Here is a 57,671-nt window from a genome sequence, read left to right on the forward strand (position 1 = left end):
AAGCGGATTCCAGATGAAGCGAACGGGTGGCCTGCGGGCCGCCCGTTTTGCGTTTCCGGATTTCGACCCCACTTTCCGTTTCCTGAACACGAACCCTTGCAGGAGAGCGCCATGTCGCTGAAGCAGAACGTGAACGATCAGGTCAAGCAGGCGATGAAGTCGGGCGACAAGGACCGGCTGAAGGTGCTCCGCATGCTGACCGCGGCAATCAAGCAGCGCGAAGTCGACGAGCGGGTCGAGCTCGGCGACGACGACGTGATGGCGGTGATCGAGAAGATGGTCAAGCAGCGTCGCGAATCGATCGAGCAGTATCGTGCCGGTGGGCGCGAAGAGCTGGCCGAGGTCGAGCAGGCCGAGATCGACGTGCTCGCCGACTTTCTGCCCGAGCCCCTGAGCGACGACGAGATCGAGGCCCTGATCGACCAGGCGATCGCCGACAGCGGGGCGTCGCAGATGAGCGACATGGGCCAGGTCATGGGTCGGTTGAAGGGCCCGATGCAGGGCCGCGCCGACATGAAGCAGGTCTCCGCCAGGGTTCGCGCCCGCCTGAGCTGATTCCGCGGCGGCCCCTGCCCGGCCGGTCCCGACGCGTCGGCGCGTCGTGCCGCCTGCAACAGCGCTAAACTCGGACGCGTGTCCGGCCTGATTCCCGAATCCTTCATCGAGTCGCTGCTCGAACGCATCGACATCATCGACGTAGTCGGCGCGCGCGTTCCGCTGAAGCCCGCCGGCCACGAGTTCAAGGCCTGTTGCCCGTTCCACGACGAGAAGACGCCGTCGTTCTACGTCAGTCCCCAGAAACAGTTCTACCACTGCTTCGGCTGCGGCGCCCACGGCACCGCGGTCGGCTTCGTGATGCAGTACGACGGCCTCGAGTTTCCGGCGGCGATCGAGGAGCTGGCCGGCCAGGTCGGAATGGACGTGCCGCGCACCGGCGGCGAGGCGTCCGGGGCGCGCAAGCGCGAGCAGGAACCGCTGTTCGATGCGCTCGAAGCTGCGCAGAACTTCTTCCGGGCCCAGCTGAGGAAGGATCCGGCCGCGCAGCGCTACCTGGCCGAGCGTGGCCTGGACGAACGCACGCTCGACGAGTTCGGCGTCGGGCGCGCCCCGGACGCGTGGTCGGCGCTGGTCGACCGGCTGATCGAGAAAGGGCACAAGGCGGTCGACCTGGAGAAGGCCGGGCTGGCCGGCCGGGCGCGCAACGGCAACTGGATCGACAAGTTCCGCAACCGGATCATGTTCCCGATCCGCGATCGACGGGGGCGCGTGATCGCCTTCGGCGGCCGGGCCCTGGGCGACGATGGCCCGAAGTATCTCAACTCGGCCGAGACCCCGGTGTTCCACAAGGGGCGCGAGCTCTACCGGCTTTTCGAGGTCCGGCGCGGCGGCCTGCCCGAGCGCCTGCTCGTGGTCGAGGGCTACATGGATGCCGCGGCGCTCTACCAGTTCGGCTTCGAGGACGCGGTCGCGACGCTCGGCACCGCGGTGACCTCCGACCACCTCGAGCTCATGTTCCGCGCGACCTCGGTGGTGGTGTTCTGCTTCGACGGTGATTCGGCCGGTCGGCGTGCCGCGTGGAAGGGCCTGGAAGCCGCGCTGCCTGCGATGAAGTCGAACCGTGAAGTGCGGTTCCTTTTCCTGCCGGACGGCGAGGACCCCGACAGCCTGGTCCGCAGCGAGGGCCGGGATGCGTTCGCCGCCCGGCTGGATTCGGCGGTGCCGCTGTCGTCGTTCCTCTTCGACGAACTTGCGCGTCCGCTCGACCTGACCACTCTCGACGGCCGCGCCCGCCTGGTCGCCCAGGCCGAGCCGTTGCTGGGCCGCTTGCCGGCCGGGCCCTTCGCCGACCTGATGGCCGACGAGCTCGAGCGCCGGGCCGGCCATGCGGGCGACTGGCGCCCGCAACCGGCGGCGCAGGGCCCGAAACGACAGGCTTCCGATCGGTCCTTGACTCCGGTACAATACGCGGTTGCCATTCTTGTCCAGCACCCGGAGCTGGCCGCAGATCTGGACCGCGACCGGCTCGATGGGCCCGGCGCGCTGAAAGGGGTCGATTTCCTGGTCCAACTCATTGATTTCTGCGCGTCCCGGCCCAACGTCTCCACCGCACTCGTCCTCGAACACTGGCGGGATCGGCCGGAGGGTCGGTATCTGGCCGAGCTGGCCGCGCGCGACCTTGCCGGCCGCGCGGAACAGCTGGGGCCCGCGCTGGTCGAATCGCTGGACAGGATCCGGATCCAGAGAATTCGCGTCCGGGTCGCCGAACTGCAGCGCCGTCAGGCGGCCGAAGGGCTCACGCCCGAACAGGCCGACGAACTCCGGCACTGGCTGAAACACCGTACCGCCGGCCCGTCCGGCAACTAGAGTCGACAGTCTATGGAAAACGCACCTCGTTCATCGCAACTGAAGCTCCTGATCGAAAAGGGCCGGGAGCAGGGCCAGTGGCTGACCTATGCCCAGGTCAACGACCACCTGCCCGACGACCTGGTCGATCCGGAGCAGATCGAGGACGTGGTCAACATGATCAACGACATGGGGATCAAGGTCTTCGAGGAGGCCCCTGAAGATCCCGATGCGTTGATCCTGAACGACTCCGCGTCGACCGACACGGACGACGAGGCGGCGCAGCAGGAAGCCGAGGCCGCCCTGGCCGCGGTCGAGACCGAACTGGGCCGCACCACGGACCCGGTCCGCATGTACATGCGCGAAATGGGCCAGGTCGACCTGCTCGACCAGAAGGGCGAGATCGAGATCGCCAAGCGCATCGAGGACGGCCTGAACGCCGTCAACATGTCCCTGGCCCGCTTCCCGGGAACGATCACGGTCCTGCTCGAGGAATACCAGGCCTGGCGTGACGGCAACCAGCGCCTCAACGAGCTGGTCTCCGGCTTCGTCAACCCGACGCTGCTGGCCGAGATGGACCTGATTTCCGAAGACACCATGGAAGCCGCGGTGGCCGAGGAAGCGGAGTTCATGGACGAGCCGGACGAGGACGAGGAAGACAAGCCGGCCCCGACCGTGAACACCGGTCCGGACGCCGAGCAGGTCATCCAGTACTTCGAAGAGCTCAAGGGCATGCACGAGCAGTTCCTGAAGCTCTACGACCGCTACGGGCCGAACGGCAAGAAGACCAACGAGCTGAAGGACCAGGTCTGCGAGCAATTCATGCGCCTGAAGCTGCCGCCGCGGATGTTCGAACACCTGATCGACCGGCTCCGGTTCCAGGCCAACATCTCGCGCGACATCGAGCGCTCGGTCATGCAGATCTGCGTAGAACGCGCCGGCATGCCGCGCAAGGACTTCATCAAGAGCTGGGTCGACAATGAAACCGACCCGGACTGGGTCAAGGGCCTGTCGCGCAAGCGGACCAAGTGGTCCAGTGCCCTGTCCGAGCACATCGACGAACTGAACCGGCTGCAGCGCCGGCTCCAGCAGATCGAGAAGACCCAGCGCATACCGATCGGCGAGTTCAAGGACCTGACCCGCAACATGTCGATCGGCGAAGCCCGTGCTCGCCGTGCCAAGAAGGAAATGGTCGAGGCGAACCTGCGCCTGGTGATCTCGATCGCCAAGAAGTACACCAACCGCGGTCTGCAGTTCCTGGACCTGATCCAGGAGGGCAACATCGGCCTGATGAAGGCGGTCGACAAGTTCGAATACCGCCGCGGCTACAAGTTCTCGACCTATGCCACCTGGTGGATTCGCCAGGCGATCACCCGGTCGATCGCCGACCAGGCGCGGACGATCCGGATCCCGGTCCACATGATCGAGACGATCAACAAGCTCAACCGCGTCAGTCGCCAGATGCTCCAGGAGATGGGCCGCGAGCCGACCCCGGAAGAGCTGGCGATCAAGATGGAAATGCCCGAAGACAAGGTCCGCAAGGTGCTGAAGATCGCCAAGGAGCCGATCTCCATGGAAACCCCGATCGGCGACGACGAGGATTCGCACCTGGGCGATTTCATCGAGGACATCAACATCCTCTCGCCCGTCGACACGGCGACGACCACGGGCCTGACCGACACGGTCCAGAAGGTCCTCGGCGGCCTGACGCCGCGCGAGGCCAAGGTCCTGCGCATGCGCTTCGGCATCGACATGAACACGGACCACACGCTCGAGGAAGTCGGCAAGCAGTTCGACGTCACGCGCGAGCGTATCCGTCAGATCGAGGCCAAGGCCCTGCGCAAGCTGCGTCACCCGACGCGTTCGGAACAGCTCCGGTCCTTCCTCGACCTCGAGTGATCCCGCGCCGCGCCGCGCCGCGGCGTCCCGCGTTCGACGCCCCGCCCCGTGCGGGGCGTTTTCGTTCGAGCAGCGATCAACGGCCCGGTGACGCACAATGCGCTCATGCGCACGCCCGACCCTCCGCGCCGGATCTGGCTGCTGTCGGCCTACCGCGCCGAAAGCCACGCAGCCTGGGCCGATCGCCTGGTTCGCGACCACGGCGCGTACCGGTGGCGGCGATTCGAGCTTCCCGGCCGCCACTTCGCATGGCGGATTCGCGGCAACCCGCTGAGCTGGTTCGATGAGCTGGGTGCGGCTAGCGAATCGAGTCCGCCGGATGCCCTGATCGCGACATCGATGGTCGACCTGGCGACGATCCGCGGTCTGCATCCCGCCCTCGCGCGCGTTCCCACGCTGCTGTACTTCCACGAGAACCAGTTCGCCTATCCGCGGAGCGAGCGCCAGGTCACGTCGATCGAGGCCCGGATGGTGCAGCTGTACGCGGCCCTGTGCGCGGACCGGGTCCTGTTCAATTCCCGCTTCAATCGCCGGTCCTTTCTCGACGGCGTAGCGGCGCTGCTGGCCCGGATGCCCGATCACGTGCCCGGGGACCTGGGGTCGCTGCTGTCGCGCCGGAGCGACGTGCTGCCCGTGCCGGTGGAGGCCATCGCGCCGGCGCCGCGGCGAGACCCGCGGTTGGTCGTCTGGAATCATCGATGGGAGTACGACAAGGCCCCCGACCTCTTCGCCGAGGCCATGGTGGAACTGGAACGGCGGGGCGTGGCGTTCCGGCTAGCGCTGCTCGGGCCGCGCGGTGCCCGACCCGTGCCCGCCCTGGCCCGGATCCGCTCGGCGTTGGCGTCGCGCATCGAGATCGACCGCTGCCCCGACCGCGAGGATTATCGAGCGGTCCTGGCGCGCGCCGGCGTGGTGGTCAGCACCGCGCGTCACGAGTTCCAGGGGCTGTCGGTCCTGGAAGCGGTGTCGGCCGGTTGCGTTCCGCTGGTCCCGGACGCGCTGTGCTATCGCGAGCAGTATCCGGAATCCTTCCGCTATGCCGAAGGCGATTCCGACGCGCTTGCCGGTTGTCTCCAGGGCTGGTTCGATGCACCGCGGGCCATGCCGCGTGCCCCCTCGGTCCATGACTGGACGGGGCCGAAGGTGAAGGCGCGCTGGAGTGAGGAGCTCGCGCGGCTGCTCGCGTCGGCGGGTGGCCTGGGACGTCGCGCGGTCGAGTGATCGAACGATCGATGCAGCGACCCCGCGCCGGGGCGGGATCGCGGGCCGCCCGGTCAGGGCGTGACGACGTGGAACTCGTCCTGGCTGCCATCGATCACGCTAGGCAGGCCGGTGATGCCCTGGCCGTTGAAGCGGGCGGCGACGTTGTCCAGCGCGCCGGCGTTGAAGGCCCGGGTGGAGCGAGACACCGTGCTGCGCGAAATCAGCACGGGGCTGCCGCCGGTCGGTGCGTGGATTCCGGTCCGGCCGGCGCGATCCACGGAGCAGCCGTCCACCGTGCCTGCGCCCCCGATCGCGATGCCGTTGCCGTTGACCTCGAGCACCGTGAGGTCCCGCACCCGATTGCCTTCGCCCGCGAGAGCGATTCCGTCGCCCTCGATGCCGCGAATCGAGCCGTTGACCACGGACACCGCGTCGGCGCTGTCGATGCTTTCGATCGCTGCGCCCCAGCGCGTCAGCTCGCACTCGGTCGACTCGCCGGTCCATTCGCAGTGGTTCTGTCCGAACACGGCGAAGCCGTCCATGTCGATGTGAACGTTCGAGACGAGGACGATGACGCCCCTGGGGTCTCCGCTCCCGAGTTCGAGGTTGCTGGCGAATCGATAGCTGCCCGGTTCCTCGATCTCGACCGGGAAGCCCGGCCGGTCGCCGGGGAAGCATCCGGACGGCACGCAGGCTTCGTCGATGATCCGGGGGGCGGCCAAGCTTGCGGTCGCCCAGCACGCGGAAGCCGCCGCGAGCACGAAAAGGCAAGGGGTTCGTCTGGTCATGTCCTGTTCTCGTTGGAAAGTTGCGTACCGGAGTACGCAGGCCGCTGGAAGGACACGCCAAAAAAGGCCCCGGACGCGCCGGGGCCAGTGCAGCAGCAAACAGGGAGGAGCAGCGCTCGTCAGTCGCCGGTCGAGTCGATGTGGTCGCGGTAGCGTTCGAACAGACGCAGGTGCTTGTTGCGCTGGAGGTCGTACTCCGTGCCGTCGATCCAGACGCGCTCGATCGACGTCATCGGTTCGAGCGGGTCGCCGTCGGTGACGATCAGCGAGGCGCGCTTGCCCACGCTCAGGGTGCCGAGTTCGTCGCCGATCCCGAGGATTTCGGCCGGCCATTGGGTCACGCTCTTCAATGCGGCGTCCTTCGGCAGCCCGAAGGCGGCCGCACTGCCGGCGTGGAAGGGCAGGTTGCGGGCGTTGGTGCCGGAGTTGCCGGCGATCGCGAACCGGACCCCGGCCTCGTGCAGGCGGGCCGCGGCCACGTACGCCTGGTCGTAGGGCTCCCAACGGCGGGTCGGCATGGTGTAGACGCCGGTCAGGATGGCCGGCGTGCCGTCGACCGCGAGCCGTTCGGCCAGGTATTGCAGGTCGGGCCCGCCGACCAGCACCAGATTGTCGAACGCCTGGCGTCCTGCCCAGTCCAGCGCCGCTTCGATCGCCGCGTGGTTGTCGGCGTGCAGGAACAGCGGCAACGAGCCGTCGAGCAGCGGCCCCAGGGCTTCGAGTTGCGCGTTGCGGGGTGGGCGCGGTGCATTTCCGGCTTCGAACGCCGCTTGTGCACGGTGCCACTGGCGGGCCTGTTCGAGCACCCGGTCGATGGCCTGGAGATCGTCGTTGTCCGCGTTGTCCGCGGCGCCCGGGGGGAACGCGATGTGCATGCCCGCCGGTGCTTCGATGACCATGTCTTCCCACGACCAGCCGTCCATCCGCATCACCGCCGACCGGCCGCGGATCAGGCCGCCAACGGGCACCGTGTGCGAGGTCAGGATGCCGCCGGCAACGCTCACCGGCAGGAGGTCGGAGTCGTGGTTGAACGCGACTTCGACCCGCAGCGCGGCGTTGATCGACCCCATCTCGCTCTGGTCCATCGTGCCGTCGACGCTGCCGATCTCGATCAGGCCGAGCTGCGACAGCGGGTGGACGAAGCCGGGGTAGACGTGCAGCCCGTCGAGGTCGACGAATTCGATGCGGTCGTCATCGAGGGAATCGGCGAGCTCGTCCTCGCTGCCGATCGCCTCGATGCGCTCGCCGCGGATCACCACGACGCCGTCGGCGATCGGATCGCCGTCGACCGGGTGGACCGTGGCCCCGGTCAGCACGGTCATCCGTTCGTTCGATGCGCGCTCGTCCTGGGCTCTGGCCGGCGAAGCGGCGAGGGCCAGCAGGGCGAGGATCAGGAGTGTCTGGCTGAAGCGGTTCACTGGTGGGCCTCCCCGGAGCGGTGGGCATGATCGTGGGCGTAGCAGTACGCGTCGTGGGCGAGCTCCGACTCGCGATAGCCGAGCAGCCCCTCGGGCGACGGCTCGCCGCCCTCCGCGCCGTCCTCGTCCTTGTCGGACCCGCCTTCGTCAAGGACCAGAGCCATCAGCTCGCGCCGTTCGGCGTCCAGCGCCTCGCGCCGGGCCAGGTCGGCCTCGCGGTCGAAGTAGCGGCGGCCGTCGACCCAGGTCTGCTCGACCCGGGAGTAGACCGACAGGGGGTTGCCGTTCCAGATCACGACGTCGGCGTCCAGGCCCTCGGCCAGCCGGCCGGTGCGGTCGCCGATTCCGAGCTGTTCGGCCGGTCCGGCGGTGATCATCACCAGCGCGTCGTGTGGGTCGACGCCCCCGTAGCGCACCGCCTTGGCGGCCTCGAGGTTCATGCGCCGTGCGAGCTCGGAGTTGTCCGAGTGCAGGCCGGTGACGACACCGGCGCGTTGCATCAGCGCCGGGTTGTAGCCGATCGCGTCGGTCGCCTCGTGCTTGAAGTTCCACCAGTCGATGAAGGTCGACCCGCCGGCGCCGTGCTCGGCCATCCGGCGCGCCAGCTTGTAGCCTTCGAGGACGTGCTGGAACGTACCGATGGTCACGCCGAAGCGCTCGGCCAGCTCGATCAACATCACCATCTCGTCGGCGCGGTAGGCATGGGAGTGGATGCGTCGCTCGCCGGCCAGGATCTCGCCGATCGCCTCCAGCTCCAGGTCCGGGCGGGGCGGCACGACGTCCCGGCCGCGACGGCCCTGCGGCATCGATTCCAGCGCCCGGCGATGATCCTCCGCCTGCTGGAACTTCTCCTCGATGATCTGGGCCACGCCCGGACGGGTCGAGGGGTAGCGCGGATCGTCGCTGCTCCAGTTGCTCTGCTTCGGGTTTTCGCCGAGCGCGAACTTGATGCCGGCCGGCGCCGCGTCGAACAGCAGGTCCTCCGGGGCCGCGCCCCAGCGGAGCTTGATCACGGCCATCTGGCCGCCGATCGCGTTGGCCGATCCGTGCAGCAGGTTGATCGTCGTCACGCCGCCGGCGAGCTGGCGGTAGATGTTGATCGAATCCGCGTCGATCACGTCCTCGATCCGCACCTGCGCCGTCGAGATGTCGGTGGCTTCGTTGACGCCCCCGATGATCGCCGAGTGCGAGTGCGCATCGATGATTCCGGGCGTGACATGCAGGCCGGTGCCGTCGATCTCCAGCGCACCGCGGGGGACGGAGAGATCGGGGCCGATCGCAGCGATCCGCCCGTCCTCGATGTGCAGGTCCGTCTCCTCCAGAATGCCCGCCTCGCCCGCAGTCCAGAGCGTGGCGTCGCGGATGACCAGGTCCCGCTGGGGCGGCGGCTGATCGATCACCCATGCCTCGATGTCGGGCCGGTAGCCGGGCTCCCGGTCATCGGCGTCGGCCGCGGCCAGCGAGGTTGCGAGCGCCGCGCCAAGCAGCACGGCCAGTCGCCGCTTCGTCGTTCTCTTGTTCATCGGTCTGTTCTTCTTCGTCGGTCGGTTCATCGGCGCGAGCCCTCCTCGTCCGGGCCGCTGGTTCGCTGGCCGCGGACGGTGAATTCTCCGAACGGGCCGCTGCCGGTGCCGCGGCCCCGGTCCCCTTCGATGTCCATGTCGATCGCGATCGTGCCGGAGCCGCCGTAGCGCGACGCGTCGATGCGGATCTGAAGCTGCTTGCCGGACACCCGGATCTCGCTCAGCGGGGTGTCGTTGCCCATGGCCGAAAGGGTGCCGGTCAGGGAGGTGGGGTCGCCGCTGAGCACGAGTTCGGCGTCCACGTCGCCCATGCCGGGCAGGCCGAGCGTCAGCGCCCAGGTGCCGGCCGGGTCGACTTCCGGCGGCTCGAGTTTCGCCAGCTCGTAGCGCGCGCCGTCGATCCAGACCTCGCTGATCGTCGGCGCTTCGGTGAACAGGTCGCCTTCGACGAGGAGGAAGTTGGCCATGTGGCCCGGCGCGATCCGCCCGGCACGATCGCCGATGCCCAGCCACTCGGCCGGTCCGGTGGTCAGACCGGCAAGCGCGCGATCCGGGTCGAGGCCGCGTTCGATCGCCGTGGCGAGGTGGCCGAACAGGTCGGCCGGGTTGCCCAGGCCGTGGGCAGTGAACATCACCGGCACCCCGGCCTCGATCAGCCGCTGCGCGTTCTCCGGGGCGCGGCGCCAGTGGCGAAGCTCTTCCAGCGAGACATCGCGGTCGTTCTCGTCCTCGACGTCCGGGGCCGCAGGAAGGTCCATGGTCAGGATGTGCGGAACCCGGCGCGGAAACTGGTCGAGGCGCTGGTACTCGGCGCCGTGGCCGACCAGGACGAGGTCCATCTCGTCGTCGACCAGGCCCAGGATCCGGAGCGTGTCGTGGATGTCGCGGGCTTCGAAGACCAGCGGTACGTCGCCGTCGAGGACGGGATCGAGCGCGTCGAGCCCCGGCAGCCACTCCGGTCGCGCCTGGGCCGGATCGGCCTGCCAGGCGCGCTGTGCCTGCTGCTGCCAGCGCGCATCGAGGAGCGTCTGCCGGAACAGGGCGACCGAGCCCATCAGCGACTGCGGGTAGGCACCCGACGGCCCGCGTTCGTGCAGGTGGGCGTGCTGGGCGACGTCGGCGCGCAGGCGGTTGGCGGTCAGGCCGCCTTCGCCCAGATTGGCGACCACCGAACGGCCGCGCAGCAAGCCGTCTCCGGGGGCCAGCAGGGCCGTGGTGAAGCCGGCCCGGCGGCGCGCGTCGACCGTCTCGTCGGGCCAGAGGCCGGCATCCACGGTCGCATCCGGACGGATCAGGGCGTGGCGGCCGTCTGCCACGGCCGCCTCGTCCGGCGCCTCGTCACCGGCCTCGGCCTCGACGACGAGATAGGAATCGATGAGGCCCGGATAGACCGTCAGCGGCGGCTGTTCGGCGCCGCGCTCGTACTCGATGCGGGCCGCGTCGGCGGGCGGCTCGACGTCGCCGACCGATTCGATCACGCCATCGCGGACCACGATGGTGGCCGACTGCAAGACCTCTCCGGGCGCGGTCACGACGCGCACATCGACGAGCGCGTGCACGTCCGGGAGCGGTTGACGGAGCTCGGCCGCGGCGGCCGGCAGGGCGGCCAGCGCGGCCAGCAGCAGGACCAGTGGGCCGCGAGCAGGCCGGATCGAGGGCCGGCCCCGGGCCTCGGAATTCAGGGAAAGGACGGGCAAGATCGTGCACTCCTGAACGGGATGGAGTCCCGCACCGTAGCCGCCTGCGCGTGAGCGTCGCATCGGCCAGAAGTCACGCAGTCCGGTGATTCGCGGCGATGCCACGAGGGTATTGAAACGAAGGGCCGGACGCGCGATAATTGCGGGCTTCGTTTTCTTTGCATACGCAGGAACGCCATCATGAAGGCAGGCATCCACCCCGAATACCGCGACGTCGTGTTCCAGGACATCTCGAGCGACTTCTCGTTCAAGACGCGCTCGACGATCAAGACCAAGGACACGATCAAGTGGGAAGACGGCAACGAATACCCGCTGGTCAAGGTCGAGGTCTCGAGCCAGTCGCACCCGTTCTACACCGGTCAGCACAAGATCGTCGATTCCGGCGGCCGCGTCGATCGGTTCAAGCAGCGCTACGGCAAGTCGAAGAAGTAACGCCGCACCCGCTGTTCGACTCCGGTGCGCGCCCGGCGTGCACCGCGTACGGCCGACGACCCCGGCCGACATCGCACGGTCATCCTGGTGTCTCCGAGCCTGTGCGATACTCTATCCATACGGTGCCGCATGGTCGCGACACCGTTTCGACGTTCGCGCTGCCGCCCGCTCCAGGGCGTCGCGTGTCCTCGCGCGGACGCCAGACAAAACCCATGACGCAAGGAGTGCCACCGTGGCGGAACGCAAGCTGACCCTGACCGATCCCGAATCCGGCAAAGAACTCGACCTGCCGGTCGTCGCCGGCAGCGAAGGCGATCCGACGCTGGACATCAGCGGCCTGCACAAGGAACTGGGGTATTTCACCTTCGACCCCGGCTACGGCACCACCGCGAGCTGCAAGAGCGACATCACGTTCATCGACGGCGGCGCCGGCATCCTGCGCTACCGCGGCTATCCGATCGAACAGCTGGCGGAGAAGTCGTCCTTTCTGGAGGTCGCCTACCTGCTGTTGTACGGCGAGCTGCCGACGCAGGCCGAGTTCAGCCGCTTCGACCGCGACATCACGTACCACACGATGGTGCACGAGAAGCTCAACACCTTCATGCAGGGCTTCCACTACAACGCGCACCCGATGGCGATCCTGTCGGGCGTGGTCGGTTCGATGGCCGCGTTCTACCACGACATGCTCGATGTCAACGATCCCGAGCAGCGTGACCTGGCGGCCAAGCGCCTGATCGCCAAGATGCCGACGATCGCCGCGGCCGCCTATCGCCATTCGCAGGGCTGGCCCAGCGCCTATCCGAAGAATTCGCTGCGCTACTCGGAACGATTCCTGCACATGATGTTCTCCGTGCCCGCCGAACCGTACGAGGTCAACCCGGTCGCGGCCAAGGCGCTCGACCTGCTGTTCATCCTGCACGCCGACCACGAGCAGAACGCGTCGACCTCGACCGTGCGCCTGGTCGGATCGACCGGCGCCAATCCCTATGCCTGCACCGCGGCCGGCATCGCCGCGCTCTGGGGCCCTGCCCACGGCGGCGCCAACGAGGCGGTGCTGCGCATGCTCAACGAGATCGGCACCGTCAAGAACGTCCCCGAGTTCATCAAGCGGGCCAAGGACAAGGACGATCCGTTCCGCCTGATGGGCTTCGGTCACCGCGTCTACAAGAACCACGATCCGCGCGCGACCATCATCCGCAAGGCCTGCCACGAGGTGCTGCAGGAGCTCGGCAAGAAGGACGAGCTGCTCGACCTGGCGATGAAGCTCGAAGAGATCGCGCTCGAGGACGACTACTTCGTCGAGCGCAAGCTCTACCCGAACGTGGATTTCTATTCGGGAATCATCTACAAGGCGCTGGGCATTCCGACCTCGATGTTCACCGCCATGTTCGCCATCGGCAGGACCGTCGGCTGGGTCAGCCAGTGGCTGGAGCAGTCGGCGAACCCGACCCGCATCGGCCGTCCGCGCCAGGTCTATACCGGCGCGACCGAGCGCGACTACGTGGAGATCGGCAAGCGCTGATCCGCGACGCGTGCGGCGTCGGCTCCCGGCCGACGTCCGTGCTCAGGGCGCATTCGCCGCCACCATCGCTTCGACTTCCGTCAGGCCCGCGCGTCGCTGCGGGCGCCCGTCGACCGGGTCCGGCGGTGCCTGGCGGCCCGAGGGCCCGCACATCAGCGCGAGCTCGAAGGCCTGTCCGCCGGCCTCCACGACCACCAGTTCCAGGTCACGGAACGACCCGTCGTGCCAGCGGATGCGGCGCGATTCCTGGCTGAACGGAAGGCGCTGCTCCATCAGATAGGCCACCACCTCGTCCGGCGTGTCGCAGAACAGGTGCAGGCTGACCCGGGAATGCTCGTCGGCGGTGCCTTCGAGCACCGGGCCGACGAGCTTCGGCCGGAACCGGTGGAAGAAGCGCATCGCGCCGACCGCGGCGTCACGTAGCTGCTGCAGCGTGTCCTGGTGCGCGTCGCCCCCGTACAGTGCCTGATAGCGCTTCAGTTCGGCTTCGACCTCGCTGTTCGACGGCAAGCCGCGGCCGATCGGCACGCCGAGACGGCTGGCCGCCTTCTCCTTGGCGCTGCGGTAGTTGCGCTGCCCTTCGGTGGCCAGGATGCGGGCGGCCTCGAAGGCCACTTCCTGGCGGCGTCGATCCGCATTGCGCGACGAGCGATTTCCCATCGTCGATCTCCGTAGAACGGCTTCGGGCCTGGGCTCGATTATGCGGGGACGGCGGCAACGCCGTCAGTAGATCTCGTACGGATCGACCGCGTCCTCGGCGACGGCGTCGCGCGGCTCCTGCAGCGGCGGCAGGTTGCCCGACTGGAACCATTCACGCACCGCGCCCGGCGTGCCGGGTCGCACCCGCAGGCCGGAATCGGGATCGATCATCGCCTGGACGATGCCCACGGGAACCGTCCGTTCCTGCTCCGGCACGCCGTCGAGAGCGACGGTCATGTAGTCGACCCAGATCGGCAGCGCGGTGCGCCCGCCCTGCTCGTAGCGCCCCAGCTCCTCGTTGCCGTCCATGCCGACCCAGACGACGGTCACGAGCTCGTCGTTGAAGCCGGCGAACCAGGTGTCGCGCTGATCGTTGGTGGTGCCGGTCTTGCCGGCCAGGTCGTTGCGGCCCAGGGCCATCGCGCGCTGCCCGGTGCCTTCGCGGATCACGTCGCCCATCATCGAGCGGATCAGCCAGGCGGTCTGCGGCGAGAGGACCCGCTCGGCCAGGCGCGGAACCGGTGGGCCGTGCAGCTCGGCGGGCTCGCCTTCGGCTTCGTCCGGCGCAGGATTCTCGCCGGTGTCCAGGGTCAGGGCGCGAACGGAATCGCGCTGCGGTTCGGGGGCGGCGGTGGCCGCTTCATCGGGGCGAGGCGGCGGGCAGTCGGCGCAGACCCGGGGCCGCTGCGGCACCTCGAGCTCCTGCCCGTCGATGTCGCGAACGGCCAGGACGAAGTGCGGCTCGATCGCGAAGCCGCCGTTGGCGAACACCGCGTAGGCCGCCGCCAGGTCCATCGGTGTGATCGACGCCGAGCCCAGCGCCATCGACGGTCCGTTCGGAATCTCGTCGCGGGCGAAGCCGAAGGAGGTCACGTAGTCGGTCGCGCGCTGCAGTCCGAGATCCATCACGAGCCGGACGCTGATGAGGTTGCGTGAATGAACCATGCCTTCGCGCAGCCGGGTCGGTCCGAAGAACTGCTCGGAGAAGTTCTGCGGCTTCCAGGTCCGCTCCTGCGACGGGTCGTCGAAAACGACCGGTGCATCGTTGACCAGGCTCGCCGGGGTGTAGCCGGCGTCGAGCGCGGCGGCGTAGATGAACGGCTTGAACGCCGAGCCCGGCTGGCGGCGGGACTGGGTGGCCCGATTGAACTGGCTGGCGGCGAAGTCCAGGCCGCCGACCAGCGCGACCACCGCGCCCGTGTCCGGCTTCAGCGAGACCAGCGCGGCCTGCGCCTCGGGCACCTGGGCCAGGCGCCAGCCCTCGGGATGCTCGCGCAGGCGGACCCGATCGCCGGGCGCCAGCACGTCGCCGACCGCCGACGGACTCGCGCCGACCGCGTCTCGGCCCAGGAACGGACGGGCCCACTCGATGCGTTCCAGCAGCAGGGTGGCTTCACGGCCATCGACCAGCAACAGGCGGGCCTGCTCGGGTTCGACCTCGAGGACAACGGCCGGGATCAGGTCGCCGATGTCCGGCGCCTCGTCGAGCAGGTCCAGCAGCGCATCCGGCCGATCGAGGAGGTCCGGATCGACGCGGCCTTCGGGGCCGCGCCAGCCGTGGCGCTTGTCGTAGGTGTCGAGGCCGTCCTGGACCGCCGCATCCGCGGCGCGCTGCAGCGAGCTGTCGACCGTGGTGACGATTTCGTAGCCCCCGGCGTAGGCCTCTTCGGCCCCGAACCGGTCGACGGCTTCCCGGCGCACGATCTCGGCCACCCAGGGGGCATCGAGTTCCCGCTGCGGCCCGTGCAGCTCGGCGCGGTCCGGCGTGGCCTGCGCTTCGCTCCACTGCGCCTCGGTGATGAAGCCCTCGTCGAGCATCCGGTCGAGCACGTAGCCGCGCCGCGCGACCGCGCCCTCGGGATTGCTGATCGGGTTGTCGCGGGACGGCGCCTTGGGCAGTCCGGCGATCAGCGCCATCTCGGCCAGCGTGAGTTCGTCGACGGTCTTGCCGTAGTAGATCTGCGCCGCGGCACCGACGCCGTAGGCACGCTGGCCGAGAAACTCCTTGTTGAGGTAGAGCTCGAAGATCTCGTCCTTCTCCAGCTCGCGCTCGATCTTCACGGCGAGGAAGATCTCGCGGATCTTGCGCGTCACGGAGAACTCATTGGTCAGGAAGAATCGCCGCGCGACCTGCTGGGTGATCGTGCTGCCGCCGGGCACCCTGCGCTGGCCCAGGTAGCGCACGTAGCCGAACACGCCGCGCAGCGTTCCGGCGATGTCGATGCCGAAGTGTCCGTAGAAATTGTCGTCCTCCGCGGCCAGGAACGCCTGGCGCTGGAGCTCGGGAATTTCCTCGATACTCAAGGGGATGCGGCGTTGCTCGCCGATCTCGGCCATCAGCTGTCCATCGGCCGAATACACCCGCAGCGGAACCTGCAGTTCGACCTCGCGCAAGGTCTCCACGTCGGGCAGTGAGGGCCAGATCAGGGCCCAGAGGACCGTGAAGCCGATCACACCCAACAGCAACCCCAGAAAAAACAGGCGGATAGAAAACTTAATTAGAGACTTTATTCTTGGCATGGAGTATGATAAACCTTGCATTCGATGGCGCGACCCGACCGGCTCGGCGAGTCGCGAGCGGAGATCGAAGACAGGTCTTGGACCGTGGTCGACAGGGAACGATCCACGATTATGGTCCAAAACCATGCAGGGTCCGGCGGATTCGCCGGAGCCGTCCAGGCCGCCGGGGGAGCCGGCCTGCCGTGCGGGCATCGCGCGGGAGCCATCCAAGGGGGAGCGAGTCATCGACGTGCGGGGCGAACCACGGGCCTCGACGGCAGTTTCGGTACCGAACAAACAACATCCGGGGAACGGTCTTGAACATATTCAAACGATCAGCGCCGCCCATGATCGGGGTGGACATCGGAACAAGCAGCGTCAAGGTGCTGCAGCTCGGCCGCGCCGGTTCGAGCTACCGCGTCGAGCATTTCGCGGTGGAGCCGCTCCCGGAGGGCGCCTACGCGGAGCACAGCATCAACAAGGTCGACGATGTCGGTGCGGCGATCCGCAACGCGGTCAAGCGCAGCGGCAGCAAGGCCAAGCACTGCGTCATGGCGGTCTCGGGCTCGGCGGTGATCAGCAAGATCATCCACCTGCCCGGGGACCTCGCCGAGGACGAGATCGAGGGCCAGATCGAGATCGAAGCCGGGCAGTACATCCCGTATCCCCGGGACGAGGTGAGCCTGGATTTCGAAGTCATCGGCCAGTCGGCGCGCAATGCCGATGTGGTCGAGGTGCTGCTCGCGGCCTCGAAGACGGAGAACGTCGAGACGCGCCAGGCGGTGGCGGACATGGCCGGACTGACCGCGCGGGTGGTCGATGTCGAGGCCTTCGCGATCGCCAACGCCTTCGAGCTGGTCCGCAAGCGGGACGGGATCGACGACTCCACGGTGATCGCCGTGCTCGACATCGGCGACGTCCGCTCCTCGCTCAACGTGCTGCGCGGCGGGCGTTCGATCTACTACCGCGATCATCCCTTCGGCGGTCGCGAACTGCGCGAAGAGACGATGCGGCGCTACGGCCTCGACGAAGAGCAGGCCCAGTTCTGGAAGCGCGATGAAGAGCCGCCGGCCGGGTTCGACGATGAAGTCCTCGAGCCCTATCGGCAGAACATCATCCAGCAGATCGGCCGCGCCCTGCAGTTCTTCTCGTCGAGCCGCGACTACGCCAGCATCAGCACCCTGTACCTGGCCGGGGGCGGCGCAGCCATTTCCGGCCTGCCCGAAACGGTGTCCGGCGAACTGGGCATGAATGCCGAACTCGCCGATCCGCTGAAGAACCTGAAGCTGGCGCCGCGCATCAGCGCGAGCGCCCTCGAGTCCATCCGGCCGTCGCTGGTGACAGCGACCGGGCTGGCGTTGCGGGGAGTCGAATAATGCGCCAAATCAACCTATTGCCGTGGCGCGAGGAACAGCGTCAGGATCGGCAGAGAAACTTCCTGATCCTGATGGCCGTGGTCGCGGCACTCGCCGCACTCGCCGTCTTCCTGGTCAAGGGGTATTTCGACGCCCAGATCGACGGCCAGAACGCGCGCAACAACTACCTGCGCGCCGAGATCGCCAAGCTGGAACGCCAGATCGCGCGGATCGACCAGCTCGACGAGACCCGCCGCCAGCTGATCAACCGGAAGGAAGTCATCGAGGACCTGCAGTCGAATCGCACCCTGATGGTCCACCTCTTCGAGCAGCTGGTCCGGACCGTGCCCGACGGCATCCGGCTGATCAGCGTGCGCCAGGTCGGTGACCAGCTGACGATCGACGGAACCGCGCAGTCCAGCGCGCGTGTCTCGACCTACCTGCGCAATCTCGAGGCGTCGCCGTTCCTGCACGAGCCGACGCTGCGGATCGTCGAGGCCGAAGCCGAAGAGACCGATCGCGAGCTGCCGTACCGCTTCGCGGTCAACGTCCGACTCGCTCCGCCCGACAACGACGAAAGCAACGAATCCCGGGAGGCGAGCGCACCATGAATCTTCAGGAAATTCGCGATCTGGACTTCAACGATCTCGGCAACGCATCGAGCGGCGCAAAGGCGTTCCTGCTGATCGTCATCGTTGCGGCCATCCTCGGCGCCGGGTACTGGTTCATCGTCAAGGACCAGCGCACCCAGCTGCAGAGCGTGGAGCGCCAGGAAACGCAGCTGCGCGCCGACTTCGAGGACAAGCAACGCAAGGCGGCGTTGCTGCCGGTCTACGAACAGCAGCTCGAGGAAATGCGGGTGATGCTGCGCAGCCTGCTCCGCCAGCTGCCGAGCAAGACCGAGATGCCCGACCTGCTGGTCGATATCTCGCAGACCGCGCTGGCCTCCGGCATCGAGACCGAGCTGTTCGAGCCCCGGGCCGAAGTGCTAAAGGACTTCTACGCCGAGCTGCCCATCGCCATCCGGATGAGCGGCACCTATCACCAGTTCGGCAGTTTCGTCAGCGGCGTGGCCTCACTGTCGCGAGTCGTGATCCTGACCATGCGCGACATCGCGCTCGAGCCGGTCGAGGGCCAGCCCGGCGTGCTGCGGATGGAGGGAACCGTCACCACCTACCGCTACCTCGACGACAGCGAGGAAACCGACAGGCTGCTGGAGGGAGATTCCTGATGCGTGCGAAACACACTCTTGTCCTCGGCCTCGCTGCGATGGTGGTGCTGGCCGGTTGCGGACGCGACAAGCGCGATCTCGAGCAGTGGGTCGCCGAGACGCTGAATCGCCCGCCGGGACCGGTCGAACCCATTCCGACGGTCGAGACGACCGAGCCGGTGACCTATTCCGCCTACGAGCTGCGGGACCCGTTCCTCCGGCCCGGCCGGGAGCGCGCGGCCGAAGAGGGCGGCGAAGAAACGAGCAGCGGCGAATACACCGGGCCGCGGCCCGATCCGAACCGGCGCCGTGAGTTCCTCGAGCGGTTCCCGCTCGATGCGCTGTCGATGGTCGGCACGATCGAGCTCGACGACCAGGTGTTCGGCCTGGTCGCGGATACCGAGGGCACGATCCATCGTGTCCGGGAAGGCAACTACCTGGGCCAGAACCATGGCCGCATCCTCCAGGTGACCGAAGGGTCGATCCAGCTTGTCGAGCTGGTCCCGGACGGCGCCGATGGCTGGATGGAACGCAATGCGTCGATCGCCCTGGGCGACGACGCCGTCCAGTAACGGTGACCGCCATGAATCCAGCAACGAGAATTCGAGTTATGAACAGCCAAGCAGGGAACGCAACAGGGAGCCCGATTATGAATTGCACCAAGCGCATCTCGGTACTGCTGGCCGGAGTGATCTGGCTCTGGGCCGGCCACGTTGGCGCGGCAACGGTCACCGATGTTCGCGTCAGCGACGACGGCGACCAGTTGCGCTTCATCCTGACGACCGACGAGTCCGGCGCCGAGCCGACGGTGTTCACCACCGACCAGCCGCCGCGGATCGTGCTCGAGCTTCCCGACACGTCCAGCAGCGTTCCGGGCGGTCAGAATGCGGTCGGCGTCGGCCCGGTCAAGAGCTACATGGCCCTGTCCTCCGGTGACCGCACGCGCCTGGTCGTGGACCTTTCCCGCCAGGTCGGCTACGAGGTCGAGGTCGACGGCAACCGCGTGGTGCTGGCGCTCGACGCCGGTGGCGCCGGCGCCAGCCGGCCCGCCATGGCCAGCAGTTCCGGCGGCGGCAGCGGCGGCGATATCGAAGGCATCGACTTCCGCCGCGGCGACAACGGTGAAAGCCGGGTCCTGGTCGATCTGGCCCAGTCCGGAGTCGACATCTCGGTCGACGAGCGCGCCGGCCAGCTGCGGGTCACGCTGTTCAATACGGACCTGCCTGCGGACATGATGCAGCGCCTCGACGTGGCCGACTTCGCCACGCCGGTCCAGTTCATCACGCCGGAAGCGCGGGGCGACAACGTCCGCTTGAATCTGGACATCGATGGTGCCTACACCCACCTCGCCTACCAGACCGACGACCAGCTCGTGATCGAGGTCGCCCGCCCGGTCCAGGAAGCCGAGGTCGCACGCGAACTCGAATTCTTCGAAGACCGCGAATACACGGGCGAGCGCATCACGCTTAACTTCCAGGACATCGCGGTCCGCTCCGTGCTGCAGCTGATCGCAGACATCTCGGACCTCAACATCGTGGTCTCCGATTCGGTGACCGGCAACCTGACCCTGCGCCTTACCAACGTGCCCTGGGATCAGGCGCTGGACATCGTGCTGGAAACCCGCAACCTCGACATGCGCGAGTCCGGCAACGTGCGCTGGGTCGCACCGACCGCGGAGATCGCAGCGCGTGAGCAGCAGATCCTGCGCGCCCGCCAGGAGCGGCAGACGCTCGAGCCGCTGCGCACCGTGATGATCCCGGTCAGCTACGCCGATTCCGAGGCGCTGGCGGACCTGATCCAGGCCTCGGTCGAGTCCGGCGGCGAAGGCGGCGTCGGCCTGCTGTCCGAGCGCGGCTCGGTCACCATCGACCAGCGCACCAACACCTTGCTGGTGACCGATACGGCCGAGCAGATCGAAGCGGTCCGCGACCTGGTCGCCGAGCTCGATCGGCCGGTTCGCCAGGTTCTGATCGAGTCGCGGATCGTCATCGCACGGTCCGACTTCAACCACGAGCTGGGCGTTCGCTTCGGCGTCACCGGCAACCGCCAGGTCGACAACAAGATCCTGTCCCTGTCCGGGTCCAACCTCGCGACCGACCGCATGAGCAACGTGGCGCTGGCGCGCCGCACGCTGCTCGGCCAGCGTCCGGGTCGGCCGAACTTCCTGGCCGATGCCGAACCGGGCGACCCGATCACGGTCGGTACCGGCGGCATCGCCGTGCCGACGCTCGAAGATCGCCTCAACGTCAACCTGCCGGTCTCCAACCCGGCCGGTGCCCTGGGCATCAGCTTCCTGGCGAGCAACTTCCTGCTCGACCTCGAACTGTCGGCGCTCGAAGCGCAGGGCGAAGGCGAGGTCATCTCCACGCCGCGCGTGATCGCGGCCAATGGCCAGGAGTCGTTCATCCAGCAGGGTGTGGAAATTCCCTACGAAGAAGCAACGACCGCCGGCGCGACCTCGGTCGAGTTCAAGGAAGCCGTGCTCGAGCTGCGCGTCACGCCGCTGATCACGCCCGACAACCGGGTCCAGCTGGCGCTGGCGATCAAGCAGGATACGGTCGGCGAGATCTTCCAGACCGGCCGCGGCGGGTCGGTGCCGTCGATCGACACCCGCGAACTCGGCACCAGCGTGCTGGTCGAGAACGGCCAGACCCTGGTCCTCGGCGGCATCTTCCAGGAAGAGCGCAACTTCAACACCACAAAGGTGCCCGTGCTGGGCGACGTCCCCGTGCTGGGGACGCTGTTCCGTCGTCGCGCAACGCAGGACGAAAAGCGTGAACTGCTGATCTTCATCACGCCGAACATCCTCGACGACCAGATTCGGGTCGACTGATCGATCCCGAATCGCCGGAGCCGATCCGGATCGGGCCCGGGGCGTTCGCGCCCCGGGCCTTTTGTTTTTCCCCGGGGGCCCGCACATGGTTTCGAGTCGTCGCATGAATCGGACCTCTTGTCCCTCGATGAGACCCGACCGTCCTCATTCGCCGGCCGCCGACCGCAATCGCGGCCCCATCCTCGACGTGCTGCGCCACGCGCTGCCGGAGCGGGCGCGCGTGCTCGAAATCGGGGCCGGCACGGGACAACACGCGGCGTACTTCACCGCCCGGCAGCCCGGCTGGTCGTGGACACCGACGACCGTGCCGGCCGAGCTGGCCACGCTGGTCGCAGGCCTCGAAGGACTGGAGCGGCCCGGTCTCGGGCAAGCGGCGCCGCTGGACGTGCGGACGGAAACGGACTGGCCCGAGCCCGGCTACGACGCGGTGTTCGCCGCCAATGTCGTCCATATCGCGCCGGAGCCGGCGGTCCGGGCGCTGATTTCGGGCGCCGCGCGAGTTCTCGTGCCCGGGGGCCGGCTGGTGCTGTACGGACCGTTCATGCGGGACGGTCGGCACACCTCGGAAAGCAACCGGCGCTTCGACGTAGATTTGCGCTCTCGGGGCGTCGGCTCGGCGTTGCGCGATGTCAACGACGTCGATCGCTGGTCGGCGGAATCGGGACTGCGCCGGGTCGCCGACATCGCGATGCCGGCCAACAATTTCATCCTGATCTACGATTGATTCCGATCCGGCACCCCGCCCACGCAGGAGAATTGAACACCGATGAATCTGGACCAACCCCTCACCCCGGTCGAGAGCTGGGACGAACTCCTCGATCGCGCCCGTGCACTGCTGCACGGCGAGACGCACTCGCTGGCCAACGCGGCCAACCTGTCGGCGCTGATCTTCCACTCGCTGGCCGACCTGAACTGGGCGGGGTTCTACTTCGCCGAGGGTGAGGAACTGGTCGTCGGGCCGTTCCAGGGCCTGCCGGCCTGCGTCCGGATCCCCTTCGGCCGCGGGGTCTGCGGCACTGCTGCGGTCGAGCGCACGACCCAGCGCGTTGCCGACGTTCACGCGTTCGACGGTCACATCGCCTGCGACGTCAATTCACGCTCGGAAATCGTCGTGCCGCTGATCCGCAACGGCGAGTTGCTCGGCGTGCTCGATGTCGACAGCCCGACGCCGGATCGCTTCGACGCCGCCGATCAGGCAGGCTTCGAAGCGCTGGCGGCGATCTACGTTGCTTCGCTTCAGTCGTCGTCGAAGGACGGCTGAAACCGGTCCAGGGCCCTCGCCCGGCCGTCGGCGTCGAGCTCGAGGACGTGCGCGCTGCCGACCGAAATCGGCAGCAGCATGCCGGTCCAGGCGCGGTGCAGTTGCTCCAGTCCGGGGTTGTGTCCGATCAGCAGCCGATCACCGGTCGCGTCGCCGAGCAGGTCCAGCAGCATTCCGAGCGATGCATTCCACAAGCGTGACTCGGTCGATACCGTGCGGCGGTGCCATCCGGCCAGCGCTCGTTCGGCGGTTTCCCGCGTGCGTCGCGCCGGGGAGACGCTGACCGGTAGTTCGGCGATGCCCTCGCGCAGCGCAAGCCAGCGGCCCAGCTGATCGGCTTGCGCGCGCCCCCGGCGGGTCAGGCCGCGGTCGATATCGCCCTGGCCCGCACCGGGCGGGCCGGCCTCCGCGTGGCGCACCAGGATGACGATCCGCCCGCTCATGCGCTCGGCAGGCCATGGAGCAACGCGCCGACGTCCAGGTTGCCGCCGGACAGAACGATCGCGACCCGGCGCCCCGCGAAGCGCTCGGGATGGGCGGCGACCGCCGCGTAGGCGACGGCTCCGGACGGTTCGATGACCTGCTTCAGGCGATGCCAGAGCGCCACCATCGCGTCCCGGATCGCGGCCTCGGAAACGGTCAGGATCGGCACATCGCGCGCCTCCAGGATCGCGAGGTTGCGGTGACCGACCAGGGCTCGGAGGCCGTCGGCGATCGTGCGCGGCGAGTGATCGTCGACCCGGCGACCGGCCGCGCGGGATCGCGCGGCGTCGTCGGCGCCGGCCGGTTCGGCTCCGATCACCTCGATCGTCCGACCCGACTCCGCGACTGCTCGGGCAATTCCGGCCAACAGGCCGCCGCCGCCGATCGGCGCGACGATCGCGTCGAGCCGATCGACCTGGTCGATCAGCTCGACGCCGACGGTTCCCTGGCCGGCGATGATGTCGTCGTGGTCGTAGGGTGGAATCGGGACCAGTCCCTCGGCCACCCGGTCGGCCAGGCCCGCCTCGCGAGCCGCCTGCGTCGGCGCGCAGAAGTGCACGATGCCGCCGTGCTCGCGGACCGCTTCGACCTTGGTCCGCACCGCGTTCTCGGGCATCACGACGTGTGCCCCCAGCCCGCGGGCGCGCGCGGCAGCGGCCAGGGCCGCACCGTGATTGCCCGACGAATGGGTCGCCACACCCTGCACGCCCTCGGCCAGCCGCGCAACCGCGAAGGATGCGCCCCGGAACTTGAACGAACCGGTCCGCTGCAGGTGCTCGGCCTTGAAGAACAGCTGCCCGCCGGTGAGCTCGTCCAGCGCAGGATCGACCAGAACCGGGGTCCGGACCACGCGATCGCGCAGCAGCTCCATCGCGGCACCGGGGTCGGCCGGCGCGGGACCGGCGTCGCTTTGGTCGTTGGCGGTAGACATGTTCGTATACTACCGGGTCCTTTGTTCCCCCGAGGTTGACCATGGCGCTCAAGGGCGATTCTCCGCGCACTCCGATCCGGCGTCTCGACTATCGCCCGCCGGACTGGCGGATCGAGACGGTCGAGCTGACGCTTGCGCTCGATGCCGACACCACCCGCGTCGACGCGATCCTGGCCGTGCGCCGGAGCGCGGCGTCCGGGACGGCCTCCGATTCCGGCGATGCACCCCTGATTCTGCACGGATCGGGCCTCGAAACGCTTTCCGTCGCGGTCGACGGGCGGCGGCTCGCCGCCGACGAGTACGCCATCCACGGCGAGACGCTGGCCATCGACGGCGTGCCCGACCGGGCGCGGATCGAGACCACGGTCGAGATCCATCCGTCCGCCAACACCGCGCTGGAGGGGCTGTACCGGTCGGGCCCGAGCCTGCTGACCCAGTGCGAGGCCGAGGGCTTCCGAAAGATCACCTGGTTCGCCGACCGGCCCGACGTGATGGCGACCTATCGCGTCCGTCTCGAGGCCGACCGGGATCGCTACCCCGTGCTCCTCGCCAACGGCAACCGGGTCGACGCAGGGGAACTCGAAGGCGGCCGGCATTTCGCGACCTGGGACGACCCGCATCCGAAGCCCAGCTATCTGTTCGCGCTGGTGGCCGGCGACCTTGGCTGCGTCGAGGATCGCTTCACGACCGTATCCGGGAAAGAAGTGGCGCTGAAATTCTATTCCGAGCGCGCCAACCTCGGTCGCCTGCAGCACGCCATCGACAGCCTGAAGAAGGCGATGGCCTGGGACGAGGAGCGCTTCGGCCTGGAGTACGACCTCGATGTCTACCACGTCGTCGCGACCCACGACTTCAACATGGGCGCGATGGAGAACAAGAGCCTGAACATCTTCAACGCGAAGTTCGTGCTTGCCGACCCGGAAACGGCCACCGATACCGATTACGAGGGCATCGAGTCGGTGATCGCGCACGAGTACTTCCACAACTGGACCGGCAATCGCGTGACCTGCCGCGACTGGTTCCAGCTGACTTTGAAGGAAGGGCTGACCGTCTACCGCGACCAGGAGTTCTCGTCGGACATGCAGTCGCGCTCGGTCAAGCGCATCCAGGACGTACGCGACCTGATGGCCCGCCAGTTCACCGAAGACGCCGGGCCCATGGCGCATCCCGTCCGCCCGGAGCGGTACGTCGAGATCAACAACTTCTACACCGCGACCGTGTACGAAAAGGGCGCCGAGGTGGTTCGCATGTATGCCGCGCTGCTCGGCGACGACGGCTTCCGCAGGGGCATGGACCTGTACTTCCAGCGCCATGACGGGCAGGCCGTGACCTGCGACGATTTCCGCCGGGCGATGGCCGACGCCAACGATGCCGACCTCGATCAGTTCGAGCGCTGGTACCGCCAGGTCGGCACGCCTACCCTGCATGTAAAGAGCGAGTTCGACGAAGATAACGGCACGTTCGACGTCGAACTACGTCAATCCCTGCCCGAACACGAACACAATCGAGGCCTGGGTCCGCTGCAGATTCCGCTCGAATTCGGCTTGCTGACCGCCGACGGCGAACCGCTGTCGCTTCCGCTCGACGGCGCGCCGGCGTCCACCTCGCATCGCATCGAGCTCAAGGAGGAAACCGCCCGGTTCCGCTTCGAAGGCCTGCGCGCACGCCCGGTGCTTTCGATGCTTCGCGGCTTCACTGCGCCGGTGAAGGTCGACGACTCGCCCAGCGACGACGACCTCGGCTGCCTGCTGGCGCACGACCCGGACCCCGTCGCCCGCTGGCTGGCCGGCCGCCGGCTGGCGAGCCGGATCCTGCACGAGGCCATCGACAACAATGGATCGCTGCCCGCGGTCCGGCCCCTGGGGGCAGCGTGGCAACACCTGCTCGATCATGCCGACGCCGACCCGGCGCTCTGTGCCGCGCTGCTCGAACTGCCCAGCGAGGCCGACATCGCCCGCGATCGGTCGCCGGTCGATCCGGACCTGATCCACTCCGCCCGTACCGCCCTTCGTCACAATCTCGCCGAGCGGATGGCCGGTCGACTCGACGCAATCCTGCAGAACGGCCTGCCGCGCGGTCCGTGGCGATTTGCGCCGGACGACGTGGCGCGTCGCAGCCTTTTCCATGCCGCGCTGCGGCTGCGCGTGGCGCACCCCGACGGCGCGGCGGTCGCGCGGGCGGTTCGCCTGTTCGATCGCGCCGACAACATGACCGATCGCTTCGGTGCGCTGGCAGCCCTGGTCCAGGCGGGGCGCAACGAAGCGGAGCCGCTGCTCGACGAGTTCGAGCGGCGCTACGCCGACAATCCGCTGGTGATGGACAAGTGGTTTGCCGTCCAGGCGCAGGTCGCCGACCCGTCGACGGTCGAGCGAGTGAAAACGCTGATGGCGCACCCGGCGTTCTCCCTGAACAATCCGAACAAGGTGCGTGCCCTGGTCGGTGCGTTCGCCCTGCACAACCCGGTGGCCTTCCATCGCGCCGACGGCGCCGGGCACGCGCTGGTCGGCGAGGCCATCCGCACGCTCGATCGAATCAATCCGCAGGTCGCCGCCCGGCTGGTCAGCGTGTTCAATCGCTGGAGCGACTTCGACCCGAAGCGCTCGGCGTCCATGAAGGCCGAGCTCGATGCGATCAAGGCGCGACCGGGTCTCAGCCCCGACGTCGACGAGATCGCCACCGCCGCCCTCCAGCGCGACGGACGGCCCGGTCAGGGATGAGGGGCCGGAGACTTGAAAGGAGAATGTTTACCGCCGATGGGCGCAGATGAACGCAGATTGAAAAAGCAGTCGGGAGGCGCGAGAGCCCGTGATCGCCGCCGACGTGCAGGTGGAGCGCCGGAGTAGGAACGGGGGAACGGGGCGCCGCCCTTCCATTCGCTCGTTCCGAGGGGAGTCGAAGAAGAATCCGGGACAACGAAGGATCCGGAGCAACCTCGACCGATGCTGCAGTCTTCTTGCCCTTATCCGCGTTCGTCTGCGTTCATCCGCGGTCAATTCGGGTTCTGGCCGCAGCGTTCGAAGATCAGGGATCGTGAGTGTTGAGGGCCTTGATCAGGAGCTCGCGCTCGAGGACGGCGGCGTTGCGGTCGGGCTTCTTGACCGCGACCCGGGCGCCGGAGACGAGCCGGACGTTGAACGCCCAACCCTCGTTGTTCTTGGCCTCGAACAGGCCCGAGACCATCACGATCTTGTCGAGGACCAGCGTGAAGCCGGCCACGTCGTGGGTGCGTTTGCTCATGCGGGGCGTCCCTCGCGGAAACGGATCGGAGCGGTCGTGATCAGAACTTGATCGAACCGCCGGAGCCGCCGCCGGGCATCTCGATCTTCCCGCCGTCCTGGCCGGGCACCATGATCGAGCCCTGCTGTTCGCGCTGCATCCGCTTGAGCTCCTCGATCGTTTCCTTGAATGCCTGTTCGGCGCCCTCCGCGAAGCCCTTCGCGGCTTCGGACAGGCTGTCGCCCTCGAGTTCGAAGCTCAGCGGAAGGGTGCCGGCCGGCGTCATGGCCGATGCCTCGCCGACGTAGCGGACGGGGCGCGACGCGTCGACGTTGCCGTCCGCGTCGACCGGCGTCATACGGCGGATCGAGCCGGTGCGCTGGTCGGTGAAGGTATCGATCCGGTACAGGTCGTCCGTATCGAAGCGGAGCTGTTCGGCGTTGTCATCCGTCATGGCGGCGCCCGTGGTTTCGGTCCAGTGTTCAGGAATGGGGTCGTTCGTGGCGAATGCAAGCGGGACGGCCCGTGGTCCTCCATCTGCCGCGGCGCTATGCTTCGACCATGGATGCCTACCGCACGCTGCGATTCCGCGCCGCGCCCGATCGACTCGAGGAGGCCGAGGACCTGCTCTGGTCGCTGGGCGCTGCCGCGGTCACGCTGACCGACGCCGGCGACCAGCCGCTGCACGAGCCCGGTCCCGGAGACACGCCCCTGTGGGACGACTCGGTGATCGAGGCGTTGCTGCCCGAAGGTCTGGACAGCGACCAGGTCCTGCTCTCCCTGGCCGGCAGTGGCGTGCTGGAGGGAGGGGCGCAGGCAGCGAGCTTCGAGCCGGTGGCCGATCGCGACTGGGTGAGGGCGTGGATGGATCGCTACGAGCCGATGCGCTTCGGCGAATCGATCTGGGTCTGCCCGTCGCACGTGGAGCCGGATCCGGACTGGCCGGTCGTGGTCCGGCTCGACCCGGGGCTGGCCTTCGGCACCGGCACCCACCCGACCACCGCGCTGTGTCTGGAATGGCTCGACGGCCAGGCGGTCGAGGGCGTCGACGTGGTCGATTACGGCTGCGGGTCCGGCATCCTCGCCGTCGCGGCGGCCCTGATGGGCGCTCGTCGGGTGCTGGCGATCGACCACGATCCGCAGGCGCTGGAAGCCACCGTCGACAACGCCGAGCGCAACGGCGTGGCCGATCGGATCGTGGCCGTGTTGCCCGAGCAGGCCCCGAGCGGCACGGCCGGGCTGGTGCTGGCCAATATCCTGGCCGGGCCCCTGGTCGAGCTGGTCGACGACATCGCGGGCCGGGTCGCGCCGGACGGCCGGCTTGCCCTGTCGGGCATCCTGGCCGACCAGGCCGACGGCGTATGCGATGCCTACCGCGAGCGGCTGCGCCCGTCCGGCGAAGCGACGCGCGAGGACTGGGTCCGCCTCGACTTCGCTGCAGCCGGTGACCGGGTCACGTGAGCGAGCGGCTTCCCGACTTCCTGATCATCGGCGCGCAGAAGGCCGGCACCAGCTGGCTGCACGCCCGGCTGCGCGAACAACCCGGGCTGTATCTCCCTTCGGACAAGGACTTCGAGTACTTCAGCTACCCCGGCACCACGCCGGCCGCGGACTACCTCGCGCGCTTCGCGGCCGCGCCGCCCGGCGTCCGCGTCGGTGATGCCTGCGCCAGCTATTTCTGGACCACGGGCCGCTCGACCGACAATCCCGATTTCGCGCGCGACCTTCCGGGCCTGATCGATGCCGCGCTCGGAACCGGGACCCGCTACATCGTGCTTCTGCGCGACCCGGTCGAGCGTGCGATCTCGGCCTATCTGCACCACATCGCGTTCGGCAGCCTCGATGTGCGCGTGCCGCTGCTCGAAGCGCCCGAGGGGCTGGGGTTGCTGGATATCGGCCGGTACGGCGCCCACCTGGAGCGGTGGCTGGAGGTGGTGGGGAGCGACCGGATGTGCGTGCTGCCGTCGCCGGACGAAGCGCCGCCGGCCGACCTGCTTCGTCGTGCCTGCGACTTCCTGGGCTGCCGGGCAGCGACGACGACCGGTGTCGATCAGCGCGTGTTCGCCGGACTGCAGCGGCAAACCCGCGAGGACGGGATCTGGGTCGAGGCCGGCCAGCCGGGCGTGGACGCCTGCGCAGGCCCCGAGCGAATCCGGGACGGTCGCCGCTGGATCCGGCTGGTCGATTCGGCCACGCTGGCGACGCTGCGCCGGCGGTTCATGCCGGATACGGCGCGCCTGGCCGGATTGCTGGCCGGCGACGAGCCGGCGTTCGCGCGCTGGCCGTCCTGGCCGAGCGACGTCTAGCCCTCGCCGCTCCCGGGCATCGGCCCGAAACGCTCGGGCTCGTCGACCCACAGGCCTCGAACGAAATCGGCGAACAGCGGTTTTTCCGGACAGGTGGGCAGTGCGTCGATCTCGGCGAGCACGTCCCGGGGGTGCCGGTCGCCGTAGATCACCTTGACCGTGTCATGGAACAGGCGACCGAACATCGGGCTGTAGGCGATCGCCGCACGTTCGGCGGCCAGCCGCGTCCGCTCGGTCTCGACCGAGGCGGCGTCCAGCGACTTTCCGGCAACGATCTGCACCCAGGGCGAATCCCGGAAGCAGGTCAGCGGCTGCAGGCCGGCCCGGTCGGCATACAGCTGGAACTCCTCGGGTACGCAGAACTGGTTGCGGGCGACGTCCTTCCGGCCCTGCTGGTCGGAGCGGTTCCAGAACTCGACCTCGTACATCCAGCGCTGCCAGCCGGTCGGGTCCGCCAGGTTCCAGGTCTCGAGGTAGGCGCGGCCGCCGGGCTTGAGCACGCGCGCGATCTCGCGCAGATAGAGGAACAGGTCCTCCTTGTCCATGTGGCAGAGCACGGCCACGGTGTAGGCCTTGTCGACACTGTCGTCGTCGATCATGTCGAGGCGGGTCCGCTCGAGCAGTTCGAGCCGGACGTTTTCGTGGTCGGCGAGGCGCTGACCGGCGACCCGGATCATGTTCGGCGAGATGTCCACGCCGATCCACTGGCCGCACCGCGGCGCGACCTGGCGGCCGATCCGGCCCGCGCCGCAGCCGAGCTCCAGCACCGTGTCGTCGGCCGAGATCTGCAGTGCGGACGTCAGCTGGCGCGCCACGAACTCACCGGTCGTGCGCGCGACCTGTTCGCTGGCCGAATTGTCGACCGCTTCCAGCGCCTTCTTGTCGTCGGCGGCGCAGCGGTCCCATTTCTGGCGATAGGTCAGTTCGGCCATCAGCGCGAGCGTCCGGCGGCGCGTTCGATGCCGGCCAGGATCTCCCGCCGAGCGTCGTCCGGGCCGTGCCACCCGAGCACCTCGACCCACTTGCCCATCTCCAGGTCCTTGTAGTGCGCGAAGAAGTGCCGGATCTGGCGGCGCGAGAACTTGGCCACGTCGTCGATGCTCCGGATGTCCTCGTGCAGCGGGCTGATCCGGTCGATCGGCAGCGCCGCGATCTTGACGTCGCGCCCGGCGTCGTCGCTCATCTCGAGGTAGCCGATCGGCCGGCAGCGGATCACCGAACCCGGGATCAGCTTCGGCCGGATCAACACCATGACATCGACCGGATCGCCGTCCTCGGCCAGGGTGTTCGGAATGAAGCCGTAGTTGCACGGGTAGCGCATCGAGGTCGCCAGCAAGCGGTCGACGTGGATCGCGCCGGTGTCCTTGTCGACTTCGTACTTGACCGGTTCGCCCTCGTTCGGAATCTCGATGATGACGTTGAAGTCGTCGGGCGGATTCTCGCCGGCGGAAATCTGGTTGACGTTCATGCGGGCTCGGCTTCCTGGTCCTTGGCTGGTCGATGACTGGTGGTTGAATCCGGTGTGCCGTCCGCGGCTCGCACCATCAGAGGCTGGGCGATGTGTCGTTCGCGAGGCCGCGCGGCCGCCGACGAGCCGAACATTCTACCGCGACTCAACCGCCCTGGACGTCCACTCCGTACCACGCGGCCATCACCGCTTCCAGGTCTTCGAGGCCGATGCCCTTGGTGGCCGAAAACGCCTGGACCGTGGCCCGACCGCCGAACGCCTGCCGCACCGCCCGCACCGCCTCGACCCGCTTGCCGTGGCCCAGCTTGTCCGCCTTGGTCAGCACCACGTGCATCGGCAGGTGGCGGTGCAGCGCGAACTCGGCCAGCTGGCGGTCCGTGTCCTTCAGCGGGTGGCGGATGTCCATGACGATGACCAGGCCGGCCAGCGCGGCGCGTTTCTCGAGGTAGCCCTGGATCAGGCCCTGCCAATGCTTCTTCATGTCGCCGCTGACCGCGGCGTAGCCGTAACCGGGCAGGTCGACGAGATGGCGCTGCTCGTCGAGCTGGAAGAACACCAGCTGGCGCGTCCGGCCGGGCGTGCGGCTGGTGCGAGCAAGCGACGTCTGCCGGCACAGCCGGTTGATCAGGCTGGACTTGCCGGCGTTGGAGCGCCCTGCAACGGCCACCTCGATGCCCTCGTCGGGCGGCAGCTGTGGACGGTTGTGGACACTGATCCGGTACACTGCCGAATGCAGCAGACGGCGAATATCGCTCATGCTCTGGTCTGCGCGGGTCGATCCGGCGATAATAGCGGATTGGCCCGTCGGCCGACGGGACCGGCACGGACGACTGCAGCATCCCTGCAGACGGTCGGGCCGGACACCAACCCTATTCGAAACCAACGCTTCATGGAGCGACCCACGATGCTTCGAGCAGCCCTCCTCCTTCTTGCCCTGGCCTCGACGGCCGCGTTCGGCGCCGGCGACCCGGCGGCCGGAGAATCCAAGGCCTCTGTCTGCGCGGCCTGTCACGGCATGGACGGCAACAGCCAGATCGCCCAGTGGCCCAAGATCGCCGGCCAGCACGCCGACTACACCGCGCGCCAGACCCGGATGGTCCGAGACCAGCAGCGCGAAGTGCCGCAGATGTACCCGATCGTCATGAACCTGAGCGACGAGGACATCGCCGACATCGCTGCCTGGTACGCGACGCAGGAAATCGAACCCGGCGTGGCCGACGAGGCGCTGGTCGACCTGGGTCGATCGATCTATCACGGCGGCAACATCGAGTCCGGCGTGCCGTCGTGCATGGCCTGCCACGGGCCGACCGGGAACGGAATTCCCGAAATGGGCTACCCGATGCTGCGCGCCCAGCACGCGGACTACACTGCCGACCGCCTGCGCCGCTACCGCGACGGCCAGTCCTACGACAGCAACAGCGCGATCATGGTCGGCGTCGCCGCGAACCTCACGGACGAGGAAATCGACGCGGTGAGTTCCTACATCGAAGGCCTGCATCGCTCCGCGCCGGCGGGGAACTGACCGCGCTCGCCGCGGTCAGTAGAAGTTCAGCGGCGGCCGACGGTGCCGCCGGACTCCGATGGGAAGCGAGATGACGGGATGCCGCGTGGCGTTCAGGATCATCTCCGGTCCCGCGACCGAATCATCGAAAGGAAATCGCTGACCATGACAGCTGCTACCAGACTCGTTGCCGGCGCCACGTTCTTCGTCGGCCTGCTTTTCGCACCTCTCGCCCAGGCCCAGTTCGTCGAGGGCACCCACTTCGAACGGATCGACGGACCGGCCGCGGCCGAGACCGACGGCGGAATCGAGGTCGTCGAAGTGTTCAGCTACATGTGCCCGCACTGCCGCAACTTCCAGCCCTACGTCAGCGCCTGGGAAGAAGAACTCGCCGAGGACGTGACCTTCCGCCGCGTGCCGGTGTCCTTCAACCGGTCGTGGGAACCGTTCGCCCGTGCCTACGTGACCGCAAACGTGATGGACATCCTCGACGAATCGCACGTGGCGCTGTTCGAAGCGCTGCACGATGAGCGCCGCTCGATCCGCACGCTGTCCGATCTGGCGGAGTTCCACAGCCAGTTCGGCGTCGACGCCGAGGCGTTCGAATCCACCGCCGGCTCGTTCCCCGTCGAGGCCGCGATGCGCAAGGGCCGCGCCGAACTCGGCAAGTGGGGCATCCGGTCCACGCCGACGCTGGTGATCAACGGCAAGTGGCGGGTCAGCCCGCAGCGCGGCAGCACCTTCGAGGACATGCTGGCGGTCGCCGATTACCTGATCGAGCGCGAACGCGCCGAGACGGCCGCCGGCACCGACGACGACAGTGCAGGCGAGGCCGATGCCGGAGCCGCCGCGACCGCCGAATCCTGATCGCCCCCGGTCGCTGGCCGGCCGGGCTCGATCGGCCCGCTCCACGTGACGGGCGAGGGTCCGGACCAGCTGCGACTGGTCAGCTACAACATCCAGGCCGGCACCAGCACCGCCAACTACCGCGAGTACGTCACCCGCAGCTGGCGGCAGGTCCTGCCGAACAACCAGCGGATCGACAACCTCGATGCGATCGCCGACCTGGTCGGGCCCTACGACATCGTCGGGCTGCAGGAGGTCGATTGCGGAAGCCTGCGCTCGGGCTTCGTCAACCAGGCCAAGTACATCGCCTCGCACGCCGGCTTCCCCTGGTGGACGCACCAGGCCAACCGCAAGGTCGGCGTGATCGCCCACGCCGGCAACGGTGTCCTCAGCCGCTACGCTCCGGACCAGGTCGACGAACACCGCCTGCCGGGGGCCATCCCCGGGCGCGGTGCCCTTGTACTCAAGTTCGGTGGCGGGCCCGATGCACTCTGGCTGGTCGTGCTCCATCTCGCCCTCGGCAGGCGCGCACGGCTGCAGCAGCTCCGCTACGTCGCCCACCTGGTCGACCGCCAGCCCAACGTGGTCGTGATGGGCGACCTGAACGCCGGGCCGGAAAGCCGGGAAATCCGGGAATTCTGCTCGAACGCGGGGCTGATCGAGCCGCGCCGCGACCTGCTGACCTTCCCCAGCTGGCGCCCCCAGCGCGCGATCGACCACATCCTGGTCTCGCCGGGGCTCGACGTGCTGGAACTCGACGTGCTGCCGAGCACGCTCTCCGACCACCGACCACTGGCCATGACGATCGGGCTGCCGGCCGGCGTCTCACTGCAGCGCCATGCGCAAGGCAACGACCAGCAGTAGCGCGCCGAACACCCGGCCCAGCCGCTCGGAGCCCAGCCGTTCGGCCAGTCGCGCGCCCAGGGGGGCGGAGGCCAGCCCGGCGAGGCCGACCAGCACCATTCCCGGAAGATACAGGTGGCCGAACAGGCCCGGCACCGCGCCCGGTTCCAGACCGCGCAGCGCGAAGCCCGTCGCGCCGGCCAGCGCGATGGGCCAGCCGCAGGCCGCGGCCACCGCGACCGCGCGAAGCGGGGAGTAGCCGTTGTGGACGAGGTACGGGACGTTGAAGCTGCCGCCGCCGATACCGATCAGCGCCGAGAGCGCTCCGATCAGCGGGCCGGCCGCCCACCAGCCGCGGGCTTTCGCCGGTCGGTGCGCTCGCGCGGGCCGCACGGCGAACAGCATCCGCAAACCGATCACTGCCGCCAGCGCGCCGAACACGCGGGCCAGCACCGCGCCCCCGAGCGCCGGCGCGATCCAGCCGCCGAACAGCCCGCCCAGGGCCAGCGCGGGGCCCAGCCGAAGTGCAGCGGCCCAGTCCATGCGCCCGCCACGCGCATGGGCCAGCGCGCTGCTCGCCGAAGTCAGGAGCATGGAGCCGAGGGCAGTCGCCACGGCGGCGGGTACCGCGGCATCGACCGACAGCCCGCGCGCGACCAACAACGCCGTCACCGCAGGTACGATCACCAACCCGCCGCCGATACCCAGCAGGCCGGCGAGCAGCCCGGCCGCGGCGCCGGTGGACAGCAACGCAATCCATTCGATCATCGGCACGTCTCGAATCCATCTCCGTCGTTCTGAGCGAAACACATCATGACGTCCAGGCTCTCATCGTTCCTCTCCGTGGCCCCTCGCGCCCTCGCCTTCGCGGCCGCGCTGGCCGCGGTTCTCGCCGCGCAGGCCCTTGCCTTGCCGCCGGCGCTGGCCCAGCCGGTGGCCGCCGCGGGACCCGCGACCCCGGCCGAGCAGCGCGAGATCTTCCGCGAAGCCTGGGCCCGCGCCGGTCGCGGCGACCACGAGTTCCTGGCCCGGGCGATCGCCCGCCTGCCCGATTATCCGCTGACGCCCTACCTCGAGTTCGAACTGCGGCGCCAGCGCCTCGCGGACTACGACCCGGCGTCGATGAGTCGCTTTCTCGCCCGCCACCGCGACTGGTCCTTTCACGATCGCCTGGTCCGAGCCTGGCAGCGCCACCTGGCGCGTTCCGGCCAGTTCGACGCGCTGCGCCGGTACGTGCCGGAGAGCGAGGATGCGGAGGTCCGCTGCCTCGAGCTGCGCGACCGGCTGCGCGCCGGCGAAGACAGCGAGTCGCTCGAGGACCGGGCCGGCGCGCTCTGGCTGAGTCCCGTTTCCCGACCGGCCGCCTGCGATCCGCTGTTCGCGTGGTGGCGGCGGCAGGGCCACCCGGACACGGAGATCGCGTGGCAGCGCTTCGGTCTCGCCGTCGAGGCCGGCGAGCTGGCGCTGGCCGGCTATCTGCGGCGATACCTCGCGCCGCTCGATCGGCCGCTGGCCGAGGGCTGGTTGAAGATGGCGCGCCGTCCCGCGTCGGGCCTCGCCGACGCCCGGGGCTGGCCGGACCAGCCGAGGCCGCGCCAGCTCGTGGCCTGGGGGCTGCATCGCCTGGCCGGCCAGGACTGGGCCAGTGCCTCGACGTGGCTGGGCCGGTTCCAGGCCCGGATGCAGTTCGAAGACGACGAGATCGCGCCGGTCCGGCGCCGGATCGCCCTGTTCCAGGCCGTCGACCTGGATCCGGGTGCGGTCGCGACGATCGATGCGCTGCCCGACGACTGGATCGACGACCAGTTGCTGCAATGGCGGCTGCGCGTCGCCCTGGTGCACGGCGACTGGGCCGCGGTGCTCGACAGCGTGCAGCGCATGTCGGCCGAAGCGCAGCTGGAGGGACGCTGGCGCTACTGGCGCGGCCGGGCGCTGGCCGCGCTGGGGCGGCCCGAGGCCGGGCTGGTGCTCGGTACGCTGGCTGCCGAGGCCGATTACTACGGGTTCCTAGCCGCGCTGCGGACCGACCAACCGCTGACCCTGTGCAGCCGCGAGCTTCCGGCCGACGGCGATCTCCAGCGGCGCCTGCTGCGCGATGCCGAGTTCGCCCGTGCGCTCGAGCTGTATCGGGTCGGCTTGAACCATGACGCGCGCTGGACCTGGAACCGGGTCAGCGACCGACTGCGCGCCGCCGAGCTCGAACAGGCCGCGCTGCTGGCGTCGGCGGAGGGCTGGCACGATCGCGCCATCACGGCGCTGGCCCGCGCCGGGGCGAGCACGGCCTATCCCTGGCGGTTTCCGATCGTCGAGCGCGAACGGATCGAGCGGACCGCCGCCCGCCACGGGGTCGACCCGGCGCTGGTTCTCGGATTGATGCGCGCCGAGTCGGCGATGCAGGCCGACGCGCGCTCCTCGGCCGACGCCCGCGGTCTGCTGCAGCTGGTCGACGGCACCGCTCGCGGTGTGGCGGCGCGCTTCGGTCTTCCGTACCGCGGGCCGTCGGATCTCTACGACCCGGCGCGCAATCTCGCCCTCGGCATCGCCCACCTCGGCGAACTGCAGCAGCGGTTTGCCGGCGAATTCACCCGGGTCGCTGCCGCCTACAACGCCGGGCCGGGGGCGGCCGAGCGCTGGCAGCAGGAGCGTCGAGGCCTGCCCGCCGACATCTGGATCGAGACCCTGCCGTACTTCGAGACCCGTGACTACGTGCCGCGGGTCCTCGCCTTCGCCACCGTCTACGAATGGCAGCTGCAGCGATCGCCCTCGCTGCTGGCCCGTCACGTGATCGGCCGGGGCGATGCCGGCGCGTTCGCCTGCCCGCAGCCGAACGCCGCCCCGTCCGGGCCGATTTCGGCACAATAGGCGAACGGCGGTTGCGGCGCACGGCCTGGACCGGTCGCCCGGCCGAAGAGATCCTCGATCGCGCCACCGATTCGACCCGGAGAACACGATGACCAAGAAGATCCTGATGCTCGGCGGCTCCGGCTTCGTCGGCAGCCACCTGACGCGTCGCCTGGCGGCCGACGGACACCGGATCACCGTGATCACGCGCTACGCGCCCGGTGCCCGACACCTGAAGGTGGTCCCCGGCACCCGGATCGAGACGCTCGATCCCTACGACGTCGATGCCCTGACCGGGACCCTGGCCGGCCACGATGCGCTAGTCAACCTGGTCGGCATCCTCAACGAGCGGGGCTTCGGCGGCGACGGGTTCCGCCGCGCCCACGTCACCCTGGTCGAAGGCGCGATCGAAGCCTGCCGGCGAGCCGGCGTCGGTCGACTGATCCACATGAGCGCGCTGAACGCCGGTGCCGGCGACAGCCACTACCTGAGGACCCGGGGCGAGGGCGAAGCCCGGGTACGCGAGTCCGGACTGGACTGGACCCTGTTCCGGCCGTCGACCATCTTCGGACCCGACGACTCCTTCCTGAATCGCTTCGCCGGGCTGCTGGCGATCTCCCCGGTCCTGCCGCTGGCGCGGCCCGGGGCGCGCTTCGCACCGGTCTACGTCGACGACGTGGTCGAGGCCTTCGCGCGCGCGCTGGAACGTGACGATGCGACCGGCCAGACCTACGAACTCTGCGGGGCCGAGACCTGGACGCTGGCCGAGCTGGTGCGATGGGTCGCCCGGCAGCGGGGCATGCGCCGCTGGGTCGTCGGGCTGCCCGACGCGTTGGGCTGGCTGCAGGGGCGGATCTTCGATTTCGTCCCCGGGCGCCCGTTCTCGTCGGACAACTTCAAGTCGCTTCGCGTGGATTCGGTGTGTAGCGATCCGGGCTTCGAACGGCTCGGCATGGCGCCCTGGGGCCTGTCGGAAAAAGCGGTCGACTGGTTGGCCGATGGCGGCCGACAGTCGCGCTACCGGCGCTTCCGCCAGCACGCACGGCGCGGCTGACCGTGCGCCCGGACTGGGCCGCTGACCCGCTGCTCGACGGCCTCGAGGTGTACCGGGTCGGCGGCGCGGTGCGCGACGCGTTGCTCGGCCGCCCGGTCGCCGACAGCGACTTCGTGGTGGTCGGTGCGACGCCGGAGGCATTGGCCGAACGAGGGTTCCGGCCGGTCGGCCAGGATTTTCCCGTGTTCCTGCACCCCGACAGCGGCGAGGAGTTCGCGCTGGCCCGGACCGAACGCAAGTCCGGGCGCGGCTACGCCGGCTTCACGTTCCACGCGGGCCCCGGGGTCGGGCTGGAAGAGGACCTTCGCCGCCGCGATCTGACCGTCAACGCGATTGCCGAAGCCCGCGACGGGTCGCTGGTCGATCCGTTCGGCGGTCGAGCCGATCTCGATCGCCGCGTCCTCCGCCACGTTTCTCCCGCCTTCGCGGAGGACCCGGTGCGCTTGCTGCGCCTGGCCCGCTTCGCGACCCGCTTCGCCGAATTCGCCATTGCCGAAGAAACGCTGGCGCTGGCCCGGAAGCTGGTCGACGACGGCGAGATCGACCACCTGGTACCGGAGCGCGTGTGGCAGGAGATGGCGCGGGCCTTGATGCACCGGCGGCCGTCGCGCTTCTTCCGGGTGCTTCGGGAGGCCGGTGCGCTGGCCCGGCTGCTGCCGGAACTCGACGCGCTGTTCGGCGTGCCGCAGGTTGCCCGGTGGCACCCGGAGATCGATACGGGCGAACACGTGATGCGGGTCCTCGACGTTGCCGCCGCCGACGATCGGGCGCTGCCGGTCCGCTTCGCCGCGCTGGTCCACGACCTCGGCAAGGGGCTCACGCCGGCCGCGGACCTGCCCGCCCACCGCGGCCACGAGCGCGCCGGGCTGGACCCGGTGCGCGCGGTCTGCGACCGGCTGAAGGTGCCCAATGCGTGCCGCGAGCTCGGGCTGCTCGTCTGCGAGCACCACCTCGATGCCCATCGCGCATTCGACCTGCGTCCAGCGACGCTGGTCCGGCTGCTGCGCAAACTCGATGCGTGGCGCCGGCCGGAGCGCTTCGAGCACTTCCTGCAGGCCTGCCAGGCCGATCGCCAGGGCCGCAAGGGTCGGGTCGGCTCGCCCGTGCCCACCGTCGATTATCTCCGTCGCCAGGCCGCGGCGACGGCGTCGATCGACGTCGAGCCGCTGACCGCGAAGGGGTTGTCCGGCGCCGCGCTGGGTAAAGCGATCGAGGCCGAGCGGATCGCCAGGGTGCGCCGGCTGCGGGACGCCCGGCCCGCGATCGGCAAGGACGCGCCGGGCCGCTTGCGGTGAAGCGGCGGCCTGGGGTGGCGACGGTGCCGCGCCCCCGGAACGCGGCCCTAGACCACCGCCAGCCTGCGCATGCGGAAATGGCACAGATCCGCCGCCCTCGGCTTCTGCAGCAGGTGCCCCTGGACGTAGTCGCAGCCGCTCTCGGCGAGGAACGCCATCTGCTCCGGGCGCTCGACGCCCTCGGCCACCACTTCCATCTCCAGACTGTGGGTCAGGCCTACCATCGCGCGCACGAGTTCGCGCTGGCGCGGGTCGGTCTCCAGGCCGTTGAGGAACTGGCGATCGAGCTTGATCTGGTCGACGTGCAGTTCGCGCAGGTGGGCCAGGCTGCTGTAGCCGGTGCCGAAGTCGTCCAGCGCGATCCGGATGCCGCGCTCCTGCAGCGCGCGGATGTTGTCGTTCCCGCTCTGCAGATCGCGGATCGCCGTGTCCTCGGTGATTTCGAGCTGAATGCGGTCCGGCGCGACCGCGAACTGGTCGCAGACCTCGAGCACCTGCTCGACCAGGTCCGCCTGCTGGAACTTCTGCGCGCTGATGTTGATCGACATGCGCAGCCTGCGGCGCGCGCGATCGAGGTGCCAGTTGCGCAACTGGCCGATCGCCAGCTGCAGGGCCCGCTGCTCCAGCTCGGCCAGCACACCGATCTCGGCGGCCTGGTCGAGGAACGCGGCCGGCGACAGCAGGCCTCGCTGCGGATGGCGCCACCGCAGCAGCGCCTCGAACCCGACCACTTCGTAATCGCTCAGGGCGATGATCGGCTGGTAGTGCATCTCGAACCGGTCCTCGTCCAGGCCGCGGCGCAGTTCGGCTTCAAGCTTGAGGGAGGTCTCGTCGTCCTCCGCTTCGCGCTGGCTCAGGTCACGGAACAGGGTGGCGTTCCGTCCCAGCCGGCTGGATCGCATCAGCGCCTGCTGTGCCTGGCGGACCAGGGTCCCCGGCGATGCGCCGTCGTCGGGAAACAGGCTGATGCCCGCACACAGGCTGACGAAGACCTCCTGGTCTCCGATATGCAGCGGGCGACTGTTGGCGGCGAGCAGCTGTTCGGTCCATTCCAGCACCTGGATCGGATCGTCCAGCGTGGGCCGGACGACCAGGAAATCGCGCTCGCTGAGTCGCCCCAGCACGCATCGTCGGTTCAGCGAGCGGTGAATCCTGTCGGCGGTCTCCATCATCATCGCTTCGGCCTGGTCCCAGCCCAGCACCTGGTGGACCAGCGAGAACCGGTTGACCCCGATCGACAGCACGGCGAGCCGGTCCGGCCCGGACTGGCCCATCATCTCGCCCAGCTGTTCGGTCACCATCGCGCGATTCGGCAAACCCGTGCCCGGATCGTGCTGGCGGATGTGCGTCAGTTCGCTGTGGATCCGATGGGTGCGCAGGCGCTGCAACTCGAGCAGCCAGACGATGATCCCGAGCGCCATCAGGGACTGGAACAGGAAATCGAGCAGGTTGACGTAACCGAGGTAGAACGGCGCGGAGCCTCCCGCGCGCGTCCACTGGTTGATCCCGGCGACGTGCAGCCCCTGCAGGCCATACAACAGGAACGCGATCGCACCGAGTCGGGCGCCGATCTGTCCGCGTCCTCGCTGGGCGCGCCAGAGCAGGACGCCGGCGCAGACGAACGCGGTGCCGGTCAGCGCGTAGCGCAGATCGACGCGCAAGGCGTTGCGCAGCGCGCCGGCGTCGGGATCGAAGGGCAAGACCAGCGACGTTGCCACGCCGAACAGGGCGGCGGCCACGGCGACCCCGATCCAGCGCCGACCGACCAGGGAGCGGCCTCGAGAGGCTTCCCAGGCACCCATCAGCAGCCAGGCGACGTGCGGATAGGCTGCCGCCAGGGACAGCGACGCCAGCACCAGCCGCAGGATCGCCCAGTCGGGCACGGCCCACCAGATTGCCAGCGACGCCGTCGATGTGGCCAGGTAGACGGCCAGCGCCGTGGCGCTCAGGGCCCAGTGGAAGAGAAACGTCTGCTGGAACGAACGGACGAACACCCAGAGCAGGCCGGCAAGGACGAGGCTGGCGACGCACTGCACCAGCTGGATGGCAATCACCAGCTCTGCCGGATGCATGTTCACATCGAGACCCTCCTGCGAGGCCGTCGGGCAAATATACTCCCTCGGCCCGGCCGAAACCATCGAGGGCCCGTCGCCGCGGGCGCTCCGGCTAGAGTCGTCCCCGGTGGTCGGCAAGCTCGAACGCGGCCAGCGGCGCCGCCGCGTCGCGCGTTGCGGCGATCAGCTTGAACTTCTCGCCCATCTCGCCCGGCAGGGCCAGCCGCTTGAATTCGCCCGCCAGCCTCAGCCGTTCACGCTCGTCTTCGACGGCGCCGAGCCGGTCGAGGAGGCCGCTGCCGAGCAGGAATCCGGCCTGGGTCGTGAAGCCCGCCAGCTCCAGACCCGAGTCGATCAGTCCGTCGGCCACCGCGGTGAAATCCACGAACGCCGACAGATCGGTCAGGCCGGGCCAGACCAGGGGGTCGAAGTGGGCGCGGTGGCGATACTGGCAGACCAGCGTGCCGTCGGACCGGTCGGGGTGGTAGTACTCGCGTCGTGGATAGCCGTAGTCGGCCAGCACCACGGCCCCGCGTCGCAGCGGCGCGGTCACGGTGCGCAGCCAGTCCGGCAGGTCGACGCAGACCTCGGTGCGGTAGCCCTCGCCGAGCGGCGCGTCGAGGTCGGCTTCGAGCCGCGCGATCGCCTCGGCCAGGCGTGCGGCCGCTTGCCGGTCCGCTTGCCGGTCCGCTCGCCGGTCCGATTCGCGATCCGCTGTCGGATCGATGGCCCGGCCGGCCCAGCGTGGGCCCCTGGCGTCGATCTCCAGCACTTCGCGCAGCGGGCCCGACGGCTCGACCCGGATCCGCTCCACCGGCAGCGCGTCGATGACCTCGTTGCCGATGATCGCCCCGTCGAACGCAGCATCGGGCGGTCGGTCGATCCATTCCACCCGCCGGGCCAGCGATTCGGGCAGCGCGGCCAGCGTTTCGCGCTGGACCTCGCGCAGGGCGGCGCTCGGTTCCAGCAGCAGCATCCGGCGCGGTGGCCGCTCCATCGTTTCGAGCAGCGTTCGCGCCAGCGCGCCGGAACCGGGGCCGAGCTCGAGAAGGGTCCAGTCCTCGCGCTCGTCGAGATCCAGCGAGGCGGACAGGCCGTCCAGCCAACCGGCGAGCGCGGTGCCGAACAGCGCGCCCTGTTCCGGGGCGGTGGTGAAATCGCCGGCCTGTCCGAACTTGTGCAGACCATTGACGTAGTAGCCGTGACCGGGTTCGTAGAGCGCCATCTCCATGTACCGGCGGAACGGCATCGGCCCGTCGCGTTCGATCTCGTTGACGATCCTGGTCCACAATGCGGCGCTGAGTTCCGCGAGTTCGGACGGCGGCTCGGGCAGATCGAGCGTCCCCGGGCGGCCGGGCCGCGGCGTCGATGGCGGAAACGAGTTCGAGGAGAAACGGGACAATGGGCAAGGGACAGGAAGAGAGGACCGCGATTGTAACGGGCGCGGCTCGCCGCCTCGGTGCGGCCATTGCCGAGACGCTGCACCGGCGCGGGCTGAACGTGTTGATCCATTGTCGCGGATCGGTGAGGGACGCCGAAGAACGGGTGGCCGCGCTGAACAACGAGCGGCCCGGCAGTGCCGCGCTGGCGGTGGCCGATCTCGGCGACGACGAGGCGCCGGGACGGATCGTTTCGGCCGCGCTCGAGGCCTTCGGTCGGGTCGACGTGCTCGTCAACAACGCATCGGGTTTCTACCCGACGCCGCTCGACCGCGCCGGCCCGGCCGACTGGGATGCGCTCGTCGACAGCAACCAGCGCGGTCCCTTCTGGCTGTCCCTGGCGGCGGCGCGCGCCATGGCCGATCGACCGGGGCGTGGAACGGATCACGATAGGAGCGGCGCCATCGTCAACCTGGTCGATATCCACGGGATGGTGCCGCTGGCCGGTCACGCGATCTACTCGCAGGCCAAGGCCGGGCTGATCATGCAGACCCGCGCCCTGGCCAAGGACCTGGCGCCTCGGGTCCGGGTCAACGCCGTCGCTCCGGGCTCGATCCTGTGGCCGGAAGGCGAGGACTCGCCGACCGCGGAGGTCGCCGCGCAACGCCTGGAGCGTGTCCCGCTGGGTCGCCAGGGAACCCCCGACGACATCGCCGGCGCGGTGGCCTTTCTCGCCCTCGACGCGCCCTACGTGACCGGCCAGGTGCTGGCCGTCGACGGTGGGCGGACCCTCTCGATGTAGGCCTGGCGAAGCCGGGCCGGTTCAGGTTGGGTTAATCCGCTCGTGCTACCGTCACCTTCGACGCTCCGGAGGTGCGCGACGATGAACACGTTTCCGAACCGACTCTGCCTGCGAATCCTGATGGCTGCGGGGCTGATGGCCCTGGCCGGCTGCACGACGGTCTACGTGCCGCGTTACGCGGATGAGGGCGTCTACTACGACGAGGGCCTCGGACACAGCTATCCGGCCTCGTCGGGTTACGGCCACGACCGTGCCTGGGCGGCCAACCCGGTGCACTACCCCTACTGGTCGCTGGACTACTTCTACTTCAGCCAGTACTACCACCCGTATTCGGTGGTGGTCGGCAGCTGGGACCCCTACTACTACCCCTATCCCGGCTGGCGCTACGGGCCGCGGCATCGCCGCCACGGCTTCGGCATCTCGGTCGCGATCGGCGACCCCTGGTACAGCGATCCCTGGTACGGCTACCCGTGGCACGGCTACGGCTACGCCTATCGGCCGGTGCACTACGGCTTCTTCGGCAGTGCCTGGTACAGCCATGGCTACCGCTACGGCTACGGCGACGGATATCGTCACGGCTACCGGTACGGCAGCCGCTACGGCCATCGGCACGGTCATCGCAACGACCTCCACCCCGTGCATCGGAGCAACGACCGTCTCCGCGCGCTGCAGCGTCGCGAAACGTCGGCCAGTCGCAGTGTCCTGATCTCCCAGCGTACGGGGCGCGCCGGAGGCGCATGGTACGTGCCCGAGCGCGAACCCCTGGGCCGCGCGACCCAGCCCTACAAGCGGGGCGACGTGCGGGCGCAGCGGCGTGCCGAACTCCGCGGAGCGCCCATCGTCGGACGCAGCGGAAGCGCGCCGCGGATCGAGCGCCGGGCCGTAACCCCGCAGCGCGAGGCGTCCCGCTCCACGACCCGCAGCCGGATCCAGGCTCGCCCGACAGCCGGCGCCGATCGCTCGGCACCGAGGCGCATCGAGCGCCACCGCAGCGATCCGACCGCCGCGGTGAACCGGGCCCGGACGCGGTCGCAATCCACATCCCGGCGGCCGGACGCCGCCCCGGTCCGGTCCACGCGGGGATCGAATCGAGCCGTGGAACGGACCCGCCATCGTTCGGCGAGCCGGTCGACCCTCCGTACTCGCGGTGCGTACGATGCCTCCCGCGCCGCGCCGGCCGTGCAGCAGCGGAGCCGATCGAACCGGCGTGAGACGCTTCATCGCACGGCGCCGGTCCAGCGTTCGACGCCTCGCGCCACGACGCGTTCGGCGCCGGCCGCACGAATCGAATCGCGGGTCCGCGCCGCCGCACCCGTACGGGCACCCCGCGCTGCGCCGCCGCCGCGATCGACCGGCCGCGCGTCACCACGTCCTGCCCGCAGCGCGCCGACGCGCAGCAGCGGGGGGCGGGACCGGCTCCGCAGCCGCCGCGATTCGGACGGCCGGGGGCGACGCTGATCGATCCCGGCCAACGCGGCCCGGCGCCCCGGCGCTCGGCGCCGCTGGCCGGCCACCTGGCCGGGCCGCTGTAGCCGCCGCGGTACACTAGCAACAGTCCAGAACCTACGCCGCCCGGCGCGGCGAACCGACCATGAGGTATCCGGAAACCTTCGACGTGATCGTGATCGGCGGCGGCCATGCCGGCACCGAGGCTGCGCTGGCTTCTGCGCGCTGCGGCGCATCGACCGTGCTGGTGACCCACAATCTCGAGACGATCGGGCAGATGAGCTGCAATCCGGCGATCGGCGGGATCGGCAAGGGGCACCTGGTCCGCGAGATCGACGCGCTGGGTGGTGCCATGGCCCGCGCCGCAGACCGGGCCGGCATCCAGTGGCGGCGCCTGAACGCCAGCAAGGGCCCGGCCGTGCGCGCCACGCGTGCGCAATGCGACCGGTCGCTGTACCGGGCCGCGATCCGCCGCATGGTCGAACACCAGCCGGGCCTGACGCTGTTCCAGGCGGCGGTCGACGACCTGATCGTCGACGACGGCCGGGTGGTCGGCTGCAGGACGGCGATCGACGTCGATCTGCACGCCGGCGCCGTGGTCCTGACCACGGGTACTTTTCTCGGCGGCGTGATCCACATGGGCGATGCGCGCACCGCCGGGGGCCGAGCCGGGGACGCGCCCGCCAACCGGCTGGCCGAGCGCCTCCGCGCGCTGCCGCTCAGGATCGGCCGGCTGAAGACCGGAACGCCGCCGCGCATCGACGGCCGGAGCATCGACTTCTCGCGCCTGACGGAGCAGCCCGGGGACGACCCGAGGCCCGTGTTCTCGTTCCTCGGTTCGGTCGACGACCACCCCGAGCAGCGCTCCTGCTGGATCACCCGAACGGGAGAAGCCGCGCACGAGATCATCCGCGGCGCGCTGGACCGTTCGCCGATGTATTCCGGCGCGATCGAGGGCGTCGGGCCGCGCTACTGCCCTTCGATCGAGGACAAGGTCGTGCGCTTCGCCGAACGCGATTCGCACCAGATCTTCCTCGAGCCGGAGGGGCTGGACCTCAACGAGTGGTATCCGAACGGAATTTCCACCAGCCTGCCGTTCGACGTCCAGCTGGAGTTCGTGCGCACCATCGACGGCCTCGAGCAGGCCCGCATCACCCGCCCCGGCTACGCCATCGAGTACGACTACCTGGACCCGCGCGACCTCTCGCCAAGCCTCGAGTCGAAGGTCCTCGACGGCCTGTTCCTCGCCGGCCAGATCAACGGCACGACGGGCTACGAAGAGGCCGGCGCCCAGGGCCTGGTCGCCGGCCTGAACGCGGCCCGTCTCGTGGCCGGCCGGGAGGCCTGGTCACCGGCCCGATCCGAGGCCTACATCGGCGTGATGATCGACGACCTCATCACCCGTGGCACCAGCGAGCCGTACCGGATGTTCACCAGCCGCGCCGAGTACCGCCTGATGCTTCGCGAGGACAATGCGGACCTCCGCCTGACCGACGCCGGCCGCGAGCTCGGCCTGGTCGACGACAACCGGTACCGGGTATTCGAGCGGCGCCGGAGCGCGATCGAGGCCGAGACCGCGCGGCTGGCCGGACTGCGAATCACCGCCGGTTCGGCGCGCGCTCGCGAGATCGAGGACGCGCTCGGGACCCCGATCCGGAAGGACATCACCGCCGCCGATCTGCTCAAGCGTCCCGAGGTGGGGTACGACGCGCTGGTCGCGGTCGAAGGGCTGGGCCCGGGCGCGACGCGGTCCGATGTCGCCGAGCAGGTGGAGACCGGCATCCGCTACGCGGGCTACCTGGCGCGACAGGCGCAGGACGTGGAACGCACGCGCGCGGCCGAGGAGACCCGGATTCCTGCCGACTTCGACTACGCCCGCGTCCGCGGCCTGTCGGCGGAAGTGGTCGAGAAGCTCGAACGCCAGCGGCCCGAGACCGTCGGTCAGGCGGGCCGGATTCCCGGTGTGACGCCAGCGGCCGTGTCGCAGCTGCTGGTCTGGATCAAGCGCGCCCGCAGCGCGGCCTGACGCCCCTGCGGGAGGGCATCGAGAGCTGTTCACCCCGGATTCACGGTCTTCGGAGATACTGCAATCGTTGGCTGCGGGTTACCTCTCGGTACCCTGACTCCCTCCCCCCGCATCCAACGTTACGCGCGAACCCCGGCCACGGCTCCCGGCCGGGGTTCGCTTTTTCCCGTGTGCGCAAGCTCCCTTGCGGTCGCCCCCACGGCCCGGGCCCTGCAAGGCACGCGCCGGTGCCTGCGCGATCTTGCCATTTCGTCGCGGGCGGGCCGGGTATGCTCGGCGACAACTTCGCTGCAGGATTTCTCGCTTATGCAGAACCGTCAGCACGCCGCCCGTGTCCTCGGAGCGTCCGGCCTGCTTCCGTTCGTCGCCCTTCCGGTCTTCGTCGCCCTCGGCGGGCCGGGCTGGGTGATCGATCTGCTGCGGGCGTATGCGCTGTTGATTCTCGCGTTCCTCTGCGGCGCGACCTGGGCCGAGTGCATGGCCCGGCCGGCCGACGGGGCACTGCCGCTGGTGATCAGCAACCTCGTCGTACTGGCGTCCCTGGTCGCGCTCCTGCTGCCGCTGTCCTGGGGCTTCGCCTGGCTTGCGGGCCTGTTCGTGGTCCATGCGCTGACCGAGGCGCGCTGGACGCGACCCGCACAGCATGCCGCGTACCGTCGCCTGCGCACCCTGCTGAGCGGGGCCGTCGTGCTGCTCCTGGCCGCGACCGCCGCGGTCGCTGCGCGCGGTGGCTGAGTCGGTCCATCCTGAAGCCCCGGTGCTGAGCCTGCGCGGGCTGGCGCGCGGTTTCCACGACGGACGTCGCCGCGTCCCGGTCCTCGACGGCGTGGACCTCGAGCTTGCACGCCGGCAGGCGATCGCCATCATGGGCGCATCGGGATCGGGCAAGTCGACCCTCCTCCACCTGGCCGCCGGCATGGACGTGCCGGACGCCGGCGAAGTGCGCCTTGCCGGTCGCTCGATCCATGCCCTGGCCGAACCCGAGCGCACGCGCGAGCGCGCGCGATCGGTCGGCCTGGTGTTCCAGGATTTCAACCTGGTCGACTCGCTCAGCGTGCGCGAGAACATCGAGCTTGCGCTATGGCTGAGCCGGGCCCCGGGCGATCCGGACCGGATCGACCGCCTCACCCGGGCGCTGGCGATCGCCGAGCTTCTCGATCGCCGCCCGAACCAGCTCTCGGGCGGCCAGCAGCAGCGCGTGGCGATCGCACGCGCCCTGGTCCACGGCCCCGCCCTGGTGCTGGCCGACGAGCCCACCGGCAGCCTCGACCGGTCCGCCGGGGATCGGGTGATGGACGTGCTGGTCGGCGCGGTGCGCTCCGAGAACTGCGCGCTGATCGTGGTCACCCACAGCGCGTCGGCCGCGTCGCGCTGCGATCGGACACTCGACCTGCGTGACGGTCGACTGGTCGCGCGGGACTCCTGACCGTGCGCGCGCGTCTGTCGCACGCCTTCTTCCTGCGCCATCCCGGCCAGCTGCTGCTGGCCCTGATCGGCATTGCCGCCGGCATGGCCGTGGTGACCGGCGTGGCGCTGCTGCGCGGATCGCTGGTCCAGTCGCTGGATGCGGCGAGCGATGCGCTGGCCGGTCCGGACGCGGTCACCCTGCGGGCGTCCGACGGGCCGATCGCACCTGGCGCCTACGCGGCGCTGGCCACACGCACCGGAGCGCCCGACCTCGTGCCGGTCCTCCGGATACCGGTGCAGGTCGCCGGCGTCCAGCTGGAGGTGGTCGGGGTCGATCCGTTCGGCGGCGTGGCCGACGGCCGCTCGGTCGGTCCGGCGGCCCTGGCCGGCCTGCAGTGGGACGGCACCGGTTCGCCGCCGGCGCTCGTCGGCCCCGAGACCCGGGCCCTGATCGGCCTCGAGGAACCGGGCCCGATCGACGCGGTCGGGCCCGACGGGCCGGTCGCGCTCACGGTCATCGACGGCCCGGTCACCGGTGCGGTCGCCGCGCTCGATCGCCGCCTGCTGATGGACATCGCCGCCGCCCAGCACGCGTTCGGCCAGCCCCGGGCCATCACGGAGCTCCTGGCACCGGCGGAAGCCGCCGATTGGTTGCAGGCCCATCTGCCGCCTGGCCTCGTGCTGTCGCGGGCCGCCGAACAACGCGCATCGGCGCGTCGCCTGACCGCGGGACTGCGCGCCAACCTCACCGCGATGAGCCTGCTGGCGCTGGCAACCGGCCTGTTCGTGGTCTACAGCGTGCTGAGTTTCCTGATGGTCCAGCGGCGCCGGACCTTCGGCGTCCTCCGTGCGATCGGCCTGACCCACCGCGACCTGGCGCGGATGCTGATCCAGGAGGGGCTGGCGCTCGGCGTGCTCGGCTCGCTGCTCGGCCTGGTGGCCGGGACGCTGCTGGCCGATCGTCTGCTCGCGCTGGTCGCCGGCCCGGTGCGCAGCATCTACGGGCAGCTCGCCCTGGCCCGGACCGCGCCGACCCTCGAACTCTACGCGGTGCTGTTCGCGATCGGCGCGCTGGCCGCCGTCGCGGTCACCATCCCGGTGGCGCGCGAAGCGCTGCGCGTGCCGCCCGGTCGGTTGCTACGCGACGCGCCGGAAGCGCGGGATCGGCGGCCCGCGTGGCTGACGCCGCTGCTGGCCGCCAGCGGCGTAATCGCCGTGATCGTGGATTCCGGGCTGTACGCGGCGCTGGCCGGCCTGTTCCTGGTCCTTGCCGGTCTCGCTTCGTGGCTGCCGGCACTGGGCTTTCGTGTGCTGGCCGCCGGCGCTCGTCGCCTCGGCAGGGGCCTGGCCGGGCGCGCGATCGGTCTCCTCGTCGGCTCGCAACGCCGCCTCGGGCCTGCGCTGTCCGCCTTGTCGCTCGCGCTCGCGCTGGCCATGGGCATGGGCATGATGATTCTCGGCTTCCGCGGTGCGGTCGACGACTGGGTCCAGCGCCTGCTGCGCGCCGATCTCTACGTGTCGGCGCCGGAGCGGACGCTGGCGCCGGACGATGTCGCCGCTCTCGAGGCGCTGGACGGTGTCGCGGCCGTCTCCACGGTGCGGAGCCTGCGGCTGATCGACGGCACGCGATTGACCGCCTACCGCTTGCCCCGCGAGGCCTGGGCGGGCTTCGAATGGCTGGCCGGCGACGCCGAGGCGATTCGCGCCGGCTTCGAACGCGGGCGCGGCGTCGCGATTTCGGAGCCGCTGGCGCGGGCACGATCGCTGGCGCCGGGCAACGACATCGAGCTGCCGTTTGCCGGTGGCGTGCGCCGGATGACGGTGCTCGGCGTGTTCCGGGACTACAGCAGCGACGCGGGCTTCGTCGCGATCGATGCGCGGCAGGTCGCCGACGCCGTGGTCGATCCGGGCGAGGTCGACAGCGTCGGCCTGTATCGGGCGTCGGAGGTCGACCCTGGCGCGCTGGAGCGCTCCGTGCAGGCCCTGGCCGAGCGGCGCGGGTTCCGCTGGATCGGACCGGATGCCATTCGCGACCAGAGCCTGTCGGTGTTCGACCGCACGTTCCGGATCAGCTGGGCGATGGCCTTGCTGGTCGGTGGCATCGCGCTGGTCGCGTTGGTCAGTGCGCTGCTGGCCCACGGCCTCGAGCGCGCGCGGGACTACGCCACGCTGCGTGCGCTGGGCCTCGAGCCTCGCCGGCTGTTCCTTCTGGTCGTCGCCCAGACCCTGGGCCTGACGGCAGCCGCGGCGCTGCTTGCGGTGCCGACCGCCGCTTTGGTCCACTACGCGCTGGTGCTGTTCGTCCAGCCAAGGGCGTTCGGCTGGACCGTGCCCGCCTCTCTCCCGCCGGTCGAGCCGATCCTGGTGGTGATCCCGCTCGCCCTGGTCCTCGGCGCGCTGGCCGGACTGGTGCCCGCGGCCCGGATCGCCAGTCGGCCGCCGGCCGCATCGCTGAGGGCCTTGCGATGAAGCGCCGATGGCTGAACCGATGGGCCCGGCTGGTGCCGCTCGTGGTCCCGGGCCTGCTGCTCGCGGTGCTTTCGATCGCGTGGCTGGTCCAGCGCAGCATGTCCGTGCAGTCCGACACTGCGTCCCTCGATACCACGGCGCTGCTGGATTCCGCTCCCGAGGACTTTCTCCGGGTGACCGGTCCGCGAGCGCTGGCCTTTCCCGCCGATCACGCGGCGCATCCCGGGTTCCGCAGCGAATGGTGGTACTTCACGGGAAACCTCGAGGCCGCCGGCGGCCGGCGCTTCGGGTTCCAGTTCACGCTGTTCCGCTTCGGTCTCGGCGGCGATCGGGTACTCGATGCCGATTCGATCGAAAGCGTGTTCGCCGCTGATGCGGTCTGGATGGCGCACCTGGCGGTCAGCGACCTGGAGCAGCAACGCTTCCTGTCGCGTGAGCGCTTCGCACGCGGCGCGCTCGGGCTGGCCGGCGCCACCGCCGATCGGTGGTGGCTTCGGGACTGGACGGTCGATCGCACCGAGCGTGGCTGGCGGTTACGCGCGGGCGCCGACGACTTCTTCCTCGACCTGGCGCTGGAACCGGCCCGTCCCGTGGTGCTGCAGGGCGACGCCGGCTACAGCCGCAAGGGGCCCTCGCCCGGCAACGCGTCCCGCTACTACTCCTACACCCGGATGCGGTCCGGGGGAACGCTGGCGCTGGACGGCGCCTCCTTTTCCGTCGACGGCACGGCGTGGCTGGACCGTGAGTGGGGGTCGAGCCAGCTGGGTCCCGGAATCGAGGGCTGGGACTGGTTCGCGCTGCAGCTCGACGACGGCCGCGACCTGATGGTCTACCGACTGCGCACGGAGCAGGGCACGGCGTCGCCCTTTTCCGCCGGAACGCTGGTCGAGGCCGACGGGCAGGTCCGGACGCTCGGCCCCGACGCGTTCGACCTGCATCCGATCCGTCGCTGGCGCGATCCCGAGGGTGTGGCCTGGCCGGTGGCCTGGTCGGTCGACGTCCCCGGGCAGGGGCTCTCGCTGGAGGTCCGACCGGCTTTCGATGCCCAGCTCTGGCGGGGCAGCGTCCGCTACTGGGAAGGCGCGGTCGAAGTGCTGAGCGGCGGCGAGCCGGTCGGTCGCGGCTATCTCGAGCTCAGCGGCTATACCGGCGCGGATCGCGGACTGACGGGGCGTTGAGACACGCTCGTGCCTCGAAAAACGAAAACGGCCCGCCGGGGGCGGGCCGTTCGAAGGGAGTGCGTGAGGCCGATCAGCTGAAGCGCGAGCGCACCACGAAGGCCACGCCGAGCATCATCAGCGTCAGCAGCACGATGCCCAAGCGGTTCAGGCTCGGCACCGGCTGGCTGCCGTCCGGCAGGCACAGCTGACCGGCGTTCGGTGCCGGGGTCGCCGCCGAGATGTCGAATTCGAAGACCTGCGAATTGCCCGGATCCATCACGTACAAGCGGTTGCCGATCACGCCCAGTCCCTCGCCGCCGCCGCCGCCGGCCGCGATCGTGCCCGGAAAGGTCTCGATTTCCGTGAACGTGCTGTCGTAGCTGCGGACCGTATCGGTGCCGCTGTCGTAGATCCAGAACGAGCAGCGGATCGGATCGAAGGCGATGCCGTCCGGCGAGGAGCCGTTGATCGGGTAGGTGGTGACCAGCGTGCCGGTCGGGTCGTACTCGGCCACGACGTTTCCGCCGGCACCATCGACGACATACAGGTTGCCGCTGAACGGCGCGGTCGTGATGCCTTCCGGGAAGGTGGTCTCGGCGGCGACCGAGAAACTCGACACGAAGGTGTAGCCGGCATCGTAGTAGTCGACTTCCTGGCCGGTCGTATCGGTGATCGCGAAGTTGCCGCCGATCCGGGTGATGCCGATCGCGTTGCCCGTGTCCGACAGGGACGTGGGGCCGGTCACGACGGCGCCGGTGGTGTCGATCGTGCCGGCGTTCGGCGTCATGCCCCCGATTTCGGTGAGATCGAGATTGCCGCTGCCGTCGTTCTCCAGGCCGACGGGCAGGTTGGAAAACGCCGGGTCGACCGGGAAGCTGCCGATGACCGCACCGACGCTGCCGCGCGGATTGGTATTGACGCCGTCGATGGCGTTGTTGGGGTCGTCGGTGGTCTGCGCCACCGCGGCGCCGCTGGCGATCAGGCCGGCAGCAAGCAAGGATCGATACTTGTTCATTCGTTCAGCTCCGCTCTGTCAGGGGTTGGTACGCGGGTCACGTGGCGGCCGAGCGACCTCGATCGACAAACCTCGATCCGGGTGCAGAACGACCACAGGCGGCGACGCACAAAACAGGCGGCCGAACGTGATCGGCCGCACAATCCATGGAATCTACTCCACGGCGAAGGAGAATTCAAGCGTTCGGGTCAGGATGCCGACAGCCCGTGGGCCACGCGGGTTGCTGGAAGATCGAGGCAGACCGGTGGGTCGTCGCGGGTGCACGCGGGCAGATCGTCCGGCGCGGTGCCGAGCAGCTGCTCGACCCGGCGCACCGGCACGCCTTGCTGGATCAGGTGGATGGCGTAGCTGTTGCGCAGCACGTGCCCCGTCACCCGGCGGTGGATTCCGGCGGCCTGGGCCGCCTGCTCGAAGTGGCGGTGCATCTGTGCCGGCTCGACGTGGTGCATCGGCTCACCGTCCGGCACCGGGCGGAACTCCTCGCCTTCGCGGCGCTGCGGAAACAGGTACTGCCAGCCCCATTTGCGCGCGAGCTCCGGGTGCTGCTCGGCGAGTTCGGGCGGCAGGGACGCGCGGCCCCGACCTTCGCCGATGTCCTGGATGTGCCGGCGTCGGAGCGTTTCGATCCGTTGCTCGAGCGGGACCAGGATCGACTCGGGAAGGGCGGCGTCGCGGAGGACGGTCCCGCGGGGGTCGCGGATCTGCAGCGACCGCTCGCCCAGGTCGATGTCCCGGATTCTCAATCGTACGCATTCGACCAGTCGGATTCCGGTGCTGTAGACCAGCGCCGCGGCCAGCCAGTGCGCACCGTGCAGCTGCCCCAGCAGGCGGCCGACTTCGTCGCGCGTCACGATGTTCGGCCCTTTCACGGGGCGACGCTCGTCGAGCACGATCTGCAGCCAGGCCGGCACCTGGCCGACGCCGCGGCGGTACAGCAGGCGGATCGCGTTGAGCGCCCGGTCCTGGGAAGGCCGTCCGGCGTAGCGCTCGTTCGCCAGGTGAGCGAGGAAGCGATCCAGATCGCGGCGACCGAGCCGCTTGGGATCGTCCGAACCGGCGTGCTCGAGGAAGGCCCGGGCCCAGAACAGGTTGCGGCGGGCGGTCTTGTCATCGACGCCGTCGCGACGCATCGCGTCGCTCATGCGTTCGAGCGATGCGGACACGGTCAACCCTCCCGGAACGCACGAAACGTGATGCAGATCACTATACGAGCGCCCCCGGGCATTTGCAACGAGGTCAGCGGGCCGCGGAACCGTGCGCGAACACCGTGCCGCCCTTCATCACGAACCGGATGTCGGTCAGTAGCGAAACGTCCTCGAGGGGGTTGCCCTCGACCGCGACCACGTCGGCCCAGTAGCCCGGCGCGAGACGACCGGCGCGATCCTCGACCCCGAGCAGCTCGGCGGCGTTCAGGGTCGCTGATCGCAGCGCGTCGGCCGGCGACATGCCCGCCTCGACCATGAAGCCGAACTCCAGGGCGTTGTCGCCGTGGTAGCAGACGCCGCAATCGGTGCCGAAGGCGATGCGCACGCCGGCAGCATGGGCGCGGCCGAACGTGTCCTGCATCAGGGGTCCGATCGTCGCGGCCTTGGGGCGCACGACCTCCGGGTAGTAGCCGTCGATCTCGGCCTTTTCGGCGACGAATTTCCCGGCCGAAATCGTCGGCACGAACCAGGTGCCGTTCTCGATCATCAGTTCGATGACCTCGTCGTCCATGTAGGTGCCGTGCTCGATCGAGTGGATGCCGGCACGGATCGCTCGTTTCATGCCCTCGGCGCCGTGGGCGTGCGCGGCAACGTGCATGTCGTAGTCGGCCGCGGTCTCGATCACCGCTTCGATCTCGTCCGGGCGGAACTGCGGGTTCATGCCGCTCCGGGCCACGCTGAGCACGCCGCCGGTGATCGTGACCTTGATCAGGTCGGCACCGTCCTTGTAGCGCTGGCGGACGGCCTCGCGCGCCTCGGCGGGCCCGTTCAGGACACCGTCGCGGGGCGTCGGCGCGCCCATCAGGTCGGCGCGCCAGCCGTTGGTCGGATCGGCGTGACCGCCGGTGGTCGCGAGCGACTTGCCCGAGGTGTAGATCCGCGGCCCGGGCACCACGCCGCGTTCGATCGCATCGCGCAGCGCGATACTGGCGTTGTAGGAGTCGCCGAGGTCCCTCACCGTGGTGAATCCGGCCGCCAGCGTTTCGCGGGCGTATTCCACCGACTGCAGCGCGACGTCCGCAGCATCGTCGGTGAAGCGGTCCGCGTAGCGGCTGGGGCTGGATTCGCTCGTCAGGTGGGTGTGCATGTCCATCAGGCCGGGCAGGCAGGTCAGGCGGGCGAGGTCGACGATCTCCTCGTCGCCGGGTGCATCCGGGTGGCCGCGTTCGATCCGCTCGATCCGACCGTCGACGACGACGAGGGTGCGGGCGTCGGTCAGCGCGCCTGCCTCGACGTCGAGGGTCGCGCCGCAGCGCAACCAGGTCTCGGCGCGGAGCGCGTCGGTCGACAGTGCGGCCATCAGTCCGGTCGCGGCGAGCATCATCAGGGAACAGCGGGTCGATCGCATGTGGGGCTCCGTTCGGAATCGGTGGTCGGGACTCTCGGGACTATAGAGGTGTGCCTGCGAGCGCGCGGTCGACGCGTCGGCCGCATCTCGTTGCTCAGGCGATGACGCCGATCAGCAGCAGCAGGGCGACGACGGCCAGCCAGAGGGCGAGGACGCGGCGCGCCAGCTGCCGACCCTCGTGGAGGCCGGCGGCCAGGGGGGTGGGCCGGGGTTCCGTGTCGGACTCGTCCTGGCATTCATCGGGCCCAGCGCGGCAAACGGCGTCGGCGAGGTCGTCGAGCAGCCGCGCGGGAAAGCGCCAGCGATCGGCGCGTGCGTCGAAGCGGTCGAGCACTCGGTCGAAGTCGGTCATGAGGGCGACCGAGAGCGTCATCAGGCCCACCGCGGGCCAGTTCAGCACGCCGAGCACGGCGTCGAAGGCCGGGCGCTGTTCCGTTCCGGCCGGGAACAGGTGGCGAGCGAGGCGGATCGAGCGATAGGCGACGGCGCCGGGAATGCCCAGGACGGCGAACCAGAACAGGACGCCGAACCAGCGAGCGAGGGCGGCGTGCAGCACGGCGGCCGCGCCCTGTTCGCGGGTGGAGTCCGGCTCGATGCGCAGACGCAGGCGCGCCATTGCCGACTCTTCGCCGCCGCGCGCCGCCGAATCCACATCCCGATCGAGGTCGCGGGGGCCGAGCACGAAAAGGAGGACCACGGTCCCGGCCAGCAACCGCCCGACGTCGCCGAGCAGCAGGTCGGCCAGTCCGGCCAGGAGCCCGCCGGCAATCAGCGCTGCGATCACGGTCGCGGCTGCCGGGGCCCAGGCCGGTCCTCGTCGCCCGGCCCACAGGGCGGGTTCGGCCATCCAGTCGATGTTCCGCCAGCGCTCGACGTCGGGCCAGGCCCGAGACAGGCCAAGGGCGATCAGAAGCGCGAGTAGGGTCACGTGAGCTCGTCGACGATCATCAAGCGTCCGTTGTAGACCCGCCGGTGCGGCAAGTCAACCGACGGCCGACCGATGCGGTGCGGGACGGGGCGCGGCCGGATCGCGTCAGGCGAGCCCGAAGGAGGATCCGCAGCCGCAGGTCGTGGCCGCGTTGGGATTGCGGATGATGAAGCGGGCCCCCTGGAGGTTCTCGGCGTAGTCGACCTCGGCGCCTTCCAGGTACTGGAAGCTGAGCGGGTCGACCAGCAGGGTGACGCCGTCGCGATCGACGCGCACGTCATCCTCGTCGGCCGCTTCGTCGAAGGTGAATCCGTACTGGAATCCCGAGCAGCCCCCGCCGGTGATGTAGACCCGCAGCTTCAAGGCCGGATTGCCGTCGGCCAGGATCAGCTCGCGCACCTTGCGCGCGGCCGACTCGGTGAACACCAGTGGTGCGGCGTCCGTGTCGGCGGCGTGGGTCGAATCGTGCATCGAGTCGTTCATGGCGAGCCGGCTCCGGGGTTCCTGGCGGTCAGCTATGGAAATGAGGTTCGGGACCAGCATACTCAAGCGGCTGCACGAACGCAGCCGACGCGTCGGAGGCCGGCGATAAAAAAAGCGGTCCGAAGACCGCTTTTGCCCCAAACCGGATGCTGCTCGGTACGTGGTGATACCGGAACGGTACCCCTGTGCTGTTGTTAATATTGTGTTTGCACGCCATGGTTATACCGCCGTGCCGAAGCCGAAGTCAAGCCGAAGCATGACTTCCGGCAGGGGGGATCGGTTCCGGGCCCCGCTCGGGTCGCCGGCGGCCCGGCGCCGGTGCGGGCGAGCGGGTGTCCACGCTTGAGGCTCGTGGCGCCAGCCGTCACAATAGCCTCCCGTCCGCCAAGGTCCCCGGCATGCTCTGGCTCAAGGCCTTCCACATCGTGTTCGTCGTCACCTGGTTCGCCGGTCTGTTCTATCTGCCGCGGTTGTTCGTCTACG

51 protein-coding genes (1 of these 51 running past the window's edge) are annotated in these 57,671 nt (G+C 69.4%); 30 read left to right on the plus strand and 21 right to left on the minus strand.

Annotated elements, in window-relative coordinates:
• Positions 1-111: 111 nt before the first annotated feature.
• The 4 genes from KUV67_07325 (at position 112) to KUV67_07340 (ending at position 5,463) form a co-directional block, all read left to right on the plus strand.
• Positions 112-555, plus strand: coding sequence for a GatB/YqeY domain-containing protein (locus tag KUV67_07325; GenBank protein MBY6204689.1), 444 nt, complete (start codon positions 112-114; stop codon positions 553-555).
• Between the two features lie 78 nt (positions 556-633).
• Positions 634-2,364, plus strand: coding sequence for a DNA primase (gene dnaG, locus KUV67_07330; protein MBY6204690.1), 1,731 nt, complete (start codon positions 634-636; stop codon positions 2,362-2,364).
• 12 nt (positions 2,365-2,376) lie between these two features.
• Complete coding sequence (gene rpoD, locus KUV67_07335) at positions 2,377-4,242, plus strand: RNA polymerase sigma factor RpoD (protein ID MBY6204691.1); 1,866 nt, start codon at positions 2,377-2,379, stop codon at positions 4,240-4,242.
• Between the two features lie 87 nt (positions 4,243-4,329).
• Entirely contained in the window at positions 4,330-5,463 is a 1,134-nt protein-coding gene (locus KUV67_07340; GenBank protein MBY6204692.1) for a DUF3524 domain-containing protein, read from the plus strand.
• Between the two features lie 53 nt (positions 5,464-5,516).
• Here the strand turns inward: KUV67_07340 and KUV67_07345 are convergent, their stop codons facing one another.
• The 4 genes from KUV67_07345 to KUV67_07360 all read right to left on the minus strand — a co-directional run bounded on the left by KUV67_07345 (position 5,517) and on the right by KUV67_07360 (position 10,871).
• Positions 5,517-6,167, minus strand: a complete 651-nt coding sequence (locus KUV67_07345) for a right-handed parallel beta-helix repeat-containing protein (protein ID MBY6204693.1) — start codon at positions 6,165-6,167, stop codon at positions 5,517-5,519.
• 185 nt (positions 6,168-6,352) lie between these two features.
• The gene (locus KUV67_07350) at positions 6,353-7,651 is read right to left on the minus strand and encodes an amidohydrolase family protein (protein ID MBY6204694.1); all 1,299 of its coding nucleotides are present in this window, start codon (positions 7,649-7,651) and stop codon (positions 6,353-6,355) included.
• Positions 7,648-9,174, minus strand: coding sequence for an amidohydrolase family protein (locus KUV67_07355; protein MBY6204695.1), 1,527 nt, complete (start codon positions 9,172-9,174; stop codon positions 7,648-7,650). The genes KUV67_07350 and KUV67_07355 overlap by 4 nt, the downstream gene beginning before the upstream one ends.
• 26 nt (positions 9,175-9,200) lie before the next feature.
• Entirely contained in the window at positions 9,201-10,871 is a 1,671-nt protein-coding gene (locus KUV67_07360; protein MBY6204696.1) for an amidohydrolase family protein, read from the minus strand.
• A 180-nt stretch (positions 10,872-11,051) separates the two neighbouring features.
• Between KUV67_07360 and KUV67_07365 the strand changes: the two genes are divergently transcribed.
• Together KUV67_07365 and KUV67_07370 are read left to right on the plus strand one after the other, a co-directional pair.
• The gene (locus KUV67_07365; protein ID MBY6204697.1) at positions 11,052-11,303 is read left to right on the plus strand and encodes a type B 50S ribosomal protein L31; all 252 of its coding nucleotides are present in this window, start codon (positions 11,052-11,054) and stop codon (positions 11,301-11,303) included.
• Between the two features lie 232 nt (positions 11,304-11,535).
• Positions 11,536-12,825, plus strand: a complete 1,290-nt coding sequence (locus tag KUV67_07370) for a citrate synthase (protein MBY6204698.1) — start codon at positions 11,536-11,538, stop codon at positions 12,823-12,825.
• Positions 12,826-12,867: 42 nt separating this feature from the next.
• Here KUV67_07370 and KUV67_07375 read toward each other — a convergent pair whose 3' ends face one another.
• Together KUV67_07375 and KUV67_07380 are read right to left on the minus strand one after the other, a co-directional pair.
• Entirely contained in the window at positions 12,868-13,485 is a 618-nt protein-coding gene (locus KUV67_07375) for a hypothetical protein (protein ID MBY6204699.1), read from the minus strand.
• 63 nt (positions 13,486-13,548) lie between these two features.
• Complete coding sequence (locus KUV67_07380; GenBank protein ID MBY6204700.1) at positions 13,549-16,044, minus strand: penicillin-binding protein 1A; 2,496 nt, start codon at positions 16,042-16,044, stop codon at positions 13,549-13,551.
• A gap of 326 nt (positions 16,045-16,370) precedes the next feature.
• Here KUV67_07380 and KUV67_07385 point away from each other — a divergent pair, with 326 nt between their 5' ends.
• The 7 genes from KUV67_07385 (at position 16,371) to KUV67_07415 (ending at position 22,682) form a co-directional block, all read left to right on the plus strand.
• Positions 16,371-17,399: a pilus assembly protein PilM gene (locus KUV67_07385; GenBank protein MBY6204701.1), complete on the plus strand. Its 1,029-nt coding sequence runs from the start codon at positions 16,371-16,373 to the stop codon at positions 17,397-17,399.
• Positions 17,399-17,989, plus strand: a complete 591-nt coding sequence (locus KUV67_07390) for a PilN domain-containing protein (GenBank protein MBY6204702.1) — start codon at positions 17,399-17,401, stop codon at positions 17,987-17,989. Before KUV67_07385 ends, KUV67_07390 begins: the two co-directional genes overlap by 1 nt.
• Complete coding sequence (pilO, locus tag KUV67_07395) at positions 17,986-18,609, plus strand: type 4a pilus biogenesis protein PilO (protein MBY6204703.1); 624 nt, start codon at positions 17,986-17,988, stop codon at positions 18,607-18,609. The genes KUV67_07390 and pilO overlap by 4 nt, the downstream gene beginning before the upstream one ends.
• The gene (locus tag KUV67_07400; GenBank protein ID MBY6204704.1) at positions 18,609-19,160 is read left to right on the plus strand and encodes a pilus assembly protein PilP; all 552 of its coding nucleotides are present in this window, start codon (positions 18,609-18,611) and stop codon (positions 19,158-19,160) included. Before pilO ends, KUV67_07400 begins: the two co-directional genes overlap by 1 nt.
• 77 nt (positions 19,161-19,237) lie before the next feature.
• Entirely contained in the window at positions 19,238-21,421 is a 2,184-nt protein-coding gene (locus KUV67_07405; protein ID MBY6204705.1) for a type IV pilus secretin PilQ, read from the plus strand.
• Positions 21,422-21,548: 127 nt separating this feature from the next.
• Positions 21,549-22,145: a DUF938 domain-containing protein gene (locus KUV67_07410; protein MBY6204706.1), complete on the plus strand. Its 597-nt coding sequence runs from the start codon at positions 21,549-21,551 to the stop codon at positions 22,143-22,145.
• Between the two features lie 42 nt (positions 22,146-22,187).
• On the plus strand, positions 22,188-22,682 hold the full coding sequence (locus tag KUV67_07415) for a GAF domain-containing protein (protein MBY6204707.1): 495 nt from the start codon (positions 22,188-22,190) through the stop codon (positions 22,680-22,682).
• Here the strand turns inward: KUV67_07415 and KUV67_07420 are convergent.
• On the minus strand, positions 22,658-23,125 hold the full coding sequence (locus KUV67_07420; protein MBY6204708.1) for a histidine phosphatase family protein: 468 nt from the start codon (positions 23,123-23,125) through the stop codon (positions 22,658-22,660). The two genes, KUV67_07415 and KUV67_07420, sit on opposite strands and share 25 nt — an antisense overlap.
• A complete protein-coding gene (locus tag KUV67_07425) occupies positions 23,122-24,096 on the minus strand; it encodes a pyridoxal-phosphate dependent enzyme (protein ID MBY6204709.1) in 975 nt (324 codons plus the stop codon). The genes KUV67_07420 and KUV67_07425 overlap by 4 nt, the downstream gene beginning before the upstream one ends.
• 41 nt (positions 24,097-24,137) lie before the next feature.
• Here KUV67_07425 and pepN point away from each other — a divergent pair, with 41 nt between their 5' ends.
• A complete protein-coding gene (gene pepN, locus KUV67_07430; protein ID MBY6204710.1) occupies positions 24,138-26,813 on the plus strand; it encodes an aminopeptidase N in 2,676 nt (891 codons plus the stop codon).
• Between the two features lie 304 nt (positions 26,814-27,117).
• Here pepN and KUV67_07435 read toward each other — a convergent pair whose 3' ends face one another.
• Together KUV67_07435 and KUV67_07440 are read right to left on the minus strand one after the other, a co-directional pair.
• Positions 27,118-27,333: a hypothetical protein gene (locus tag KUV67_07435; protein ID MBY6204711.1), complete on the minus strand. Its 216-nt coding sequence runs from the start codon at positions 27,331-27,333 to the stop codon at positions 27,118-27,120.
• Between the two features lie 40 nt (positions 27,334-27,373).
• A complete protein-coding gene (locus KUV67_07440) occupies positions 27,374-27,766 on the minus strand; it encodes a hypothetical protein (GenBank protein ID MBY6204712.1) in 393 nt (130 codons plus the stop codon).
• Positions 27,767-27,873: 107 nt separating this feature from the next.
• On the opposite strand from KUV67_07440, the gene prmA reads away from it, so the two are divergent.
• The gene (gene prmA, locus KUV67_07445; GenBank protein MBY6204713.1) at positions 27,874-28,773 is read left to right on the plus strand and encodes a 50S ribosomal protein L11 methyltransferase; all 900 of its coding nucleotides are present in this window, start codon (positions 27,874-27,876) and stop codon (positions 28,771-28,773) included.
• A complete protein-coding gene (locus tag KUV67_07450) occupies positions 28,770-29,618 on the plus strand; it encodes a sulfotransferase (protein MBY6204714.1) in 849 nt (282 codons plus the stop codon). Before prmA ends, KUV67_07450 begins: the two co-directional genes overlap by 4 nt.
• Here KUV67_07450 and KUV67_07455 read toward each other — a convergent pair.
• The 3 genes from KUV67_07455 to yihA form a co-directional block, all read right to left on the minus strand.
• The gene (locus KUV67_07455; GenBank protein ID MBY6204715.1) at positions 29,615-30,550 is read right to left on the minus strand and encodes a class I SAM-dependent methyltransferase; all 936 of its coding nucleotides are present in this window, start codon (positions 30,548-30,550) and stop codon (positions 29,615-29,617) included. The genes KUV67_07450 and KUV67_07455 overlap by 4 nt on opposite strands.
• Complete coding sequence (gene ppa / locus KUV67_07460; protein MBY6204716.1) at positions 30,550-31,086, minus strand: inorganic diphosphatase; 537 nt, start codon at positions 31,084-31,086, stop codon at positions 30,550-30,552. Before ppa ends, KUV67_07455 begins: the two co-directional genes overlap by 1 nt.
• 145 nt (positions 31,087-31,231) lie before the next feature.
• Positions 31,232-31,843: a ribosome biogenesis GTP-binding protein YihA/YsxC gene (gene yihA / locus KUV67_07465; protein MBY6204717.1), complete on the minus strand. Its 612-nt coding sequence runs from the start codon at positions 31,841-31,843 to the stop codon at positions 31,232-31,234.
• A gap of 147 nt (positions 31,844-31,990) precedes the next feature.
• Between yihA and KUV67_07470 the strand changes: the two genes are divergently transcribed.
• The 3 genes from KUV67_07470 (at position 31,991) to KUV67_07480 (ending at position 34,297) form a co-directional block, all read left to right on the plus strand.
• Entirely contained in the window at positions 31,991-32,608 is a 618-nt protein-coding gene (locus tag KUV67_07470) for a cytochrome c4 (protein MBY6204718.1), read from the plus strand.
• A 144-nt stretch (positions 32,609-32,752) separates the two neighbouring features.
• Complete coding sequence (locus KUV67_07475; GenBank protein MBY6204719.1) at positions 32,753-33,454, plus strand: thiol:disulfide interchange protein DsbA/DsbL; 702 nt, start codon at positions 32,753-32,755, stop codon at positions 33,452-33,454.
• A 30-nt stretch (positions 33,455-33,484) separates the two neighbouring features.
• Positions 33,485-34,297, plus strand: a complete 813-nt coding sequence (locus tag KUV67_07480) for an endonuclease/exonuclease/phosphatase family protein (protein ID MBY6204720.1) — start codon at positions 33,485-33,487, stop codon at positions 34,295-34,297.
• On the opposite strand, the gene KUV67_07485 is transcribed toward KUV67_07480, so the two are convergent.
• Positions 34,259-35,044 (minus strand): sulfite exporter TauE/SafE family protein, encoded by a 786-nt coding sequence (locus tag KUV67_07485; GenBank protein ID MBY6204721.1) that lies wholly within the window; start codon positions 35,042-35,044, stop codon positions 34,259-34,261. The two genes, KUV67_07480 and KUV67_07485, sit on opposite strands and share 39 nt — an antisense overlap.
• Before the next feature lie 45 nt (positions 35,045-35,089).
• Between KUV67_07485 and KUV67_07490 the strand changes: the two genes are divergently transcribed.
• The 3 genes from KUV67_07490 to KUV67_07500 all read left to right on the plus strand — a co-directional run bounded on the left by KUV67_07490 (position 35,090) and on the right by KUV67_07500 (position 39,466).
• On the plus strand, positions 35,090-37,138 hold the full coding sequence (locus KUV67_07490) for a lytic transglycosylase domain-containing protein (GenBank protein MBY6204722.1): 2,049 nt from the start codon (positions 35,090-35,092) through the stop codon (positions 37,136-37,138).
• Positions 37,139-37,226: 88 nt separating this feature from the next.
• Positions 37,227-38,171 carry a complex I NDUFA9 subunit family protein gene (locus KUV67_07495; GenBank protein MBY6204723.1) on the plus strand — a complete coding sequence of 315 codons (945 nt, stop codon included), beginning with the start codon at positions 37,227-37,229 and terminating at the stop codon, positions 38,169-38,171.
• A gap of 29 nt (positions 38,172-38,200) precedes the next feature.
• Entirely contained in the window at positions 38,201-39,466 is a 1,266-nt protein-coding gene (locus KUV67_07500) for a multifunctional CCA addition/repair protein (protein MBY6204724.1), read from the plus strand.
• Positions 39,467-39,513: 47 nt separating this feature from the next.
• Here KUV67_07500 and KUV67_07505 read toward each other — a convergent pair whose 3' ends face one another.
• Positions 39,514-41,544 (minus strand): EAL domain-containing protein, encoded by a 2,031-nt coding sequence (locus tag KUV67_07505; protein MBY6204725.1) that lies wholly within the window; start codon positions 41,542-41,544, stop codon positions 39,514-39,516.
• Positions 41,545-41,632: 88 nt separating this feature from the next.
• The gene (locus tag KUV67_07510) at positions 41,633-42,811 is read right to left on the minus strand and encodes an SAM-dependent methyltransferase (GenBank protein ID MBY6204726.1); all 1,179 of its coding nucleotides are present in this window, start codon (positions 42,809-42,811) and stop codon (positions 41,633-41,635) included.
• Between the two features lie 110 nt (positions 42,812-42,921).
• On the opposite strand from KUV67_07510, the gene KUV67_07515 reads away from it, so the two are divergent.
• The 7 genes from KUV67_07515 to KUV67_07545 all read left to right on the plus strand — a co-directional run bounded on the left by KUV67_07515 (position 42,922) and on the right by KUV67_07545 (position 52,227).
• The gene (locus KUV67_07515) at positions 42,922-43,701 is read left to right on the plus strand and encodes a pteridine reductase (protein MBY6204727.1); all 780 of its coding nucleotides are present in this window, start codon (positions 42,922-42,924) and stop codon (positions 43,699-43,701) included.
• Between the two features lie 81 nt (positions 43,702-43,782).
• The gene (locus KUV67_07520; protein MBY6204728.1) at positions 43,783-45,159 is read left to right on the plus strand and encodes a hypothetical protein; all 1,377 of its coding nucleotides are present in this window, start codon (positions 43,783-43,785) and stop codon (positions 45,157-45,159) included.
• Positions 45,160-45,292: 133 nt separating this feature from the next.
• Positions 45,293-47,173 carry a tRNA uridine-5-carboxymethylaminomethyl(34) synthesis enzyme MnmG gene (gene mnmG, locus KUV67_07525; GenBank protein ID MBY6204729.1) on the plus strand — a complete coding sequence of 627 codons (1,881 nt, stop codon included), beginning with the start codon at positions 45,293-45,295 and terminating at the stop codon, positions 47,171-47,173.
• Between the two features lie 306 nt (positions 47,174-47,479).
• On the plus strand, positions 47,480-47,908 hold the full coding sequence (locus KUV67_07530; GenBank protein MBY6204730.1) for a DUF3429 domain-containing protein: 429 nt from the start codon (positions 47,480-47,482) through the stop codon (positions 47,906-47,908).
• 22 nt (positions 47,909-47,930) lie between these two features.
• Positions 47,931-48,599 carry an ABC transporter ATP-binding protein gene (locus KUV67_07535; GenBank protein ID MBY6204731.1) on the plus strand — a complete coding sequence of 223 codons (669 nt, stop codon included), beginning with the start codon at positions 47,931-47,933 and terminating at the stop codon, positions 48,597-48,599.
• Between the two features lie 2 nt (positions 48,600-48,601).
• Positions 48,602-51,049, plus strand: coding sequence for an FtsX-like permease family protein (locus KUV67_07540; protein ID MBY6204732.1), 2,448 nt, complete (start codon positions 48,602-48,604; stop codon positions 51,047-51,049).
• Positions 51,046-52,227: a carotenoid 1,2-hydratase gene (locus tag KUV67_07545; protein ID MBY6204733.1), complete on the plus strand. Its 1,182-nt coding sequence runs from the start codon at positions 51,046-51,048 to the stop codon at positions 52,225-52,227. Before KUV67_07540 ends, KUV67_07545 begins: the two co-directional genes overlap by 4 nt.
• Positions 52,228-52,300: 73 nt before the next feature.
• Here the strand turns inward: KUV67_07545 and KUV67_07550 are convergent, their stop codons facing one another.
• The 5 genes from KUV67_07550 to erpA all read right to left on the minus strand — a co-directional run bounded on the left by KUV67_07550 (position 52,301) and on the right by erpA (position 57,176).
• Positions 52,301-53,224, minus strand: coding sequence for a hypothetical protein (locus tag KUV67_07550; GenBank protein MBY6204734.1), 924 nt, complete (start codon positions 53,222-53,224; stop codon positions 52,301-52,303).
• 188 nt (positions 53,225-53,412) lie between these two features.
• A complete protein-coding gene (locus KUV67_07555; protein ID MBY6204735.1) occupies positions 53,413-54,387 on the minus strand; it encodes a tyrosine-type recombinase/integrase in 975 nt (324 codons plus the stop codon).
• A gap of 73 nt (positions 54,388-54,460) precedes the next feature.
• Entirely contained in the window at positions 54,461-55,777 is a 1,317-nt protein-coding gene (locus KUV67_07560; GenBank protein ID MBY6204736.1) for an amidohydrolase family protein, read from the minus strand.
• A 94-nt stretch (positions 55,778-55,871) separates the two neighbouring features.
• Entirely contained in the window at positions 55,872-56,705 is an 834-nt protein-coding gene (locus KUV67_07565) for a hypothetical protein (protein MBY6204737.1), read from the minus strand.
• A gap of 105 nt (positions 56,706-56,810) precedes the next feature.
• A complete protein-coding gene (erpA, locus tag KUV67_07570; protein ID MBY6204738.1) occupies positions 56,811-57,176 on the minus strand; it encodes an iron-sulfur cluster insertion protein ErpA in 366 nt (121 codons plus the stop codon).
• A gap of 410 nt (positions 57,177-57,586) precedes the next feature.
• Here erpA and KUV67_07575 point away from each other — a divergent pair, with 410 nt between their 5' ends.
• A protein-coding gene (locus KUV67_07575; GenBank protein ID MBY6204739.1) for a CopD family protein crosses the window boundary here: on the plus strand, positions 57,587-57,671 show its start. Its footprint extends 335 nt past the window's final position; the window shows 85 of its 420 coding nt (coding positions 1-85); the start codon lies at positions 57,587-57,589; its stop codon lies beyond the right edge, outside the window.

Source organism: Halomonas denitrificans (assembly GCA_019800895.1).
Lineage (GTDB): Bacteria > Pseudomonadota > Gammaproteobacteria > Xanthomonadales > Wenzhouxiangellaceae.

What these genes read in the sequence shown, in the direction of transcription:
- KUV67_07485 (MBY6204721.1), bottom strand. Translation starts at nt 35,044, where the DNA reads ATGATCGAATGGATTGCGTTGCTGTCCACCGGCGCCGCGGCCGGGCTG.
- KUV67_07375 (MBY6204699.1), bottom strand. Translation starts at nt 13,485, where the DNA reads ATGGGAAATCGCTCGTCGCGCAATGCGGATCGACGCCGCCAGGAAGTG.
- pilO (MBY6204703.1), top strand. Translation starts at nt 17,986, where the DNA reads ATGAATCTTCAGGAAATTCGCGATCTGGACTTCAACGATCTCGGCAAC.
- KUV67_07390 (MBY6204702.1), top strand. Translation starts at nt 17,399, where the DNA reads ATGCGCCAAATCAACCTATTGCCGTGGCGCGAGGAACAGCGTCAGGAT.
- ppa (MBY6204716.1), bottom strand. Translation starts at nt 31,086, where the DNA reads ATGAACGTCAACCAGATTTCCGCCGGCGAGAATCCGCCCGACGACTTC.
- KUV67_07425 (MBY6204709.1), bottom strand. Translation starts at nt 24,096, where the DNA reads ATGTCTACCGCCAACGACCAAAGCGACGCCGGTCCCGCGCCGGCCGAC.
- KUV67_07530 (MBY6204730.1), top strand. Translation starts at nt 47,480, where the DNA reads ATGCAGAACCGTCAGCACGCCGCCCGTGTCCTCGGAGCGTCCGGCCTG.
- KUV67_07355 (MBY6204695.1), bottom strand. Translation starts at nt 9,174, where the DNA reads ATGAACAAGAGAACGACGAAGCGGCGACTGGCCGTGCTGCTTGGCGCG.
- KUV67_07495 (MBY6204723.1), top strand. Translation starts at nt 37,227, where the DNA reads ATGACCAAGAAGATCCTGATGCTCGGCGGCTCCGGCTTCGTCGGCAGC.
- erpA (MBY6204738.1), bottom strand. Translation starts at nt 57,176, where the DNA reads ATGCACGATTCGACCCACGCCGCCGACACGGACGCCGCACCACTGGTG.
- rpoD (MBY6204691.1), top strand. Translation starts at nt 2,377, where the DNA reads ATGGAAAACGCACCTCGTTCATCGCAACTGAAGCTCCTGATCGAAAAG.
- KUV67_07475 (MBY6204719.1), top strand. Translation starts at nt 32,753, where the DNA reads ATGACAGCTGCTACCAGACTCGTTGCCGGCGCCACGTTCTTCGTCGGC.
- pepN (MBY6204710.1), top strand. Translation starts at nt 24,138, where the DNA reads ATGGCGCTCAAGGGCGATTCTCCGCGCACTCCGATCCGGCGTCTCGAC.
- KUV67_07385 (MBY6204701.1), top strand. Translation starts at nt 16,371, where the DNA reads ATGATCGGGGTGGACATCGGAACAAGCAGCGTCAAGGTGCTGCAGCTC.
- KUV67_07325 (MBY6204689.1), top strand. Translation starts at nt 112, where the DNA reads ATGTCGCTGAAGCAGAACGTGAACGATCAGGTCAAGCAGGCGATGAAG.
- KUV67_07545 (MBY6204733.1), top strand. Translation starts at nt 51,046, where the DNA reads ATGAAGCGCCGATGGCTGAACCGATGGGCCCGGCTGGTGCCGCTCGTG.
- KUV67_07405 (MBY6204705.1), top strand. Translation starts at nt 19,238, where the DNA reads ATGAATTGCACCAAGCGCATCTCGGTACTGCTGGCCGGAGTGATCTGG.
- mnmG (MBY6204729.1), top strand. Translation starts at nt 45,293, where the DNA reads ATGAGGTATCCGGAAACCTTCGACGTGATCGTGATCGGCGGCGGCCAT.
- KUV67_07440 (MBY6204712.1), bottom strand. Translation starts at nt 27,766, where the DNA reads ATGACGGATGACAACGCCGAACAGCTCCGCTTCGATACGGACGACCTG.
- KUV67_07560 (MBY6204736.1), bottom strand. Translation starts at nt 55,777, where the DNA reads ATGCGATCGACCCGCTGTTCCCTGATGATGCTCGCCGCGACCGGACTG.
- KUV67_07410 (MBY6204706.1), top strand. Translation starts at nt 21,549, where the DNA reads ATGAGACCCGACCGTCCTCATTCGCCGGCCGCCGACCGCAATCGCGGC.
- KUV67_07520 (MBY6204728.1), top strand. Translation starts at nt 43,783, where the DNA reads ATGAACACGTTTCCGAACCGACTCTGCCTGCGAATCCTGATGGCTGCG.
- yihA (MBY6204717.1), bottom strand. Translation starts at nt 31,843, where the DNA reads ATGAGCGATATTCGCCGTCTGCTGCATTCGGCAGTGTACCGGATCAGT.
- KUV67_07515 (MBY6204727.1), top strand. Translation starts at nt 42,922, where the DNA reads ATGGGCAAGGGACAGGAAGAGAGGACCGCGATTGTAACGGGCGCGGCT.
- KUV67_07420 (MBY6204708.1), bottom strand. Translation starts at nt 23,125, where the DNA reads ATGAGCGGGCGGATCGTCATCCTGGTGCGCCACGCGGAGGCCGGCCCG.
- KUV67_07470 (MBY6204718.1), top strand. Translation starts at nt 31,991, where the DNA reads ATGCTTCGAGCAGCCCTCCTCCTTCTTGCCCTGGCCTCGACGGCCGCG.
- KUV67_07550 (MBY6204734.1), bottom strand. Translation starts at nt 53,224, where the DNA reads ATGAACAAGTATCGATCCTTGCTTGCTGCCGGCCTGATCGCCAGCGGC.
- KUV67_07380 (MBY6204700.1), bottom strand. Translation starts at nt 16,044, where the DNA reads ATGCCAAGAATAAAGTCTCTAATTAAGTTTTCTATCCGCCTGTTTTTT.
- KUV67_07400 (MBY6204704.1), top strand. Translation starts at nt 18,609, where the DNA reads ATGCGTGCGAAACACACTCTTGTCCTCGGCCTCGCTGCGATGGTGGTG.
- KUV67_07490 (MBY6204722.1), top strand. Translation starts at nt 35,090, where the DNA reads ATGACGTCCAGGCTCTCATCGTTCCTCTCCGTGGCCCCTCGCGCCCTC.
- KUV67_07365 (MBY6204697.1), top strand. Translation starts at nt 11,052, where the DNA reads ATGAAGGCAGGCATCCACCCCGAATACCGCGACGTCGTGTTCCAGGAC.
- KUV67_07435 (MBY6204711.1), bottom strand. Translation starts at nt 27,333, where the DNA reads ATGAGCAAACGCACCCACGACGTGGCCGGCTTCACGCTGGTCCTCGAC.
- prmA (MBY6204713.1), top strand. Translation starts at nt 27,874, where the DNA reads ATGGATGCCTACCGCACGCTGCGATTCCGCGCCGCGCCCGATCGACTC.
- KUV67_07455 (MBY6204715.1), bottom strand. Translation starts at nt 30,550, where the DNA reads ATGGCCGAACTGACCTATCGCCAGAAATGGGACCGCTGCGCCGCCGAC.
- KUV67_07415 (MBY6204707.1), top strand. Translation starts at nt 22,188, where the DNA reads ATGAATCTGGACCAACCCCTCACCCCGGTCGAGAGCTGGGACGAACTC.